52 protein-coding genes (1 of these 52 running past the window's edge) are annotated in these 55,897 nt (G+C 70.9%); 26 read left to right on the top strand and 26 right to left on the bottom strand.

The annotated features are described in order from the left end of the window. Nucleotides 1–67: 67 nt before the first annotated feature. Complete coding sequence (locus JMJ55_RS07825; RefSeq protein WP_202824940.1) at nt 68–961, top strand: beta/alpha barrel domain-containing protein; 894 nt, start codon at nt 68–70, stop codon at nt 959–961. On the opposite strand, the gene JMJ55_RS07830 is transcribed toward JMJ55_RS07825, so the two are convergent. Beyond that, a complete protein-coding gene (locus tag JMJ55_RS07830; RefSeq protein ID WP_202824941.1) occupies nt 948–1,913 on the bottom strand; it encodes a Bug family tripartite tricarboxylate transporter substrate binding protein in 966 nt (321 codons plus the stop codon). The two genes, JMJ55_RS07825 and JMJ55_RS07830, sit on opposite strands and share 14 nt — an antisense overlap. A 16-nt stretch (nt 1,914–1,929) precedes the next feature. After that, the gene (locus JMJ55_RS07835) at nt 1,930–3,552 is read right to left on the bottom strand and encodes a GMC family oxidoreductase (protein WP_202824942.1); all 1,623 of its coding nucleotides are present in this window, start codon (nt 3,550–3,552) and stop codon (nt 1,930–1,932) included. Between the two features lie 95 nt (nt 3,553–3,647). Between JMJ55_RS07835 and JMJ55_RS07840 the strand changes: the two genes are divergently transcribed. Beyond that, entirely contained in the window at nt 3,648–5,060 is a 1,413-nt protein-coding gene (locus JMJ55_RS07840) for an FAD-binding oxidoreductase (RefSeq protein ID WP_202824943.1), read from the top strand. On the opposite strand, the gene JMJ55_RS07845 is transcribed toward JMJ55_RS07840, so the two are convergent. From JMJ55_RS07845 to JMJ55_RS07865, 4 genes are read right to left on the bottom strand one after another with little or no spacing between them, the layout of a single operon-like run. Beyond that, nucleotides 5,057–6,448 (bottom strand): dipeptidase, encoded by a 1,392-nt coding sequence (locus JMJ55_RS07845; protein ID WP_202824944.1) that lies wholly within the window; start codon nt 6,446–6,448, stop codon nt 5,057–5,059. The genes JMJ55_RS07840 and JMJ55_RS07845 overlap by 4 nt on opposite strands. Next, entirely contained in the window at nt 6,445–8,496 is a 2,052-nt protein-coding gene (locus tag JMJ55_RS30885) for an ABC transporter ATP-binding protein (protein ID WP_328702583.1), read from the bottom strand. Before JMJ55_RS30885 ends, JMJ55_RS07845 begins: the two co-directional genes overlap by 4 nt. After that, entirely contained in the window at nt 8,493–9,353 is an 861-nt protein-coding gene (locus tag JMJ55_RS07860; RefSeq protein WP_202824945.1) for an ABC transporter permease, read from the bottom strand. The genes JMJ55_RS30885 and JMJ55_RS07860 overlap by 4 nt, the downstream gene beginning before the upstream one ends. After that, nucleotides 9,350–10,360 carry an ABC transporter permease gene (locus JMJ55_RS07865; protein WP_202824946.1) on the bottom strand — a complete coding sequence of 337 codons (1,011 nt, stop codon included), beginning with the start codon at nt 10,358–10,360 and terminating at the stop codon, nt 9,350–9,352. The genes JMJ55_RS07860 and JMJ55_RS07865 overlap by 4 nt, the downstream gene beginning before the upstream one ends. A gap of 62 nt (nt 10,361–10,422) precedes the next feature. Between JMJ55_RS07865 and JMJ55_RS07870 the strand changes: the two genes are divergently transcribed. Next, complete coding sequence (locus tag JMJ55_RS07870) at nt 10,423–11,418, top strand: NAD(P)-dependent oxidoreductase (protein ID WP_202824947.1); 996 nt, start codon at nt 10,423–10,425, stop codon at nt 11,416–11,418. Nucleotides 11,419–11,431: 13 nt separating this feature from the next. Here JMJ55_RS07870 and JMJ55_RS07875 read toward each other — a convergent pair whose 3' ends face one another. Further along, nucleotides 11,432–13,054 carry an ABC transporter substrate-binding protein gene (locus tag JMJ55_RS07875; protein ID WP_202824948.1) on the bottom strand — a complete coding sequence of 541 codons (1,623 nt, stop codon included), beginning with the start codon at nt 13,052–13,054 and terminating at the stop codon, nt 11,432–11,434. Nucleotides 13,055–13,138: 84 nt separating this feature from the next. On the opposite strand from JMJ55_RS07875, the gene JMJ55_RS07880 reads away from it, so the two are divergent. Further along, on the top strand, nt 13,139–14,167 hold the full coding sequence (locus tag JMJ55_RS07880) for a Gfo/Idh/MocA family protein (protein ID WP_202824949.1): 1,029 nt from the start codon (nt 13,139–13,141) through the stop codon (nt 14,165–14,167). A 100-nt stretch (nt 14,168–14,267) separates the two neighbouring features. Then, nucleotides 14,268–15,704, top strand: coding sequence for an NAD-dependent succinate-semialdehyde dehydrogenase (locus JMJ55_RS07885; protein ID WP_202824950.1), 1,437 nt, complete (start codon nt 14,268–14,270; stop codon nt 15,702–15,704). Nucleotides 15,705–15,711: 7 nt separating this feature from the next. Here the strand turns inward: JMJ55_RS07885 and JMJ55_RS07890 are convergent, their stop codons facing one another. Beyond that, nucleotides 15,712–16,461: a molybdate ABC transporter substrate-binding protein gene (locus JMJ55_RS07890; protein WP_202824951.1), complete on the bottom strand. Its 750-nt coding sequence runs from the start codon at nt 16,459–16,461 to the stop codon at nt 15,712–15,714. A 102-nt stretch (nt 16,462–16,563) separates the two neighbouring features. Here JMJ55_RS07890 and JMJ55_RS07895 point away from each other — a divergent pair, with 102 nt between their 5' ends. From JMJ55_RS07895 to JMJ55_RS07905, 3 genes are read left to right on the top strand one after another with little or no spacing between them, the layout of a single operon-like run. Beyond that, nucleotides 16,564–17,157 (top strand): histidine phosphatase family protein, encoded by a 594-nt coding sequence (locus tag JMJ55_RS07895; RefSeq protein WP_202824952.1) that lies wholly within the window; start codon nt 16,564–16,566, stop codon nt 17,155–17,157. A gap of 23 nt (nt 17,158–17,180) precedes the next feature. Continuing rightward, nucleotides 17,181–18,149, top strand: a complete 969-nt coding sequence (locus JMJ55_RS07900) for a Bug family tripartite tricarboxylate transporter substrate binding protein (protein ID WP_236033467.1) — start codon at nt 17,181–17,183, stop codon at nt 18,147–18,149. Between the two features lie 43 nt (nt 18,150–18,192). Beyond that, entirely contained in the window at nt 18,193–19,398 is a 1,206-nt protein-coding gene (locus JMJ55_RS07905; RefSeq protein ID WP_202824953.1) for an MFS transporter, read from the top strand. Here the strand turns inward: JMJ55_RS07905 and JMJ55_RS07910 are convergent. Next, nucleotides 19,395–19,628 (bottom strand): hypothetical protein, encoded by a 234-nt coding sequence (locus JMJ55_RS07910; protein ID WP_202824954.1) that lies wholly within the window; start codon nt 19,626–19,628, stop codon nt 19,395–19,397. The genes JMJ55_RS07905 and JMJ55_RS07910 overlap by 4 nt on opposite strands. A gap of 111 nt (nt 19,629–19,739) precedes the next feature. Here JMJ55_RS07910 and JMJ55_RS07915 point away from each other — a divergent pair, with 111 nt between their 5' ends. The 4 genes from JMJ55_RS07915 to JMJ55_RS07930 are packed head-to-tail and all read left to right on the top strand — an operon-like array spanning nt 19,740 to nt 24,194. Next, complete coding sequence (locus JMJ55_RS07915) at nt 19,740–20,786, top strand: MBL fold metallo-hydrolase (protein ID WP_202824955.1); 1,047 nt, start codon at nt 19,740–19,742, stop codon at nt 20,784–20,786. Then, the gene (locus JMJ55_RS07920; protein WP_202824956.1) at nt 20,786–22,063 is read left to right on the top strand and encodes a flavin monoamine oxidase family protein; all 1,278 of its coding nucleotides are present in this window, start codon (nt 20,786–20,788) and stop codon (nt 22,061–22,063) included. The genes JMJ55_RS07915 and JMJ55_RS07920 overlap by 1 nt, the downstream gene beginning before the upstream one ends. Beyond that, nucleotides 22,060–23,304: a M20/M25/M40 family metallo-hydrolase gene (locus JMJ55_RS07925; protein ID WP_202824957.1), complete on the top strand. Its 1,245-nt coding sequence runs from the start codon at nt 22,060–22,062 to the stop codon at nt 23,302–23,304. The genes JMJ55_RS07920 and JMJ55_RS07925 overlap by 4 nt, the downstream gene beginning before the upstream one ends. Continuing rightward, nucleotides 23,301–24,194: a DMT family transporter gene (locus tag JMJ55_RS07930; RefSeq protein WP_202824958.1), complete on the top strand. Its 894-nt coding sequence runs from the start codon at nt 23,301–23,303 to the stop codon at nt 24,192–24,194. Before JMJ55_RS07925 ends, JMJ55_RS07930 begins: the two co-directional genes overlap by 4 nt. On the opposite strand, the gene JMJ55_RS07935 is transcribed toward JMJ55_RS07930, so the two are convergent. From JMJ55_RS07935 to erpA, 8 genes are all read right to left on the bottom strand, one after another. Further along, entirely contained in the window at nt 24,191–26,362 is a 2,172-nt protein-coding gene (locus tag JMJ55_RS07935; protein WP_202824959.1) for a malate synthase G, read from the bottom strand. The two genes, JMJ55_RS07930 and JMJ55_RS07935, sit on opposite strands and share 4 nt — an antisense overlap. A gap of 75 nt (nt 26,363–26,437) precedes the next feature. Then, a complete protein-coding gene (locus JMJ55_RS07940; protein ID WP_202824960.1) occupies nt 26,438–26,860 on the bottom strand; it encodes a tellurite resistance TerB family protein in 423 nt (140 codons plus the stop codon). 73 nt (nt 26,861–26,933) lie between these two features. After that, a complete protein-coding gene (locus tag JMJ55_RS07945) occupies nt 26,934–28,121 on the bottom strand; it encodes a M20 family metallopeptidase (protein ID WP_202824961.1) in 1,188 nt (395 codons plus the stop codon). A 65-nt stretch (nt 28,122–28,186) separates the two neighbouring features. Next, nucleotides 28,187–29,149 (bottom strand): tripartite tricarboxylate transporter substrate binding protein, encoded by a 963-nt coding sequence (locus JMJ55_RS07950; RefSeq protein ID WP_202824962.1) that lies wholly within the window; start codon nt 29,147–29,149, stop codon nt 28,187–28,189. Further along, the gene (locus JMJ55_RS07955) at nt 29,146–30,030 is read right to left on the bottom strand and encodes a fumarylacetoacetate hydrolase family protein (RefSeq protein ID WP_236033468.1); all 885 of its coding nucleotides are present in this window, start codon (nt 30,028–30,030) and stop codon (nt 29,146–29,148) included. The genes JMJ55_RS07950 and JMJ55_RS07955 overlap by 4 nt, the downstream gene beginning before the upstream one ends. A gap of 141 nt (nt 30,031–30,171) precedes the next feature. Next, nucleotides 30,172–31,566 carry an amidase gene (locus JMJ55_RS07960; protein WP_202824963.1) on the bottom strand — a complete coding sequence of 465 codons (1,395 nt, stop codon included), beginning with the start codon at nt 31,564–31,566 and terminating at the stop codon, nt 30,172–30,174. A 7-nt stretch (nt 31,567–31,573) separates the two neighbouring features. After that, nucleotides 31,574–32,344: an exodeoxyribonuclease III gene (gene xth, locus JMJ55_RS07965; RefSeq protein WP_202825032.1), complete on the bottom strand. Its 771-nt coding sequence runs from the start codon at nt 32,342–32,344 to the stop codon at nt 31,574–31,576. 43 nt (nt 32,345–32,387) lie between these two features. Further along, on the bottom strand, nt 32,388–32,738 hold the full coding sequence (erpA, locus tag JMJ55_RS07970; protein WP_202824964.1) for an iron-sulfur cluster insertion protein ErpA: 351 nt from the start codon (nt 32,736–32,738) through the stop codon (nt 32,388–32,390). A 75-nt stretch (nt 32,739–32,813) separates the two neighbouring features. Here erpA and JMJ55_RS07975 point away from each other — a divergent pair, with 75 nt between their 5' ends. The 14 genes from JMJ55_RS07975 (at nt 32,814) to JMJ55_RS08040 (ending at nt 44,688) form a co-directional block, all read left to right on the top strand. Beyond that, the gene (locus tag JMJ55_RS07975; protein ID WP_202824965.1) at nt 32,814–33,974 is read left to right on the top strand and encodes a deoxyguanosinetriphosphate triphosphohydrolase; all 1,161 of its coding nucleotides are present in this window, start codon (nt 32,814–32,816) and stop codon (nt 33,972–33,974) included. Between the two features lie 61 nt (nt 33,975–34,035). Further along, complete coding sequence (locus JMJ55_RS07980) at nt 34,036–35,802, top strand: arginine--tRNA ligase (protein ID WP_202824966.1); 1,767 nt, start codon at nt 34,036–34,038, stop codon at nt 35,800–35,802. Continuing rightward, nucleotides 35,799–36,599, top strand: a complete 801-nt coding sequence (locus JMJ55_RS31905; protein ID WP_202824967.1) for an SPOR domain-containing protein — start codon at nt 35,799–35,801, stop codon at nt 36,597–36,599. The genes JMJ55_RS07980 and JMJ55_RS31905 overlap by 4 nt, the downstream gene beginning before the upstream one ends. 7 nt (nt 36,600–36,606) lie before the next feature. Beyond that, on the top strand, nt 36,607–37,605 hold the full coding sequence (gene nagZ / locus JMJ55_RS07990) for a beta-N-acetylhexosaminidase (protein WP_202824968.1): 999 nt from the start codon (nt 36,607–36,609) through the stop codon (nt 37,603–37,605). Then, on the top strand, nt 37,602–38,309 hold the full coding sequence (locus JMJ55_RS07995) for a site-2 protease family protein (protein WP_202824969.1): 708 nt from the start codon (nt 37,602–37,604) through the stop codon (nt 38,307–38,309). Before nagZ ends, JMJ55_RS07995 begins: the two co-directional genes overlap by 4 nt. Continuing rightward, nucleotides 38,306–39,070, top strand: a complete 765-nt coding sequence (locus JMJ55_RS08000; protein ID WP_202824970.1) for a segregation and condensation protein A — start codon at nt 38,306–38,308, stop codon at nt 39,068–39,070. Before JMJ55_RS07995 ends, JMJ55_RS08000 begins: the two co-directional genes overlap by 4 nt. Continuing rightward, entirely contained in the window at nt 39,054–39,710 is a 657-nt protein-coding gene (gene scpB / locus JMJ55_RS08005) for an SMC-Scp complex subunit ScpB (protein ID WP_202824971.1), read from the top strand. The genes JMJ55_RS08000 and scpB overlap by 17 nt, the downstream gene beginning before the upstream one ends. Beyond that, nucleotides 39,707–40,771 carry an ABC transporter ATP-binding protein gene (locus JMJ55_RS08010; protein WP_202824972.1) on the top strand — a complete coding sequence of 355 codons (1,065 nt, stop codon included), beginning with the start codon at nt 39,707–39,709 and terminating at the stop codon, nt 40,769–40,771. The genes scpB and JMJ55_RS08010 overlap by 4 nt, the downstream gene beginning before the upstream one ends. Nucleotides 40,772–40,839: 68 nt before the next feature. Then, on the top strand, nt 40,840–41,364 hold the full coding sequence (tatB, locus tag JMJ55_RS08015) for a Sec-independent protein translocase protein TatB (RefSeq protein WP_202824973.1): 525 nt from the start codon (nt 40,840–40,842) through the stop codon (nt 41,362–41,364). A 12-nt stretch (nt 41,365–41,376) separates the two neighbouring features. Next, nucleotides 41,377–42,168 (top strand): twin-arginine translocase subunit TatC, encoded by a 792-nt coding sequence (gene tatC, locus JMJ55_RS08020; RefSeq protein ID WP_328702584.1) that lies wholly within the window; start codon nt 41,377–41,379, stop codon nt 42,166–42,168. Nucleotides 42,169–42,171: 3 nt separating this feature from the next. Beyond that, complete coding sequence (gene serS, locus JMJ55_RS08025) at nt 42,172–43,428, top strand: serine--tRNA ligase (protein WP_202824974.1); 1,257 nt, start codon at nt 42,172–42,174, stop codon at nt 43,426–43,428. Between the two features lie 275 nt (nt 43,429–43,703). Then, the gene (locus tag JMJ55_RS08030) at nt 43,704–44,135 is read left to right on the top strand and encodes a hypothetical protein (protein WP_202824975.1); all 432 of its coding nucleotides are present in this window, start codon (nt 43,704–43,706) and stop codon (nt 44,133–44,135) included. Between the two features lie 42 nt (nt 44,136–44,177). Continuing rightward, nucleotides 44,178–44,363, top strand: a complete 186-nt coding sequence (locus JMJ55_RS08035; RefSeq protein ID WP_236033470.1) for a hypothetical protein — start codon at nt 44,178–44,180, stop codon at nt 44,361–44,363. A 115-nt stretch (nt 44,364–44,478) separates the two neighbouring features. Next, nucleotides 44,479–44,688 (top strand): hypothetical protein, encoded by a 210-nt coding sequence (locus tag JMJ55_RS08040; protein ID WP_202824977.1) that lies wholly within the window; start codon nt 44,479–44,481, stop codon nt 44,686–44,688. A gap of 121 nt (nt 44,689–44,809) precedes the next feature. Here JMJ55_RS08040 and JMJ55_RS08045 read toward each other — a convergent pair whose 3' ends face one another. The 9 genes from JMJ55_RS08045 to JMJ55_RS08085 all read right to left on the bottom strand — a co-directional run. After that, nucleotides 44,810–45,883: a sodium:calcium antiporter gene (locus JMJ55_RS08045; protein ID WP_328702585.1), complete on the bottom strand. Its 1,074-nt coding sequence runs from the start codon at nt 45,881–45,883 to the stop codon at nt 44,810–44,812. A 10-nt stretch (nt 45,884–45,893) separates the two neighbouring features. Beyond that, nucleotides 45,894–46,256, bottom strand: coding sequence for a hypothetical protein (locus tag JMJ55_RS08050; RefSeq protein WP_202824978.1), 363 nt, complete (start codon nt 46,254–46,256; stop codon nt 45,894–45,896). 2 nt (nt 46,257–46,258) lie between these two features. Further along, nucleotides 46,259–48,847: a cytochrome c oxidase subunit I gene (gene ctaD / locus JMJ55_RS08055; protein ID WP_236033471.1), complete on the bottom strand. Its 2,589-nt coding sequence runs from the start codon at nt 48,845–48,847 to the stop codon at nt 46,259–46,261. After that, nucleotides 48,844–49,761: a cytochrome c oxidase subunit II gene (locus JMJ55_RS08060; protein ID WP_202824979.1), complete on the bottom strand. Its 918-nt coding sequence runs from the start codon at nt 49,759–49,761 to the stop codon at nt 48,844–48,846. Before JMJ55_RS08060 ends, ctaD begins: the two co-directional genes overlap by 4 nt. Continuing rightward, entirely contained in the window at nt 49,761–50,504 is a 744-nt protein-coding gene (locus JMJ55_RS08065; protein ID WP_202824980.1) for a cytochrome c oxidase assembly protein, read from the bottom strand. Before JMJ55_RS08065 ends, JMJ55_RS08060 begins: the two co-directional genes overlap by 1 nt. Nucleotides 50,505–50,579: 75 nt before the next feature. Further along, nucleotides 50,580–50,945 carry a c-type cytochrome gene (locus JMJ55_RS08070; RefSeq protein WP_202824981.1) on the bottom strand — a complete coding sequence of 122 codons (366 nt, stop codon included), beginning with the start codon at nt 50,943–50,945 and terminating at the stop codon, nt 50,580–50,582. Between the two features lie 5 nt (nt 50,946–50,950). Further along, a complete protein-coding gene (locus JMJ55_RS08075) occupies nt 50,951–52,288 on the bottom strand; it encodes a c-type cytochrome (RefSeq protein WP_202824982.1) in 1,338 nt (445 codons plus the stop codon). 311 nt (nt 52,289–52,599) lie between these two features. Beyond that, entirely contained in the window at nt 52,600–54,981 is a 2,382-nt protein-coding gene (locus tag JMJ55_RS08080) for a glycoside hydrolase family 65 protein (protein ID WP_202824983.1), read from the bottom strand. Nucleotide 54,982: 1 nt separating this feature from the next. Further along, nucleotides 54,983–55,897, bottom strand: partial view of a PfkB family carbohydrate kinase gene (locus tag JMJ55_RS08085; protein ID WP_202824984.1) — the 3' portion only. It continues 48 nt past the right edge of the window; only the last 915 of its 963 coding nucleotides appear in the window; the start codon falls outside the window, past its right edge; it ends in the stop codon at nt 54,983–54,985.

Below are 55,897 nucleotides of genomic sequence, written 5' to 3' on the forward strand. Positions count from 1 at the left end.
CGCTTGCCCAGCGGGCCGGGCCGGCGTATCGCGGCAGGGCTGCCAGCCCGCCGAAGGATCTCGCCCGATGAGCGACCTGCCGAGCGCCGCCGAGATGGAGGAGATTGCCGGCGCCGCCGCGCCGCCATCCCCCGATGTGACGCTCTGTGAATGCTTCCCCGAGGATGGGCTGCGCGGCGCAGCCGCCGCGGTGCCGACCGATGCGAAGATCGCCCTGATCGCCGACCTTGTCGCTTGCGGCCTCCGCTCCGTCGCCGCGACGGCGTTCGAGCCGCCCGATGCTTCCCCCGCCTTCGCCGATGCCGAGATCCTGCTGCGCGGCCTGGCGCGACCTCCGGGCATCGCCATCCGGGCCGGCTGCGCCGATCCGCTCGCGGTGCGGCGGGCGCTGGTGGCGCAGGATGGCGGCTGGGGACCTGAGGAACTCGCCCTCGCCGTGCCGCAGGACGAGGACTGGACCGGCTTCGAGGCGATGGTCGCCCTGGCGCGCGGCCGTTTCCTGCTCACCGGCATCGTCGAGGCCCGGTTCGACCGGGCGGATGAGAATGCCTCCGGCGCGGTGGTGCAGGCGGCGGAGCGTCTCGCCACGCTCGGCGTCACCCGCATCGCCATTGCCGACGGCGCCGGTGCCGCGACGCCGCCGCGGGTGCGGGACCTGATCGGATGGCTGAACGGCGCCCTGCCGACCGCCACCTTCATCGCCCGCTTCACCGATCATCGCGGCCTGGCCATGGCGAACAGCCTGGCGGCGGTGGAGGCGGGGATCACCGCCCTCGACTGTGCGCTCGGCGGCGCCGGCGGGCTCTGCGCCACCGAGGATCTGGCCGCGGCGCTGGTGGCGATGGGCCATGGCACTGGCCTCGACCTCGCCGCGCTCTGCCGCTCCGGGGAGGCGGCTGAGGCGATGCTCGGCCGCCGTCTTGACAGCCGGGTGCTGAGGGGCGGCGCTATTCCGGCTTGATGCCGGCCCGCGCCAGGACGTCCTGCCATTGCGCGGCCTCGGCGCGCAGCCGCGCGGCCAAGGGCTCCGGCCCCGTCACCAGCAGCTCCCCGCCGCCCTCGGCGATGCGGGTGGCGATGGTCGAGCCCGCGCGGAGCGGCGCCATCTCCTGCACCAGCCGCGCGCCGATCTCAGGCGGCATGCCGCGCGGGCCAGCGAGCATGTACCAGATCGACATGTCGTAGCCGGGCACCCCATCCGCCAGCGGCGGCACCTCAGGCAGCAACGCGGTGCGCTTCGGGCTGGTGACGCAGAGGGGGCGGAATTTGCCGGACTGCACATGCGGCAGCAGCAGGCCGAGATCGCCCATATAGACACCGATCTCGCTGGTATAAAGGCCATTCACCGCCTGTCCGGCCCCGCGATAGGGCACGTGCAGGAAATCCAGCCCGGTCTTCATCTGCAGCAGCAGCCAGGCGAGATGGGTGGTCGAGCCGTTGCCGGAGGAGCCGTAGCTGAGGCTGCCCGGCTTCGCCTTGGCTTGCGCCAGCAGCGCCGCAGCATCGGCGATTGGGCTTTCGGTCTTCACCACGATCGCCATCGGCGTGTCGGCAATCAGCGAGATCGGCACCAGGTCGCGCTGGATGTCGAAGCCCGGATTCTTCTGCAGGGCGGGCAGCACCGCGAGCCCGCCGGTGGTGAAGAGGAAGCTGTGGCCATCGGTGGAATTCATCACATCCCGTGCGCCGATCGCGCCGGCGGCGCCCGGCTTCAGATCGATCACGACCGGCTGGCCGAGTCGCGGCGAGAGCTGCTCGGCAATCAGCCGGGCCGGCACCTCGACCGGCCCGCCGGGGGCGAAGGGCACGACGAAGCGAACCGTGCGGCTGGGCCAGCCGGACTGCGTCCGGCCGGCGCGGGGCAGGACCAGCGATGCGGCGGCCATGGTGGCGAGCAGGCTGCGGCGGTCCATGCCCATCTCCTTCGTCTCAGGCGGCCAGCCGCACCCGTGCCGCCGTCTTGACCATGTCGGCGCATTTCTCGCCGATCATGATCGCCGGCGCATTGGTATTGCCGGAGACGACCGTCGGCATGATCGAGGCATCGGCGACCCGCAGCCCCTCGATCCCGCGCACCCGCAGCTCCGGGTCGACCACGCTCTCGGGGTCGCCGCCCATGCGGCAGGTGCCGCTCGGGTGGTAGATCGTGATGCCGTTGCGGCGGATGAAGGCGAGGATCTCCTCATCGCTCGCGCCGGCGGGCCCGATCACCTCCTCCTCGATCCATTGGCCGAGCGCCCGGGTCTGCGCCAGCCGCCGGCCGAGCTTGATGCCCTCGATCATGCAGCGCCGGTCGGTCTCGGTGGAGAGGTAGTTGGCCCGGATCAGCGCCTTCGCCGCCGGGTCGGGGCTGGCCAGGGTGATGGTGCCGCGGCTTTCGGGGCGAAGCTGGCAGGCGCTGATCGTCATGCCCGGGAAGGGATGCAGCTGCTGCATGCTCTTCTCGGCGCTGAAGGGCAGGAAGTGGTACTGCACATCGGGTGTCGCGCTGCCCGGAAGCACGCGCGCGAAGAGGCCGGAAGTGCCGGCGCTGACGGTCAGCGGCCCGGTCCGGCGCAGGGCGAATTCCGCCCCCATCAGGAACTGGCCCCAGAGGCTCTGGGTGCGGGTGTTCATGCTGACGGGCTTGTTGACCCGATAGGCCAGCCGCGACTGGAAATGGTCCTGCAGGTTGGTCCCGACCGCGGGCAGGTCGTGCACCACCGGCACGCCCATCTCCTGCAGATGCGCCGCCGGGCCAATCCCTGAGAGCAGCAGCAGATGCGGCGAGGCGATGGCGCCGCCGCAGAGAATCACCTCCCGCTCCGCCCGGACGGTCAGCGCCGCGCCATGGCGGCGGAATTTCACCCCCGCCGCACGACGGCCTTCCAGCAGCAACCCGGTGCTGTGCGCATCGGCGACGATGATGAGGTTGGGCCGGTTGCGCGCCGGCTTCAGATAGGCCTTCGCCGCGCTGACCCGCCAGCCGCCGCGCGAGGTGGTCTGGTAGAAGCCGGCGCCCTCCTGGGTCTCGCCGTTGAAGTCGTCATTGCGCGGGAAGCCGAGCTCCGCCGCCGCATCGACGAAGGACTGGGCCAGCGGGTTGCGGTCGCGGATATCGCTGACGGCGAGCGGCCCGCCCGCGCCATGCAGCGCGCTCGCGCCCCGTTCCTGGTCCTCGGAGCGGCGGAAATAGGGGAGGACGTCCTCGAAGGACCAGCCGGTGCAGCCGAGCTGGCGCCAGTGGTCGTAATCCTCGTGCTGGCCGCGGACATAGAGCAGCCCGTTGATCGCCGAGGAGCCGCCCAGCACCCGACCACGCGGCCAAGGGACCCGGCGGCCTTCCAGCTCCGGCTCCGGCTCCGTCATCAGGTTCCAGGACAGGGTCGGGTGGTACATGGTCTTGGCATAGCCGATCGGCACATGCAGCCAGGGGTTCCGGTCGCGCGACCCGGCCTCCAGCAGCACCACCCGCACCGAGGGGTCCTCCGAGAGCCGCGCCGCCAGCGCGCAGCCGGCCGAGCCGGCACCCACCACCACATAATCCGCGCTGACCGGCACGCCTTCGCTCATCGGATTTCCTCCCGCTTCGCCGCCTATCAAGCCCCTGTTGCGGCTGCACGCCAAGGGGCTTGCCGGGCCCCGGGGGCGGCGGGAGACTGGCCGCCATGCAGATGCTCGATGCCCTGGCCGAAGCCCTCGGCCCAAGAAACTGCCTCACCGACACGGGGGAGATGGCGGCCTATGCGGTGGACTGGCGCGGCACCTCCCGCGCCATGCCGCTGGCGGTCCTGAAGCCGGGCACGGTCGAGGAGGTCTCGGCCGCCATGCGACTCGCCAGCGAGGCCGCCATTCCGGTGGTGCCGGCCGGCGGCCGGACCGGCCTCGCCGGCGCCGCGGTGGCCCGGCCGGGCGGTCCGCCCTCCCTGGTGCTGAGCCTGGAGCGGCTGAACCGCATCCGCAATGTGGATGCGCGGGACTTCTCCATCGTCGCCGAGGCCGGCTGCGTGGTGCAGCAGGTGCAGCAGGCCGCCACGGCGGTGGACCGGTTCTTCCCCATCGCCTGGGGCGCCCAGGGCACGGCGCAGATCGGCGGCATGCTCGGCACCAATGCGGGCGGCATCCGCACCATCCGCTGGGGCAATGCGCGGGAACTGGTCCTGGGGCTGGAGGTGGTGCTGGCCGATGGTCGGGTGCTGAACGACCTGCGCCGGGTGCGGAAGGACAATAGCGGCTATGCGCTGCGCCATCTTTTCATCGGCGCCGAGGGCACGCTCGGCGTCATCACTGCCGCCGCGCTGCGCCTGGTGCCGCCGATGCGCGCGGTCGAGACCGCCTTCCTCGCCGTGCCCTCGCCGGAGGCGGCGCTCTCGCTGCTCGGGCGGATGCAGGGGGCGGGAGCGGAGCTGATCGCCTTCGAGCTGATGAACCGCCTCTGCCTCGAGATGGTGGCGCGGCACGGGCCGCAGCTCCGCCTGCCGCTGCCGCTGGAAAGCCCCTGGTTCGTCATGGTGGAACTGGCCGCGCCGCACCCGGCCGTGCCGGTCCGCGCCATGCTGGAGACGGCGCTGGAAGCGGCGCTGGAGGCTGGCGAGTGCACCGATGCGGTGCCGGCCGAGAGCGAGTCCCAGCGCCTGGCCTTCTGGCGCATCCGGGAGGATTTCCCGGAATTCTCCCGCATGGATGGCCCTTCCATTCCGACCGACACCGCCGTGCCCGTCTCCGCCGTGCCGGAATTCCTGGCGCGGGCCGAGGCGGCATTGGCCGAGCGCTGGCCGGAGGGACGGATGTTCGCCATCGGCCATGCGGGGGATGGCAATATCCATGTCAGCCTGAAGGCGCCGCCGGGGATCAGCCAGAAGGATTGGGCGGCCCAGGCCGGCGGCGCCGACATGGTGGTGAACGAGATCGCCACCGCCCTCGGCGGCAGCTTCAGCGCCGAGCACGGCATCGGCACCAGCAAGCTGCATGTCATGCAGGCGCTGAAGGACCCGCTGGCGCTGGAGCTCATGCGGCGGATCAAGGCGACGCTCGATCCGCAGGGGCTGATGAACCCGGGGAAGGTGCTGCCGTCCAACTAGCCTTTGGCGAAGGCCGCCAGCATCCGGGCATGACTTCGGGCGCCCTTGTGCAGGCAGCGCAGCTCGAATTTCTCGTTCGGGCTGTGCACCTGGTCGTCGTTCAGCCCGAAGCCGACCAGCAGGCTGTCGAGGCCGAGCAGGCGCCGCATGCTCTCGACCACGGGGATGGAGCCGCCGCTGCCGATCAGCACGGCGGGCTTGCCGTATTCCTCGGCCAGCGCGGCGCGGGCGGCGCCGACCCAGCGGCTATCGGCCGGCACCTCGATCCCCGGCGTGGTGGTGAAGATCTGCACCTCGGCCTTGGCATCGGCGGGCAGGCGTTCCGCGACGAAGCGGCGGATGCCGTCCGCCACCTTGGCCGGATCCTGGCCGGGGACGAGGCGGCAGGAGAGCTTGGCATGCGCCTCCCCGGCGATGACGGTCTTGCTGCCATCCCCGGTATAGCCGCCCCAGATGCCGTTCAGATCGGCGGTCGGCCGGGCCCAGAGCCGTTCCAGCCCGCTCCGCCCCCGCTCACCGGCCGGCGTCGCCAGGCCGATATCGCCGAGGAAGGCGCCCTCGTCGAAGCCGAGGCCGTCCCATTCGACGCGCTGCGCATTGGTGATCTCGGCGACGCCGTCATAGAAGCCGGGAATCTGCACCCGGCCATTCTCGTCATGCAGCCCGCCCATGATGCGCGAGAGGGCGTTGATCGGGTTCAGCGCCGCGCCGCCATAGATGCCCGAATGCAGGTCGCGCGAGGCGGCCTTCAGGTCGATCTGCGCATAGACCATGCCGCGCAGCCGGGTGGTGATCGCGGGCGTGTCGATGTCCCACATGCCGGTATCGCTGATGACGGCGACATCCGCCGCCAGCTCCGCCTTGTTGGCGGCGAGGAAGGCGTCGAGGCTCGGCGAGCCCACTTCCTCCTCGCCCTCGATCAGGACGGAGACGCGGCAGGGCGGGCCGCCGGCGACCTCGTGCCAGGCGCGCAACGCCTCCAGCCACATCGCCGTCTGGCCCTTGTCGTCCACCGCGCCGCGGGCGACGACGCGCCGGCCATGCGGGCCATCGACCACCACGGGATCGAAGGGCGGCGAGGTCCAGAGCGCCAGCGGGTCGGCGGGCTGCACATCGTAATGGCCGTAGAAGAACAGGTGCGGCGCGTTGCCGCCCGGCCCCGGATGATGCGCGACGACCACCGGATGCCCGGCGGTCGGCCGGATGCCGGCCTCGAAGCCCATGCCGGCGAGCTGGTCGCGCACCCATTCGGCGGCGCGCAGGCAATCCCCGGCATGCGCCGGCTGGGCGCTGATGCTCGGGATGCGGAGCCATTCGATCAGCCTGGCCTCCGCGGCAGGGGCATCGGCATCGAGGCGGGCGAGGATATCGGGAAGGGAAGCGCTCATGCCGCAACTCCAGCATGGCCGAACTCGCCGGGGAAGTGGCAGGCGGCCCAGCGGCCGGCTTCGTGTTCAGCCAGAGGCGGCGGCGTCTCGCAGACCGGCCGGGCGATCGGGCAGCGGGTGCGGAAGGGGCAGCCGGTCGGCAGGACGAGGGTGCTCGGCGGTTCGCCCTGCAGCACCACCCGCGTCCGGCCTGGCACCGGAACGGCGGAGATCAGCACCGCGGTATAGGGATGCAGCGGCCGGGCGAACAGCGCCTCGGCCGGCGCGCTTTCCATCACCTGCCCGAGATAGAGCACCGCGACCCGGTCGCAGAGATGCCGCACCACCGCCAGGTCATGCGCGATGAAGAGATAGGTCAGCCCCATCCGCTGCTGCAGGTCCAGCATCAGGTTGAGGATCTGCGCCTGGATGTTCACGTCGAGGGCGCTGATTGGCTCATCCGCCACGACCAGTTCCGGTTGCAGCGCCAGCGCCCGGGCGATGGAGATGCGCTGCCGCTGCCCGCCGCTGAACTCATGCGGGAAGCGCGAGACCCAGGCGGGGTTCAGCCCGACGGTGGCCAGCAGCTCGCCGACGCGCTCCCGCACCTCGGCCCCGCGCCGCGCCAGCCCATGCGCGACCAGCGGCTCGGCCAGCGTGTCGCCGATGGTCATGCGCGGATTGAGCGAGGCATAGGGGTCCTGGAACACCATCTGCATCCGCCGCCGCAGCGGGCGGATGGCGGCGGGGCTGGCCGAGGCGATTTCCTGCCCGTCGAAGGTGATGCTGCCCGCGGTCGGCGCATGGATGCGGGTGACGAGGCGGGCGAGGGTCGATTTGCCGCAGCCGCTCTCGCCGACGATGCCGAGCGTCTCGCCGCGCTTGAGGTCGAGATCGATGCCGTTCACCGCATGCACCACGCGCTTGGGCGCGAAGAAGCTCTCGCGCGGCAGGGGGAAATGCTTCACCAGCCCGCGCACCGAGAGCAGCGGCTCGGCCGCAGCCGGTGCCGGGCGTGCGCCACCGAAGCCGGCGCCGCCGGATTTCGGCAGCACCTGTCCCGCCTGCGTCACCCAGCACCGCGCGAGGCGCCCCGGCGCCACCTCGGCGAGCGGCGGATGTTCCCGCTCGCAGCGCTCCACCTTGAAGGGGCAGCGCGGGGCGAAGCGGCAGCCGGGCGGCAGGGCCAGCGCATCCGGCGGCGCGCCCTCGATGCTCACCAGGCGCCTATCGGCGCCGAGCGGCTGGTCGATCCGCGGCACCGCATTGACCAGCGCCCAGGCATAGGGGTGGCGCGGATCCTCCAGCACCTCGGCGGTCGGCGCTTCCTCCACCACCTCGCCGGCATACATCACCGCGACGCGGCGGCAGACGCTACCGATGACGCCGAGGTCATGGCTGATCAGCACGATGGCGGTGCCGAATTCGGCATTGAGCTGGCGCAGCAGGTCGAGGATCTGCGCCTGGATCGTCACATCCAGCGCCGTGGTCGGCTCATCGGCGATCAGCAGCGCCGGGTCGTTGGCGAAGCCCATGGCCAGCATCACCCGCTGGCGCATGCCGCCCGAGAATTCATGCGGGAAGCGGGAGACGCTGCGTTCCGGCGCGGTGATGCCCATGCGGCCGAGCAGCCCAATGGCGCGGCGCCGCGCCTCCGGCGGGGTAAAGCGGCCATGGCCTGTCATCGGCTCGGTCAGCTGGCGCAGGATGCGGATGACGGGGTTGAGGCCGGTCATCGGATCCTGGAAGACCATCGCCATGCGGTCGCCGCGCAGCGCCCGCAATTCATCAGGCCGCATCGCCAGCAGGTCGCGCCCCTGGAAGCGGAGCCGGCCGCCGACGATCCGCGCCGGCTCCTCGAGCAGGCGCATCAGGGACAGCGCGGTGACGCTTTTCCCGCTGCCGCTCTCGCCGACGATGCCGAGCGTCTCGCCGGCGCCGACGGTGAAGGAGACGCCATCGACGGCGCGGACCGGGCCGGCATCCGTCAGGAAGACGGTGCGGAGATCCTCGACTTCCAGGACGGGCACGGCCTCCGGCTTCGCCTCCCGACGATCGGACGCCGTCACCGGCTGCGCGCCTTCGGATCGAGCCAATCGCGCACCCCATCGCCCAGGAAGTTGAAGCCGAGCACGATCGTCAGGATGGCGAGGCCCGGGAAGGTCGCCACCCACCATTGCTCCACCAATTCGCGCCCCTCGGCCACCATCGCCCCCCATTCCGCGGTCGGCGGCACCACGCCGAGACCGAGGAAGGAGAGACCGGCGAAGGTGATGATCGCATTGCCGATATCGAGCGTCACCAGCACCACCAGCGGACCGATCGCATTCGGCACGATATGCCGCCCCAGGATGCGCGCCGGCTTCAGCCCGAGGACCACGGCGGCTTCCACATATTCCTGGCTGCGCTGCACCAGCGCCAGCGCGCGCGCGAGGCGGGCGAATTTCGGCCACCACACCACCAGCATGGCGATGATGGTGTTCGTCGTGCCGATGCCGAGCGCGGCGGCGATGGCGAGCGCCAGGATGATCGGCGGGAAGCAGAGCACCAGGTCGGTCAGCCGCATCAGCGCCGCATCGGCAAGGCCCCGCGCATAGGCGGCCACCATCCCGACCAGCGTGCCGAAAGCGGCACCCAGCGCAACCACCGAGATGCCGGCCAGCAGCGAGATGCGCGCCCCGAAGAGCAGGCGGGAGAAGCAATCCCGCCCCAGCGCATCCGTCCCCAGCCAATGCTGGCCCGAGGGTGGCTGCAGCCGGTTCGTCACATCGACGAAATCGGGCGGGTAGGGGGCCAGCCAGGGCGCTAAGACCGCGACCAGCACCCAGCCCAGCACGATGCCAGCGCCGATCCCCGCCAGCCCGTAGCGCCGCCAGAGCCGGGCCCGGCGCGAGCGCGGGGCAGGAAGGGCGAGGCTCGCGCTCATCGCCGCACCCGCGGGTCGAGCAGGGCGTAGGAGAGATCGACAAGGAGGTTGACCAGCAGATAGGTCACCGAGACCACCAGCGTGATCCCCATGATCGCCGGGAAGTCGAGCGCCGCCGCGCTGCGGAAGGTGTAGCGGCCGAGGCCGGGCCAGGAGAAGACCGTCTCCGTCATCACCGCCCCCGCCAGCAGATTGGCGTACGCCAGGCCGCCCAGCGTCACCACCGGGATCAGCGCATTGGGCAGAACATGCCGCAGGATGGTGTAGCCCTCCCGCATGCCCTTGGCGCGGGAGACACGGACATAGTCCTGGCCGATCGCCTCCAGCATCGCCGCCCGCGTGGTGCGGGTGATGAGGCCGATGGTCGCCGCCGCCAGCACGATGGCGGGCAGGACGAGATGCGAGACGGCATCGTGGAAGGTCTCCCAATCCCCGGCGAGGATCGTGTCCACCAGGAACAGCCCCGTCACCTCATCCGGCGGGAAGGCGATAGGGTCCAGCCTGCCAGGGCCGGGCGCGATCTGCAGCCCGCCATAGAAGACCGCCAGCATGACGAAGGCGAGCCAGAAGGTCGGCGAGGAGACGCCGATGAGCGAGATCACCCGCGCCACCGCATCCACCCAGCTATCCCGCCAGACCGCCGCGGCGATGCCGAGCGGGATGCCGGTGACGAGGGCGAGGAGGAAGGCGATGGTCGAAAGCTCCACCGTCGCCGGGGCATATTGCGCGATATCCTCCAGCACCGGCCGCTGCGAGGCGATGGAGGTGCCGAGATCGCCATGCGCCAGCCCACGCAGGAAGATGAAGTACCGTTCCCAGAGCGGCAGGTCGAGGCCCCATTTCGCCCGCCATTCCGCGACCGTTGCCGGATTGCTGGCCGCCAGGTCGCCGAGCTGCGCCAGCACCGGGTCGCCGGGGACGGTATTGGCGATGAGGAAGATGACGAGGGTTGCCAGCACGGCCATGACGGCGGCGCCTGCCAATCGCGTGACCAAGGTCCGCAGCATCCGCCCCGCTTCTCCCCAAGCCTCTTCCCTGTAGTGTAGCCATGAAGTCGGGGAGGGGAAGCATGCAGGTCTATCTGACCCATACGCCGGATGCGCTGGAGAATTACTACGGCCCGCGCGCCCTGGCCGCGCTGCGGCAGGTGGTCGAGGTGCGGCTGAACGAGAGCGGCCGGCACCTGGCCGGGCAGGAGCTGGCCGAGGCTGCCAGGGGCTGCCAGGCCATCGTCAGCTACCGGCAATCGCCCGGCGAGCCAGCGACCTTCGAGCATGCGCCCGACCTCGTCGCCTTCCTCCGTTGCGCCGTCGATATCCGGAACGTGGACGTGGCGGCGGCCAGCGCCGCAGGGGTGCTGGTCACCCGGGCGACGCCGGGCTTCATCCCCTCGGTCGCCGAGCTGGTGCTGGGGCAGATGATCGACCTGGCGCGCGGCGTCAGCGCCGCCGCGGCCAGCTACCACCGCAATGAGGTGCCTGCCGCCCGGATGGGTGTGCAACTGAATGGCAGCACGCTCGGCATCATCGGCCATGGCGCCATCGGCCGCTATCTCGCGCCGCTCGGCCTGGCGCTCGGGATGCGTGTGCTGGTGGCCGATCCGCATGCGACGCCGGAAGACCCTCGGCTGGAGCATGTGCCGCTGGAGCGGCTGCTGGCCGAGAGCGATTTCGTCGTCTGCCTCGCCATCGCCAATGAGCAGACCGAGAACCTGATGGATGCCGCGGCCTTCGCGCGGATGCGGCGCGGCACCTTCTTCCTCAACCCCTCGCGCGGCAACCTCGTGGATGAGGCGGCGCTGCTGGCGGCGCTGGAGAGCGGCCATCTCGGCGGCTGCGCCATGGATGTTGGCCGTGCCCCGGACCAGATGCCGAGCCCGGCGCTGGCAGCGCATCCGAAGGTGGTGGCCACGCCGCATATCGGCGGGCTGACGCCTGCCGCCATCGAGCATCAGGCCTTCGACACGGTGCGGCAGGTGACCGCGCTGGCGGAGGGGCGGGTGCCGGATCACGCGGTGAATGCCGAGGCGGCGCATCGGCTGGCGCGCCTCGGCATCCGGGTCTGAATAGGGCTGGGGATCAGGCCGGCGCTGTCTGGCCGATCTCCAGCTGCCAGCCGGCGGCGGTCAGCGGGAAGCGCTTCACCGTGTTCCGCACCGCGATCTGGTAGATCGGCTGGAACAGGATGAAGTGGTTCGCCTGATCGACCACACCGCGCTGCCATTCCACCCAGAGCGCCGCGGCCTTGGCCTTGTCCGTCTCCTGCGCGGCGCGCTTCACCAGCGCCGTCATCTCGGGCGGGACGGGCCAATGGACGCGCCGCGCCACGCGTTCCACCACCGCCGCGGCCCAGAGCTCGTTTTCGGCCGCCGGCGGATTCCAGAAGGTGAGCACGCCGCCCTGCGACCGGCCGGTGGTGAAGGTGGTGCGGAGATTGACCTGGTCCATCGGCGCCAGCCTGGCGCGGATGCCGACCCGGCCGAGATCCGCCTGGATCTTCTGCGCCAGCAATTGGTAGGAGACGCCGGCGACCGCCGCATTGCCATAGGCGATCTCGAATTCGAAGCCCTCGGCGAAGCCGCCTTCTTGCAGCAGCTTGCGTGCGCGGTCGAGGTCCTGCTTGAAGCCGATCTCGCGCGCCACCGTCTCGGTGCTGCCATTCACGCCGATGGGCAGGAAATGCGCCGGCCGCAGCGCCGCACCGCCGAGCATGTTGCCGATGATGCCGTCATAATCGATCGCATAGCCGATCGCCTGGCGGCAGGCCTTCTGGCCGAGCGCGCGGTTGAATTCCGGATTCTGCGTCAGCGCCATATAAACGAAGTCGAGGCTCGGCAGCCGCTCCGTCCGTACCTGTGCTTCGTCCTTCAGCGTGGCGATCTGCTCCGGGATCAGGTTGAAGGCGGCCTGGATATCGCCGCGGCGGATCGCCAGCAGCTGCGCCGCGCTGTCGCTGAAATGGCGGATCACGACGCGCTCATAGGCCGGGGCGCCGCGCCAGTGATTGGGGTTGCGGACGAGCTGGATCTGCTGGTTCCGCTCCCAGCGCGCCAGACGGTAGGGCCCGGTCCCGGCGCTGTTCTGGTTCAGCCAGTCGGTCGCCTTGTCGGCATCCTTGGCATCGGCGGCCATGCTTCCGCCATGCTGCATGACGAGCTTCTTCTCGGTGATGCCGAAGCTTGGCGCGCAGAGGATGTTCAGCAGCGGCGCATCCGGGTCGTTCATGACCAGATCGATGGTCTTCGCATCGACGATCTCGCAGCGGTCGACCGCCTTCAGGTATTGCTGCGTCTGTTCCTTCATGCGGATCAGGCGTTCGAAGGTGAACTGCACGTCCTCGGCCGTCAGCGGCGCGCCGGAGGCGAATTTCACCCCCTCGCGCAGGGTGAAGCGCCAGCCCTTGCCATCGGGCGTGCGGCTCCAGGCGGTGGCGAGGGCCGGCTTCGGCTCGATATAGTCGCCCGGCTCCAGCGTCATCAGCGGGTCATAGGTCGCGGCCAGCGTCATCGGCGGCGTGTATTGCGCCTGCCGCACCGGATCGAGGGTGATGGTGTCGCTGATATCGATGCCGATCACCAGGGTTGCGCCACGGGCCTGCGCCCAGGCCTGGCCGGCTGGCAGCAGGGCCGAGGCCCCCGCCAGGCCCAGCAGGCGCATCACATCCCGGCGCGCGATCGGCCGCGGTGTCTCGGACAGCTTCATCGGACCCCTCCCAGGGCGGCCACGCGGTTTGCCCGTGCTGGCCGTTGCGGCACGATAGGGGCCGTAACGGGGGGAAGGGAAGCCATGGCACGGGTCTTCGGCATCGGGATGGTCGGCCTCGGCATGGCGGTGCGGCCGCATGCGCTGGCCCTGCGGGACCTGGAGGCCTCGGGCCGCGCCCGCTTCCTCGGCGGCTTCAGCCCATCCGCCCCCCGCCGCGCCGCCTTCACGGAGGCCTGGGGCGCACCGGTCTTCGAGAGCCTGGACTCCCTGCTGGCGGCGCCCGGCCTCGACCTCGTCCTGGTCCTGACCCCGCCGGCCGCGCACCTGCCGGTCGCCGAGGCGGCGGCCGCGGCAGGCAAGCATTTGCTGGTGGAGAAGCCGCTGGAATTTAACCTCGCCCGGGCCGAAGCACTGGTCGCCATGACCGCACGGGCGGGGGTCACCCTCGGCACCGTCTTCCAGCACCGGTTCCGGCCGGCGGCGCTGCGGCTGAAATCGGCGCTGGAGGCGGGGCTGCTCGGCCAGCCGCTCTCGGCCTCGGCCAGCATCCGCTGGTGGCGGGATGCGGGTTATTTCGCCCAGGCAGGGCGGGGGATGAAGGCGCGGGATGGCGGCGGCGTGCTGCTGACCCAGGCGATCCACACCCTCGACCTGCTGCTGCATCTGATGGGCCCGGTCGCCGAGGCCGCGGCCTTCGCCCGCACCAGCCCGCTGCGGGCCATCGATACCGAGGACACCGTCGCCGCCGCGCTGCGCTTCGCCAATGGCGCGATCGGCACGCTCGACGCCACCACCACCGCCCGCCCCGGCTTCCCCGAGCGGATCGAGATCGCCGGCACCGGCGGCAGCGCCATGCTGGTGGCGGAGCGGCTGGAGCTCCACCCGGAAGGCGCCTCGCCCGAGGTCATCGACCATGGCAGCGCCGGCGGCGGCGGGGCCGATCCCATGGCCTTCGACCACGGGCCGCATCGCCGCCTGCTGGAGGAGATGCTGGACGCGATCGAGACCGGCCGGGCGCCGATGAATTCCGGCGCCAGCGCGCTGGCGGTGCAGCGGCTGATCGAGGCCCTGCTGCGCAGCGCGGGGGAGGGCAGGTTCGTATCGCTATAGTCATCGGAATATAGCGCCCCGGGTTGCCCCATCCCCCGGGCGGGGCCACATTGCGGGCCCAAGGCGGGTCTGAACCGCCCAATCATTGCAGGAGACCGACATGGCCTATCCGACCGTCCAGCTGCACATCAACGGGGAGTGGCGCGGCAGCCGCTCGGGCAAGACCCTCGAGGTCATCAACCCGGCGACCGAGGAGGTGATCGGCCAGGTCGCCCATGCCGGCACCGACGATCTCGACGAGGCGCTGGAGGCCGCGGCCAAGGGCTTCGCCGCCTGGAAGAAGGTCTCCGCCTTTGAGCGCGCCAAGCTGATGCGCAAGGCCGCCGACATCCTCCGCTCCCGCGCCGATGAGATCGCCGCGCTGATGACGCAGGAACAGGGCAAGCCGCTGCCCGAGGCGAAGATGGAGACGCTCGCCGGCGCCGACATCATCGACTGGTTCGCCGAGGAAGCCCGCCGCGCCTATGGCCGCGTCATCCCGGCCCGTGCCGAGGGCGTCTACCAGCTCGTGGTGAAGGAGCCGATCGGCCCCGTCGCCGCCTTTACGCCGTGGAACTTCCCGATCAACCAGGTCGTCCGCAAGCTCTCCGCGGCCGTCGCCACCGGCTGCTCGATCATCGTGAAGGCGCCGGAGGAGACCCCGGCTTCCCCGGCCGAGCTGATCCGCTGCTTCATCGATGCCGGCCTGCCGGCGGGCGTGGTCGGCCTCGTCTACGGCATCCCGGCCGAGATCAGCGAGTATCTGATCCCGCATCCGACCATCAAGAAGGTGACCTTCACCGGCTCCACCCCGGTCGGCAAGCAGCTCGCCGCACTCGCCGGCAAGCACATGAAGCGCGTCACGATGGAGCTCGGCGGCCATGCGCCGGCCATCGTCTTCGACGATGCCGATCTCGACCTCGCGGTGAAGACGCTCGCGGGCGCCAAATTCCGCAATGCCGGCCAGGTCTGCGTCAGCCCGACGCGCTTCCTGGTGCAGGAGAAGCATTACGAGCCTTTCGTCGAGAAGTTCGTCGCCGCGGCCAAGGCGGTGAAGGTCGGCAATGGCATGGAGCAGGGCGTCCAGATGGGGCCGCTGGTGCATGAGCGCCGCATCCCCTGGATGGAAGGGCTGATGGCCGATGCCCGCCAGCGCGGCGCGGAGGTGCATACCGGCGGCGAGCGCATCGGCAACAAGGGCTATTTCTACGCCCCGACCGTCGTCACCGGCCTCGGCAAGGATGCGCGGATGATGAACGAGGAGCCCTTCGGTCCCCTCGCCATGATCGCGCCCTTCAAGGAGTTCGAGGAGGTGGTGGAGGAAGCGAACCGCCTGCCCTATGGCCTCGCCTCCTATGCCTTCACCCGCTCGGCCAAGACGGCGAATGCCATCGCCTCCCGCGTCGAGAGCGGCATGATGACGATCAACCATCTCGGCCTGGCGCTGCCCGAGGTGCCCTTCGGCGGCATCAAGGATAGCGGCTACGGCTCCGAGGGCGGTTCGGAGGCCATCGAGGCCTATCTGAACACGAAGTTCGTCAGCCAGGCTGGGCTCTGAGCCCGGTCTAACGGCGGACCGGCTCAATCCCCGCGGCGTCGAAGGCGCCGCGGGCTTCCGGCCCGGAGAGCCATTGCAGCAGGGCGGACGTCGCCGCCGGGGCCCCGGTCAGCACCGCGCCATAATAGGTGGTGTATGATTGCAGCCCGGGCGGCAACGGGCCGAGATAGCGCAGCGCCTGCACCTGGCGGATTTCGGTGATGGCGCCGAAGCCGATTTCATGGCCGTGGCCCCGCAGCAGGTGTTCCATCACCTCCGCCCCCGTTGGATAGCGACGGGCCTTGGCGGCGACGGTGTCCGCCAGCCCCATCCTCTCGAACAGCCCTTCCATGTAGATCCCGGTCGAGGCGCGGTTGAAGACCACGGTCTGCGACTGCGCGACCAATTGGCGTAGCCCCTCTGGCGAAGTCACCGGCGGCAGCGCGAGAGCCGGTCGCACCGCGACCCCGACGCCGACCCGGCCCAGCGGCACCGGTTGGCCGGCAAGCCGGCCGCTGCTGCGCAGCATCTCGATCAGCGCGGCCGGTGCAATCAGGAGATCGACTTCCACGCCGCTGGCAAGGTCCTGCCGCAGCGCGGGGGCCGTCGCATAGCGGATGCGGACCGCCTGGCTGGTGGCGCCACGGAAACCCTGGACCGTCGGCTCCAGCCCTGGCTCCATGGCGCCGGCGCTGAGGAGGTGAATCTCGGCGGCAATGGCGGGAAGGCTGCCCGCGCAGAGGCACAAGGCCAGAATGCTCCGCAGCAAGAATCGCATCCGGCGTCTCCACAACTGTCGCTTGTGTCTGTGGCTTTGCTTTAACGCCGCACCCTGCCGGGCGGCGCCTAAATTCGAGTTATGATTCAGCGCCGCATCTTGATGGGCCTGGCGGTTCTGCCGGCGAGCCTCGCCACCGCCGACGATTTCCTGATTGATCGTCTCCGGCGCGGCGGGCTGGTGCTGTTTTTTCGCCATGCCGATACCGGGGGCGAAGCCTGCGACCGCAGCTACCGGATCGGCGACCGCGCCGGGCAGCGCAACCTGTCACCGGCCGGTCGGGCGCAGGCCGTTCGCATCGGCGAGGCGATCGCGCGGCTCAGCATTCCGGTCACCGACCCGGTGCTGGCCGGGCCGGTCTTCCGGGCGCGGGACACGGCCGAGCTTGCCTTCGGCGCCGCGCGCGTCGCGGTGACGGACAGCCTGCTGGCCGATGACTATGCCGGCGACAGGCTGAGCTGGGTGCTGGCCGAGCATCGCCGCCTGCTCGCCGCGCCGGTGCCACCGGGCGGCAACCGCGTGCTGGTCGGGCACCGCACGCCGGCGATCATGGTGGTGGGCGATGCGGTGGCTGGCCGCGCCTTTCCCGAAGGCGCCGCGCTGGTGGTGGAGCCGGCCGGCGATGGCGCCCGCTTCGCCCTGCTCGGCATCTTGCAGCTTGCGCCGATCCCGGGCGGCGGCTTCCATGGCTGCTGAGGAAACGACCCGAAGGATGCGCCATGCCCTGCCGCCTTGGCCGACGTGCGCTGGCCGCCCTGCTGCTGCCGGCCGCCGCCGCGGCGCAGCCCGTCTTCCCGGACCGGCCGGTGCGGCTGGTGGTGCCCTTTCCGCCGGGCGGGCCGGTGGACAATGCCGCGCGGCTGCTGGCGCAGGCGATGGGCCCGCTGCTCGGCCAGCCCATGGTCATCGAGAACCGCTCCGGCGCCGGCGGAGCGGTCGGCATCGATTCGGTGGCCAAGTCGTCGCCGGATGGGCTGACGCTCGCGCTCGGCTCCACCGGCGCCGTCGCGGTGAATGCCAGCCTGATCCCGAACCTCGCCTATGACCCGCGGCGGGACCTGCTGCCGATCGGGCTCGTCACCGGGGTGCCCTCGCTGCTGGTGCTTCGCCCGGGCCTTGCCCTCGACTCGCTGGCGGTCCTGCTCGATCAGGCGCGGCGGAAGCCGGGTGGGCTGACCTTCGGCAGCACCGGCCCCGGCGGCACGCCGCATCTGGCGGCCGAGCTGATGAAGCTGCGCGCCGGGATCGACATGGTGCATGTTGCCTATCGCGGCGCGGCGCCGGCCATCACCGCGCTGCTGGCGAATGAGGTGGACTGCGCCTTCCTCGATCTCGGCGTGCTGCTGCCCTATGTGCGGGAGGGAAGGCTGCGCCCGCTCGGCCTCACCGCCGCGGAGCGTTCGCCGGCGCTGCCCGCGGTGCCGACCATGGCCGAGGCGGGCCTGCCCGGTGTCGAGGTCGAGAATTGGTATGCGCTGATCGGCCCCGCGGGCATCCCGCCGGACCGCGTCGCCCGCCTCGCCGGCGCCATGCAGGGGGCGATGGCGCAGCCGGAGACGGCGCGGCGCTACACCGATCAGGGGATGCGCATCATCGCCAGCGGGCCGGAGCCGGCCGCCAGCTTCATCCGCGCCGAGATGGAGAAATGGGCCGAGGTGGTGAAGCGCGCCGATATCCGCCCCGACTGAACCCCCGATTGACCGCAGCGCCGGCGGCACCCAGCATGCGGGGATGGTAGCCGAGACACCGTCCCGCCAGGCCTGGATCATGCTGGGCGGGGCCTTCCTGGCCTTCACGGTCGGCGCCAGCGTCATGCATTCCTACACCGTCTTCCTGCTCGCCTTCGTGGCCGATTTCGGCTGGACGCGGGCGGAAAGCTCGCTCGCCTATTCGGTCGGGCAGCTGGTCGGCGGTGCCAGCTCGCCCCTGATCGGCGGGCTGGTGGACCGGATCGGCGCGCGGCGCTGTGTGCTGCTCGGCGGTTGCCTGCTGGCGCTCGGCCTGCTCGGCAGCGCCTTCGCCGATGCGCTCTGGCAGGTGGTCTTCCTCTATGGCGTGGTGATGACGGTCGGGGCGAATTGCCTCGGCCTGCTGGTCTTCGTGCCGCTCATCTCGCGGCTTTTCGTGCGGCGGCGCGGCATGGCGGTCTCGGTGCTGCAATCGGCCAATGCCTTCGGCCGCGCGCTGTCGGCGCCGAGCAGCCAGATGCTCATCGCCGGGCTCGGCTGGCGCGGCGCCTATCTGGCGGCGGCGGCGGCGATGGCGGCGCTGGTGCTGCCGATGGCGGCGATCTTCCGCCGCGACCCGCCGGTCGCCGCCTCCGCCACGGGTCCCGGCGCTGCCGCGGCGCGGCAGTGGACGCTGGCCGAGGCGATGCGGACGCGGGCCTTCTGGCTGCTCTTCCTGGTCTACATGTTCACCAGCATCGGCAGCTTCCTGGTCTCACTGCACCAGATCGCCTTCGCGGTCGATGTGGGCTTCGACCCGCTCTATGCCGCGGGCGTGCTGGGGATGGGCAGCTTCCTCGCCTTTCCCGGCGTGATCGTCACCGGCACGCTCTCCGACTATATCGGGCGCGAGGCCTCAGCACTGCTGGCCTATGGCATCTCCATCATCGGCGTGATCTGCGCGCTGTTCATCACCGCGTCCGACCAGCATTTGCTGCTCTGGCTGCACGGCTGCTTCTTCGGCCTGACCTGGGGCGCGCGCGGCCCGGCGATCACGGCGAAAACCGCCGATCTTTTCCCAGGGCCGCGGCTCGGCACCATCCTCGGCGTCATCACCATCGGCTCGGGCCTCGGGGCCGCCATCGGCTCCTGGGCAGCGGGCTTCATCTTCGATGTCACCAGCAGCTACCGCACCGCCTTCCTGCTCTCGATCGCCGCCTATGTCGCCGGGTCCGGCGCCTTCTGGGCGCTCAGGACGCCGCGCCGCTAGGCATCCTCCAGCTGCCGGACCGGCCGTGCCGGCAGCGGCCGGGGGATCAGGCCATCGGGCAGGGGCTTGCCGCTGCCGCCACGGGGCAGGGGGCGCGGCGCGGGCGGTACCGGGTCGGGCCGCCATCCGCCGCCGCCGCGGCGCAGCCCGCGCAACTCCCGCAGCGCGAGGACGAGGGGCACGCCGAAGGTCAGGCTGCCGCTGAGCAGGACGAAGGCCTCTGGTGTCATGGTCGCCATCTCCTCGACGTGAGCATAGCCGCCCTGCGCACCCACTCGGCAAGCGCGGATCGACAAGGCAACCGATAGCGACCTATCCTTTCCGTCCGACGGAGGAGCAGGATGCCGGATCAGACCAACCCCCCGCCCTACGTCCCGGCCCCGCTGCCGCCGGATGCGCCGCCGCCCGGCGAGGTGCGGACCATCCAGCCCGGCCTGCTGCGCGCCCGCATGCCGCTGCCCTTCGCGCCCGGCCATGTGAATATCTGGCTGCTGGAGCATGAGGGCGGCTGGCTCGCCATCGACACCGCCATCGCAAGCCGCACTACCCGCGGCCATTGGGACCAGTTGCTCGCCCAGCCGGCGCTGGGCGGGCGGCCGCTGACGGCGTTGCTCGTCACCCATTTCCATCCCGACCATGTCGGCCTCGCCGGCTGGCTCTGCGGGCGCTTCGGGCTCTTCCCGATGATGACCCGCATTGAATGGCTGATGGCCCGCGCCCTCTGGTACGACAGCGGCCCGGACATGATGGCGCAGCAGGTCGAGCATTACGCCCGCGCCGGCTGCCCACCCGAATACCTCGCCTTCGTCGAGAGCCGCGGACCGCTCTACCAACGCTCGGTCGGGGAACTGCCGCGCAGCTTCCATGCGCTGAAGGATGGCCGCGCCGTCACCATCGGCGGTAGCGAATGGCGCGTCGTGACCGGCGCCGGACATGCGCCGGACATGGCGACGCTCTACAGCGCCGAGCGCGGCGTGCTGATCTCGGCCGACCAGATCCTGCCGCGCATCTCGCCCTATATCGGCCTGCATCCCGGCGAGCCGGGGGCCGACCCGCTCGGCGACTTCCTCGCCAGCAACGACCGCTTCCGCAGCCTGCCCGAGGATACGCTGGTGCTGCCGAGCCATGGCGAGCCCTTCCGCACGCTGCACCGGCGGCTCGATGTGCTGGCGGCGCATCATGCCGAGCGGCTGGATGCGCTGGCCGAAGCCTGCCGCGAGCCGCTGACCGCCTATGAGGCGGCGCAAATCCTCTTCCCCCGCGCGGCGCAGGAGATGGGGCAGGTCGGCTTCACCGTGGGCGAGACGCTGGCACATCTCCGCCGCTTGGAACGCCAGGGCCGGCTGCGCGTCGAGGCCGGCGAGGTGGCACGCTTCAGGACAATCTGATGCCGGCGGAGATCGATATCGCGGTGATCGGCGCCGGCGCCGCGGGCATCGGCGCCGCGACCCGCCTGGCCGAGCTCGGCCGGAGCTGCCTGGTGCTGGAGGCCGGCCCGCGTGTCGGCGGCCGCGCCTATACCGAGAGCGAGGGCCTTGGCACGCCCTTCGACCATGGCGCCTCCTGGCTGCATGTCGCCGAGCACAACCCGCTGACGCCGATCGCCCGCCGGCTCGGTTTCACCCTGCGCGAGGGCGAGCGGCGGCGGCGCGACATCCTCCTCATCGGCGACCGCCGCGCGACGCCGGAGGAGAAGGCGGCGCATGACGCCGCCTGCGATGCCTGGGAGGAGGCCGCCGAGGCCCGGGCCGCCCAGGGCGGCCCGGATGTCTCCATCGCCGAGGCGGTGCCGCATGGCGGCTTCTGGGACGCCACCGTCTCCCACTGGCTCGGCACCACCATCTGCGGCGTGGAGCCAGAACGGAACAGTCTGCGCGACTACATCGATACCGGCCTCGACGGCGAGAACCCGCAGATCGCGGAAGGCTTCGGCACGCTGGTCGCGCGCCTGGCGGCGGGGCTGCCGATCCGCCTCGGCACACCCATCGAGCGTATCCGCGCCGATCGCGCGATCACGCTGGAGGGGCCGCGCGGCAGCCTACGCGCCCGTGGCTGCATCGTCACCGTTTCGACCGGCGTGCTGGCCGCGGGCGGGCTGCGCTTCGAGCCGGGGCTGCCGACCGAGATCGAGGCGGCGATCCATGGCCTGCCGCTCGCCTTGCTGTCGAAGATCGGGCTGCGGGGCGGCCAGGGGCTCGGGTTCCGGCTCGGCCTCGGCCCCTTCGCCCGGCTCGGACGGCGGCTCGAGGGGGAGGGGGATCATCCGATGTCCTGGATGATCGCCCCCTTTGGCCGCGACCATGCGGTCGGCTTCCTCGGCGGCGAGGCGGCTTGGGCCCTGGCGCGGGAGGGTCCGGCGGCGGCCGAGGCCTTCGCCCGCGCCGACCTCACCCGCTATTTCGGCCCTGCCGAGGTCGCGCGGGCCTTCCCGGACCGGGCTGTGCCGACGGATTGGGGTGAGAACCCGCTGTTTCGCGGCGCCTATACCTATGCCCGCGTCGGTGCCGCCGGGTCGCGGGCGGTGCTCGCCGGGGCTCGCCTCGCCGATGGTCGCATCCGCTTCGCCGGCGAGGCCTGCCATACCCGCTATGCCGGCACGGTCGGCGGCGCCTGGGCCAGCGGCATGGCGGCAGCCGAGGCTTTATCCGCTACGCTCGGCGGATGAGCCGTACCCGTTTCGCCGAAGAGGCCGCACGCTGCGAGGATCGCGTCATCGCCCTGACCCGGGCGCTGGTGGCGATCCCATCCCCCAACCCGCCCGGTGATGTGCGCGCCTGCGCCGAGGCCGCCGCCGGCCTGATCCGCGAGCTGGTCCCTGGTGCCGAGGTCACGCTGCACCCGACCTCCGACACCGTGACCAACCTCGTCGCCGTGCTGCGCGGCCATGCGCCGGGCCGGCGCCTGGTCTTCAACGGCCATCTCGACACCTATCCGGTGAATGAGGCGCTGCCCTGGACCGTGCCGCCGCTCGGCGGGCTGCTGCGCGAGGGCCGGCTTTATGGCCGCGGCACCGCCGATATGAAGGGCGGCATCGCGGCCTCCATCATCGCCATGGCCCTGCTCGCCGCCCGTCCCGAGCTCTGGCGCGGCGAGGCGGTGCTGACCCTCGCAGGCGACGAGGAGTCGATGGGCCCGCTGGGGACGAAATGGCTGATGGACCACATCCCCGAGGCGACCGGCGATGCCGTCATCATCGGGGATGCCGGCAGCCCGCGCGTTCTGCGCTTCGGCGAGAAGGGCTTCCTCTGGATCGAGATCGAGGCGGAGGGCCGCGCCAGCCATGGCGCGCATGTGCATCTCGGCGTCAATGCGCTCGACCGGCTCTGCGCCGCGCTGGATGCGGTGCGCGGATTGCGCGCGCTGCGGCCCGAGGCGCCGCCCGCCGTCACCGCCGCCATCGCCGCGGCCCGGCCCGTCTCCGAACCCCTCTCCGGCGCGGGCGAAGCGGAGGTGCTGGGCAGCGTCACCGTCAATATCGGCCGGGTCGAGGGTGGGACCTCCACCAACCTTGTCCCCGCCAGTGCCCGCGCCGGCGCCGATATCCGCCTGCCGGTCGGCGTCAGTTGCACCATGGCCGAGGGGGCGCTCACCGCCGGGCTCGGCGGGCGCGAAGGCATCGCTTGGCGCATCCTCCGCCGCTTCGAGCCGAACCACACCGATCCGGGCCATGAGCTGGTGCAGCGTGCCGCCGCCGCGGCCGGCGAGGTGCTGGGTGAGCCCTGTGCCGTCAATATGCGCGTCGGTGGATCGGATGCCCGCTGGTTCCGCATGGCCGGGCTGCCGACCATCGTCTATGGCCCGACGCCATATAATATGGGCGGCGCCGACGAATATGTGCTGGTGGAGGAGCTGGTGCAGGTCGCCCGCGTCCATGCGCTGACCGCGCTCGACTTCCTCTCGGCATGAGCCTCGCGCTCTCCCGCCTCGCCGCCATGGGCGACACGACGCGGGCCATGCTGTGGATGATCGCCTCCGGCCTCCTCTTCATCGTCCTCAACGGAACGCTGCGGCTGCTGGCGCAGCAGCTCGACCCCTTCGTGACCGGCTTCCTGCGCTACAGCTTCGGCGTGGTGGTGATGCTGCCCTTCATCTGGCATGCCGGCTGGGCCGCCTATCGCCCGGCCAATGTTTCAGGCCAGATCTGGCGCGGGGCCATCCATACATCCGGCCTGCTGCTCTGGTTCATCGCCGTGCCGCATGTGCCGCTGGCCGATATGACGGCGCTCGGCTTCACCACGCCGCTTTTCATCATGCTCGGCGCCGTGGTCTTCCTGCGGGAGAGGATGGTCGCGGCGCGCTGGATCGCGGCGGTGATCGGCTTCTGCGGCGTGCTGGTGGTGGTCTCGCCCAACCTGTCCGGCGGCGCCGGCCTCTATGGCTTCGTGATGCTGGCTTCCTCGCCGCTCTTCGCCGCCTCCTTCCTCATCACCAAGGCGCTGACCCGACGGGATTCGCCGCATGTCATCGTCGTCTGGCAATCCCTCGGCGTTGCGCTGTTCAGCCTGCCCTTCGCCCTGCCGAATTGGGAATGGCCGAGCCCGGGCCAATGGGCGGCCTTCGCCTTCTGCGGCGTCATCGGCACCGCCGGACATATCTGCCTGACGCGGGCCTTCAAGCTGGCCGATATGTCGGTGACTCAGCCGATCAAATTCCTCGAACTGGTCTGGGCCTCGCTCTTCGGCTTCGCCGTCTGGGGCGATGTGCCGGGAACCGCCACCTGGATCGGCGGCCTCATCATCTTTGCCAGCACGAGCTGGATCGCGCGGCGGGAGGCCCGCCGCGCGAAGCCTGCCTAGGCTGCCGCCTTCGCCTCGCGCCGGCGGGCGGTCAGGATGAACTCGGTATAGCCGTTGGGCTGGGTCGTGCCCTGGAAGATCAGGTCGCAGGCCGCCTTGAAGGCCACGCCGTTGAAGTCCGGCGCCATCGGCGTGTAGAGCGGGTCGCCGGCATTCTGCCCGTCCACCACCTTCGCCATGCGCTTCAGCGTCTCCATCACCTGCGCCTCGGTGGTGATGCCGTGCTTCAGCCAATTGGCGATGTGCTGGGCACTGATGCGCAGCGTGGCACGGTCCTCCATCAGCCCGACATTGTTGATGTCCGGCACCTTGGAGCAGCCGACACCCTGGTCGATCCAGCGCACGACATAGCCGAGGATGCCCTGGGCATTGTTGTCGAGCTCGGCCTGCACCGCATCCGCCGGCCAGTTGGTCTCGGAGGCGAGCGGGATGGTCAGGATGTCCTCGAGCTTCGCCCGGCCGCCGCCCTGCACCAGCTCCTCCTGCCGCGCCGCCACATCCACCTCATGGTAGTGCAGCGCATGCAGCGTCGCGGCGGTGGGGGAGGGGACCCAGGCGGTATTGGCGCCGGCCTTCGGGTGGCCGACCTTCTGCTTCAGCATCTCCGCCATCGCATCGGGCGCCGCCCACATGCCCTTGCCGATCTGCGCCCGGCCACGCAGCCCGCAGGCGAGGCCGGTATCGACGTTCCAGTCCTCATAGGCCTTGATCCAGGGCGTGCCGCGCATGTCGTTTTTGCGCAGCATGGCGCCGGCGGCCATCGAGGTGTGGATCTCGTCGCCGGTGCGGTCGAGGAAGCCGGTATTGATGAAGGCGACGCGGTCCTTCGCGGCGCGGATGCATTCCATGAGGTTCACCGTCGTCCGGCGTTCCTCATCCATGATGCCCATCTTCAGCGTCGCGCGCGGCAGGCCGAAGGCGTCCTCGACGCGGCCGAAGAGCTCGTTCGCCCAGGCCACTTCCTCCGGTCCATGCATCTTCGGCTTGACGATATAGACACTGCCCGCACGGCTGTTGCGGCCCTTGCCCTGGCCACGCAGGTCGTGCAGCGCGATCGCCACGGTGCATAGGGCGTCGAGGATGGTCTCCGGCGTTTCCGCCCCATCCAGCGTCACCACATCGGTCATCATGTGATGACCGACATTGCGCACCAGCATCACCGACCGGCCATGCAGCGTCATCGCCCCGCCGCCCGGCTTCAGATAGGTGCGGTCGCTGTTCAGCTTGCGCACCAGCGTCTTGCCGCCCTTCTCGAAGCTCGCCTCCAGCGAGCCATTCATCAGGCCGAGCCAGTTGCGATAGACCAGCGCCTTGTCCTCGGCATCGACCGTGGCGACGCTGTCCTCGCAATCGACGATGGTGGTGACTGCGGCTTCCAGCACGAGGTCAGCGACGCCGGCCGGATCGGTCTTGCCGATCGGGTGGTCGTGGTCGATCACCAGCTCCGCATGCAGGCCGTGATGCACGAAGAGGATGGAAGAGGGCGCTGCCGCCTCACCCTGATAGCCGACGCACTGGCCGGGCTGGGCGAGGCCAACGCTCTGCCCGTCCTTCAGCGCAACGGCGAGGGCGCCGGCGGTGATGGCATAGCCCTTGGAGTCGGCATGGGAGGCGCCGCCCGCGAGCGGCGCAACCTTGTCGAGCGTGGCGCGGGCGAAGGCGATGACCCGCTCGCCGCGCTTCGGGTTGTAGCCGCGGCCGCGCTCCGCCCCGCCATCCTCCGGGATCGCATCGGTGCCATAGAGCGCGTCATAGAGGCTGCCCCAGCGGGCATTGGCGGCATTCAGCGCATAGCGGGCATTGGAGACGGGAACGACGAGCTGCGGCCCGGCGATATGGCCGAACTCGGCATCGACATTGGTGGTGCTGACCTGAAAGGCCGGGCCGGCGGGCACCAGATAGCCGATCTCCTGCAGGAAGGCGGTATAGGCCGCGGCATCCAGCGGCTTGGCCGGATGCGCCGCGTGCCAGGCATCGATCTTCGCCTGCAACTCGTCCCGCCGCGCCAGCAACGCGGCATTGCGCGGGGCCAGGTCGCGCAGGATGGCGGCATAGGAGGTCCAGAACCGCTCCGGCGTCACACCGGTTCCGGGCAGGGCCTCCTGCTCCATGAAGTCCCGCAGCTCGCGCGCGACGCTGAGACCCGCCACCTCGACCCGATCTGCCATGCTCGCCTCCCTAGTTCTCGGGGCTAACTAGGCGAAACCGGGCAGGCCGCAAAGGGGCGGGACCCGCCCCGGCGCTCACGCATCGAGGACGATGCGCTGGTTCTTCGCCACCAGCGTGCGGAAATGCGGCGCCAGCGCTTCCTCCGACAGGCCCCAGGCGGTGGCGAAGCGACGAACCAGCTCCTGCTCGCCCTGTTCGGCCTCGCCATCGCTCATCGCGCTGTCGATCATGTTGAGCAGGATGCAGAGCCGTTGTTCCGGCCGCAGCCGCGGCGTGGCATCGGCGAGGAACTGGTCCGGCTTCGTGGCCCGGGCATAGCGCAGGGCGGCATCGAGCTGCCCGCGGGTGGTGCCGCGGCCGAGCGCCGCGATCAGATGGCCGATCTCCTCCTCATCCATCTCCCCATCCGCCGCCATGCAGTAGATCAGCGAGACGGCGAGGCAGGTGCGCGGCGTCAGCTCGAGCGCGGTGGAGGCGGATTTGAACAGGTTGAACATCGCGGTGATCCCCCAGCGGTTGGTCCGCCGGGGAAATAGCTCAACATGAATCTTTTGTCATCTACCGGAAAGCTTAGAGTCCCGCCCGATCCAGCCGCAGGATCGCCCGCGCCATGGCCTGGGCCCGCGGCACCAAGCTGGCGACTTCCAGATATTCCTCGGGGCTATGCGCCTTGCCGCCCACCGGCCCGACGGCGCAGATGGTCGGCGCCCCGACCGCCGCGGTGAAGCCACTATCGGCGCAGCCGCCGCTGAACTCGCCGGTGATGGACAGCCCGCTTTCCCCGGCCGCACCGCAATACAGGTCGAACAGCTTCGCCGCCGAGGAGGTCTGGGTCAGCGGCAGGAACTCGCCCTTGATCGTCAGGCGGGACCGGGTGCCGGGCACATAGGCGCGGTCGATGATGGCATGGATCTTCGCCATCACCTCGTCGCGGTCGGCCGGTTCCTTATAGCGGAGGTCGATCTGCCCCTGGGCCCAGGGGGCGACGGTATTGACGCTCTGCCCGCCGGCGACGAGGCCGACATTGAGGGTGATCCCTCGCGCGAGGTCGGTCAGGGCATGCAGCGCGGTGATCTTCGCCGCCAGCTCGCCGATGGCGCTGACGCCGGCCTCGAAATTGCCGCCGGAATGGGCCGCCTTGCCCTCGATATCAAAGACGGAGAAGACGCCGCCCTTGCGCCCGGTCACCACCCCACCATTCGGCCGGCCGGGCTCCGAGTTGAAGACGACCCGCGCCTCGCGCGCCGTCGCCTCGATCACCGCACGGCCCTCGGGGCTGCCGATCTCCTCATCGCCGGTGAAGAGGCCGACCAGCGGCCCGGGCGCGCCGCCGAAGCGCTTGAAGGCGGCCAGGACGAACATGTTCATCACCAGCCCCGCCTTCATATCGGCGACGCCGGGGCCGGTGGCGATGCCGTTCTCGATCCGGAAGGGGCGGCGTGTCGGCTCGCCCTTGGGGAAGACCGTGTCGCGGTGTCCCATCAGCACAATCTGCTGCTTCTCATTGCCCGAGGACAGCGCCTCGCCGCCCGCGACGCGGGCCTTGAGGCAGTCGCCGTATGTCTCCTGCGGGATGACCTCAACCGGGATGCCCTGCTCGGCCATGAAGTCCTGCACGATGCGGCCCACCGCATCGACGCCCGCCTTGTCGTAGCTGCCGCCATCGGTGTTCACCATGGCTTCCAGCACCCGGAGCATCGCCTCCTGCTGGGTGGCGAGCCAGGCGGTGATGGTGGATTCGGTGCTTGCGGCGGTCATGGCGGCCTCGTCGGATACAGGGCGGCGATTGCATCACCGGCCCGGCGCCTGGGCAAGCGCGGGGCTTACTCCACCTTGCCGATCCGCCGGACCGCGGCCTGGAGGCGGGCCGCATCGGTGCGGAAGAAGCGCTCGAAAGCCTCGCCGTCACGGTAGTCGAGGGTATTGCCGCCCGCCGCCAGCGCCCGGCCGGTCTCCGGCTCGGCCGCGACGGCGGCCAGGGCCGCACGCAGCGCCTCCCGCAGCGCCGGCGGCGTGGCGGCGGGGGCGAAGACGCCGGCCCAGATGTAATACTCGGCCTCCGGGAAGCCGCGCTCGATCAGGGTCGACACATCGGGCCAATCGGGCAGGCGCCGGGCGCCCCAGCAGGCCAGGGCCCGCAGCCGGCCCTCGCGCAGATGCGGCGCGACCGGGCCCGGCCCACTGGACAGCGCCTGCACCTGGCCCGCGAGCAGCGCGGTCAGCGCCGGCGCCCCGCCCTGGAAGGGCACATGCAGCAGGTCGATCCCCGCCGCCGTGGTCAGCATCGCCATCGGCACATGCAGCGCCGAGTAATTGCCCGAGGAGGAATAGCTGATCGCCCCCGGCCGCCGCCGCGCATCGGCGATGAACTCCTCCAGCGTCCGCCAGGGCGCGCTGGCCGGCACCACCAGCAGGGTCGGGTCGGCGGTGAAGAGGGCGATGGGGGCGAACTGGTCCAGCTCATAGGCCGGCGCCCGGCCGAACAGCCGCGCCGCCTCCGGCAGGATGGCGAGGGAGGAGAGGGCCATCAGCAGCGTCGTGCCATCCGGCGCGGCGCGGGCGACGAAGGCATTGCCGATCTCGCCCGCCGCCCCGGCGCGGTTCACCACCGGCACCGGCTGGCGCCAATGCCGCTCCAGCGCCGCCGCGACGGGCCGCGCCACCACATCCGCCTGCCCGCCGGGCGGGAAGGCGACGACCATGGTGACCGGACGGCCCGGGAAATCCTCCGCCCGGACGAGCGCCGGCAGCGCCAGCCCCGCCGCCAGCACCGCCCGGCGCTTCATGCGACCGGGTTCTCCAGCACGCCGATCCCGCTCACCTCGATGCGGACCACATCGCCCTTCTTCAGGAAGCGCGGCGGCTGGAAGCCGATACCGACGCCGGCCGGGGTGCCGGTGGCGATGATGTCGCCCGGCTCCAGCGTGATGCCGGCGCTGATGGTTTCGATCAGGGTCGGGATGTCGAAGATCAGGTCGGCGACCGGCGCATCCTGGCGCTTCTCGCCATTCACATAGGTGGTCAGCCGCAGCGTGCGGGGATCCGGCACCTCGTCGGCGGTGAGAATGGCGGGGCCCATCGGGCAGAAGCCGTCAATCCCCTTGCCGAGGATCCATTGCCGGTGCTTGTGCTGCAGGGTCCGGGCAGTGACGTCGTTGACAATGGTGTAGCCGAAGACGTGCTGCGCCCAGTCGGCCGCCTTAATGCCGCGCCCGGCCTTGCCGATCACCACCGCCAGCTCGCCCTCGTAATCGACCGAATTGGTCGGATCGAGGAAGGAGGGGATGGCATCGCCCGGCCCGCTGACCGCGGTCGGCGGCTTGCTGAACACCACAGGCGCTTCCGGCACCACCTCCTTCGCCGTGGCGTCGAAGCCGGAGCCGGCGAATTCCTTGGCGTGCTCGTGGTAGTTCTTGCCGACGCAGAAGATGTTCTTCGCCGGGCGCGGGATCGGCGCCAGCAGCACCGCATCCTCCACCACCGGCGCCTGCGCCGCCGCGGCCCGGGCCCGCCGCAGCATGGCCTCGCCGCCGGCGATCAGCCCCGGCATGTTGTCCCAGGGCACCTGCCCATCCGCCGCCGAGAGGTCGAGCACCGCGCCATCCGCCCGCAAGGCGCCGACCTTGCCGCCTGCCCAGCCGCCCCGCTTGTAGGTCACCAACCGCATGCCGCGCCCTCCAGCCCTCTAGACCTTGATCCACGATCACTGGATCGCGGAGCAAGGTCTAGGTTATTGTTTTGTCGCGTGATTCACGCCTCCGACCGTTCCAGCCTCCGGCGATCACGCTCTAGCCCTGGTGAAGCAGAATCAGCCCGGCTGGGCCAGGGGAATGGTGGCCGCCTGCTCCAGCGCCCGCGCCCCACGCAGCACCAGGTCGTCGCGGTAGAGCGCCGCCGCGAGCTGCACCGCCCGCGGCATGCCGTGCTCGTCGATGCCGATCGGCACGCTGATGGCCGGCTGCCGGGTCAGGTTGAAGGCGAAGGTCCAGGGCGCCCAGTCACGCCACAGCGCCTCGGCCGGGCGGATGGTCGGCTGGTCCGCGGCGAAGGCGGCGGTCGGCGTGGTCGGGCATAGCATCAGGTCATAGCGCTGGTGGAACCGCGCGGCGGCATGCGCCGCCTCGATCCGCAGCGCCTCGGCGGCGAGGTAGTCGACGGCGCTCATGCCGCCCTCGCGCTCCGCCACCTCGACCAGCCCGGCATCGAGCAGGCCGCGCCGCTCCTCGGGAATCGTGGCGACCAGCCGCGCCAGGGCCACGCCCCAGACCCGGCCGAACAGCGCCCGCGTATCGGGGAGCGGCGGATCGGCTTCCTCGACCAGCGCGCCCTGTTCCCCCAGCATCCGCGCGGCGCCGACCAGCGCCGCCTCGCCATCGGCATCGAGCGGCGCCTCGAAGCCGAGGCGACGGACCAGCGCGACCCGCAGCCCGGCCACGCCATCCTCCAGCCCCCGCCGCCAGTCCTGCGGCTCATCCGGCAGGCAGAAGGGATCGCGCAGATCGTGCCGCGCCATGGCCGAGAGCATCAGCGCCGCATCGCGCACGGTCCGCGTCATCGGCCCGGTCACGGCGACCTGGGCGAAGGCGCCGAGCGGCCATTGCGGCACCCGTCCGAAGCTCGGCTTCAGCCCGACCAGGCCGCAGAAGGCCGCCGGGATGCGGATGGAGCCGCCGGCATCGGTGCCGATATGCAGCGGCCCGAAACAGGCCGCCCCGGCCGCCCCGGCGCCGGAGGACGAACCACCCGGCGTCCGATCCCGGTTCCAGGGATTGCGGGTGATGCCGTGCAGCGGGCAGTCGCCCGGCGACTTCCAGCCGAATTCCGTGGTGGTGGTCTTGCCGAGGATGATCGCGCCCGCCGATTTCAGCCCGAGCACCGAGGGCGAATCCTCGGTGGCGGGCCTGGCCTCGGTCAGCTTGCTGCCGCGCCGGGTCGGGAAGCCGGAGAGGTTCAGCAGGTCCTTCACGGTCGCCGGCACGCCATCCAGCAGCCCGATCGGCCGCCCGGCCATCCAGCGCGCCTCGCTCTCACCGGCTGCCTGCAGGGCGCGCGGGTTCATGGCGGCGAAGGCATTGACCCAGGGGTTGTAGCGGGCGACCCGCTCCATCACCGCCTTCAGCACCTCGACCGGGCTGAGAGCCCGCCGGGCATAGAGCGCCAGCAGGGTCTCGGCGGACATCAGGGCGGGATCGGATTCGCTCATCGGGGTCTCACCGCAATTCGCACCAGACCGGCGCGTGGTCGCTGGGTTGCTCCTCCGAACGGGCAATGGTGTCCACCCCGCAATGCGCCAGCCGCTCGGCCAGCTCCGGGCTCAGCAGGGCGTGGTCGATGCGGAGGCCGCGATTCTGCTCGAAGGCCGGGCCGTAATCCCAATAGGTGAAGGGGGCATCGGCGGGGTGCAGGGCGCGCAGCGCATCGGTCATGCCGAGATGCAGCAGGGCATTGAACCGGGCCCGGCTGTCGGGATGGACCAGCGCATCGGTCGGCGGCAGGGCGCCGGGCGAGAGGTCGGCCGCGGTCGGGCAGACATTGAAGTCGCCGAGCACGGCGACGGGCGTGAAGGAATCGAGCCTCGCCGCGATCCAGTCCCGCAGCCGCTCCATCCAGCGGAGCTTGTACTGGAAGCCGACTTCGCCGCCGGAATTGCCGTTGGGAAGGTAGATGCCGGCGGCCTCCATCCCGTCCTCGGTCCGGATCGCCAGGAAACGGGCATGGTCGTCCTCGGCCTCGCCCGGCAGGGCTTCGGCCGTGACCTCGAAGGGCATCCGCGCCAGTACGGCGACGCCGTTCCGCCCGCCGCGCTGGCCGACCGCATGGATGCGGTAGCCGCTGCCCTCCAGCTCGGCGGCGGGGAATTCCGCCGTCTGGCATTTCAGCTCCTGGAGGAAGAGCAGGTCCGGCGAATGCCGCTCCAGGAAGCGCCGGACATGCGGCGCCCGGCGGCGGATCGAGTTCACGTTGAAGCTGGCGAGGCGGATCATGCCCCCAGCATCGCCCGGCCGCCCCTGGTTGGACAGGGGCTCAGGCGACGGCGAAGCTGACGCCGCAGCCGCAGCCGGAGACCGCCTGTGGGTTGCGCACCACGAAATGCGCGCCGATCAGCGCCTCATTCCAGTCGAGCTCGGCGCCGGCGATCAGGTCCAGGGAGACGCTGTCCACGAAGACGCGGACGCCGCCCTGTTCCACCACCAGGTCGTCCCCGGTCGGCTGGTCCTCCAGTTCGAAGCCATATTGGAAGCCGGAACAGCCGCCGGCGCTCACCGAGACGCGGAGGCCGGAATCGGGGCGGCCCTCCCGTCGGGCAATGGACGCCACCTCGGCGGCGGCGCGGGGGGTGACACGGAAGCGGGGCAGGTCGGAACCGTCGGGCATGGCATTCTCCGGGCGGCGCCATGGCGGAAGCGGGCGCCGCCGCATATATCGGTTGGGATGAAGATAGGGGAGGACATGGCGGATTTCCAATCGGCACGCGCCCCCTGGGCAGTGGATCCCCGGCATTCGCGCGGGCGGCTGCACCCGGAACCGGCCGATGCCCGCTCCCCCTGGCAACGCGACAGGGACCGGATCATCCACTGTGGGGCCTTCCGGCGGCTGCAGTACAAGACCCAGGTCTTCATTTTCCATGAAGGCGACTATTTCCGCACCCGCCTGACCCATAGCATCGAGGTGGCGCAGATCGCCCGCAGCCTGGCCCGCCGCCTGCGGCTGGACGAGGACCTGGCCGAAGCGCTGGCCCTGGCCCATGACCTCGGCCACCCCCCCTTCGGCCATGCGGGGGAGGAAGCGCTGGACAGCCAGATGCGCCCCTATGGCGGCTTCGACCACAATGCCCAGTCGCTCAAGGTCGTCACCAGCCTGGAGGCGCGATACGCCCGGTTCGACGGGCTGAACCTGTCCTGGGAGACGCTGGAGGGATTGGCGAAGCATAACGGCCCGCTGCGTCGGCCCTCGGCCTATATCGCCGAATACGACCGGCAGCACCCGCTCGACCTCACGACCCATGCCTCGGCCGAGGCCCAGGCGGCGGCGCTGGCCGACGACATCGCCTACAACAACCACGACCTGGATGATGGCATCCGGGCCCGGATCTTCTCGATCGAGGAGGCCAGTGGCCTGCCGCTGATCGGCGACGCCTTCCGCGAGGTCAAGGCGGCCTATCCCGATATCCCCCGCGACCGGCTGGTGACCGAGACGGTGCGCCGGGTGATCAATGTGATGGTGGAGGATGTGGTGCGGGAGGCGAATCGCCGGATCGCCGCCCTCGATCCCCGCAGCGTTGACGATATCCGCGCCGCGGCCGAGCCGGTGGTCGGCTTCTCCCGCCCGATGGCGGAGGCCAACCAGGTGATCCGCGAATTCCTCTTCACCCGGATGTACCGGCATTGGCGGGTGAACCGGGTCATGCAGAAGTCGAAGCGGGTGGCGCAGCTGTTGTTCCAGCTGCTGCATGGCGGGCCGCAGATGCTCCCCGATGACTGGCGGGTGAGGGCAGGGGAGGCGGGCAGCCCGACCTGCGCCCGGGTCGTCTGCGACTACATCGCCGGCATGACCGACCGCTACGCGCTGGAGGAGCACCGACGGCTGACGGATCCGAATATTCCGGGATAGGGCAGGGCGCCGCCCTGGGTGTTTCCACCGACTGCCATCGCGGGCTAAACCGCGCCGCAGCATGACCAGCACCGATATCTTCGCCGCCCTCCGCGGCCGCGCCATCGCCGCCCTGCGCGACCTCCTGCCCGACCTGCCGGAGGAGGCGCTGGGCCGCGTGCTGATGGAGCCGCCGCGCGACCCGAGCCATGGCGACATGGCGACCAATGCCGCGCTGGTGGTGGCGAAGGCGGCCCGGCAGCCGCCGCCGAAGCTCGCCGCCGCCCTGGCCGAGCGGCTGGCCGCCCTGCCCGAGGTCGACTCCGCCGCCCCCGCCGGCCCCGGCTTCGTCAACCTGAGGCTGCGGGAGGATTTCATCCGCGCCCAGCTCCCGGTCATCCTCGAGGCCGGGGAGGGCTATGGCGCCAGCGCGATCGGCGGCGGCCGCCAGGCGAATGTCGAATATGTCTCCGCCAACCCGACCGGGCCGATGCATGTCGGCCATTGCCGCGGCGCCGTGGTCGGCGATGCGCTCGCCAACCTGCTGGCCAAGGCCGGCTGGGAGGTCACGAAGGAATATTACGTCAACGATGCCGGGGCGCAGGTGCAGGCGCTCGGCTGGGCGGCCTATTGGCGCTACCTCCAGGCCCTCGGCACGCCCCTGACCGAGGAGGAATTCGCCGCCAATACCCCGGGCGGGCTGCAATATCGCGGCGAATACCTGATCCCGGTCGGGGAGGCGCTGAAGGCCCGCTATGGCGACGCCCTCGCCCCGGGCGCCCTGCCGGCCGACCCCGCCCTCTGGCTCGACACCGTCCGCGGCTTCACCGTGGAGGCGATGATGGGCGAGATCCGTGGGGACCTCGCCGCCCTCGGCGTTCGCCACGACGTCTTCATCAGCGAGGCGGAGCTGGTCCGCTCCGGCGTCGCCGACCGCGCCATCGCGGCCCTGGCCGCCCGTGGCCTGGTCTATGAGGGGGTGCTGGAGCCGCCCAAGGGCAAGATCCCCGATGACTGGGAGCCACGGCCGCAGACGCTCTTCGCCTCGACCCGCTTCGGCGACGATGTGGACCGGCCGCTGCGGAAGTCGGATGGCAGCAACACCTATTTCGCGAACGACATCGGCAACCATGCCGACAAGCTCGACCGCGGCTTCGATGAGCTGGTGCAGGTCTGGGGCGCCGACCATGGCGGCTATGTCAAGCGCATGCAGGCCGCCGTTGCCGCCCTCTCGGCCGACAAGCCCGTGCCGCTGGATGTGGTGCTGACCCAGATCGTGAAGGTGGTGAAGGGCGGCGAGCCGGTGCGGATGAGCAAGCGCGCCGGCACCTATGTGACGCTCGCCGATCTGATCGAGGAGGTGGGCCGCGACGCGGTCCGCTTCACCATGCTGACCCGCAAGGCCGATGCGCAGATGGAATTCGACCTCGACAAGGTGGTCGAGCAGTCGCGCGAGAATCCGGTCTTCTATGTGCAGTATGCCCATGCCCGCTGCCGCAGCGTGCTCCGCAGCGCCGGCGACCCGGCGGAGCTCGCCGCGGCGCCGCTCGAGTCGCTGACCGACCCGGCGGAGCTTGCCCTGATCCGTCGCCTGGTCGCCTGGCCGCGCACCGTGGAAGCCGCGGCGCTGGCCCGCGAGCCGCACCGCATCGCCTTTTTTCTCCATGACTTGGCCGGCGATTTTCACGTATTGTGGAACAGGGGAAGAGAGGACACGACCCTCCGCTTCATCCGGGGGGATGAGCCGGAGGCGACGCGGGCAAGGCTCGCGCTGGTCGCTGCGACGGCGACGGTCATCCGCTCCGGCCTCGGTGTGATGGGGGTCACGCCCGTCGAGGAGATGCGGTGAGCGATATCACGGTTCCATCCTGGCGCGCCCAGCCGGCGCATCCGGGCCCGAATTGGCGCATGCTGGCGGTTGCCGGCGGGTTGCTCGGCACGCTGGCCATGGCCGGCGCGGTCTATTGGGGCATCTCCCGCATGGGGCCCCGCACCGTCCCGTTGATCGAGCCGGATGCACGGCCGGTGAAGATCCGGCCGGAGGCACCCGGCGGCCTCGTTGTGCCGAACCAGGACCAGCTCGTGCTGGAACCGCCCTCGGTCCGCCGCGCCGCGGAACGCAACGCCGCCTCCGCCCGGCTCGACCAGGGGCCGGAAGTGCCGGCGCTCGACCAGCTCCGCCAGCAGGCGGCGCCACCCGCGCCGCCGCCGGCGGCAGCCCCGCCCGCCCCGCCGATGGCGCCGAGCGCCCTGGTCGCGCCCGCGCCGCTGCCCGCGCCCGTGGCGGCGCGCCCGGCCGCCCCGGCCACGCCCACGCAGCCCGCCCCGGTCCAGCCGGCCCCTGCTACCGTTGCTGCCGCCGCGCCGGCCAAGCCCGGCATCGCCCCGGTCGCCGGTGGCCGCGCCATGGTCCAGCTTGCCGCCCTGACCTCCGAGGAATCGGCCCGGGGCGAGTGGGAGAGGCTGCAGCACCGCGTGCCGGAACTGGCCGCCTTCCAGCCGGTGATCACCCGCTTCGACCGGGGCGAGGGCCAGGCGCCGCTCTACCGGCTGCGCACTGGTGGCCTGGCCAATGCCGCGGCCGCCCGGACGCTCTGCGCCGCGGTGCAGGCCAAGGCCGCGCCCTGCACCCCGATCGGGGGCTAGGTCCGGCATGCCTCGGCCGCGCGCCGCCATCGTCGGGCTGGCCGGCACGACGCTGAGCCCGGAGGAGGCGGCGCTGTTCCGTGCTGCCCCGCCGCTCGGCGTCATCCTCTTCGCCCGCAATGTCGTCGATCCGGCGCAGCTCCGCGCCCTCAACGCCCAGATCCGGGAGTTGCTGGGCGAGGCGGCGCCGATCCTGGTGGACCAGGAAGGCGGCCGGGTCGCCCGGCTGAAGCCGCCCCACTGGCCGGAATTCCCGCCCGCTGCCCGGTTCGAGGGGCGGCCGGAGGATGGCGCCCGCGCCAATGCCGCCCTGCAGGGCCTGTTCTGCCGCGATGCCGGCTTCGACGTGGTCTGCGCCCCGGTGCTCGACCTCCGCCTGCCCGGCGCGCATGGGATCATCGGCGACCGCGCCTTCAGCGCCGATCCGGCCGAGGTGGCGCGGCTCGGCACCGCCTGGGCCGAGGGCTTGCAGGTCGCCGGCTGCATCCCGGTGGTGAAGCATGTCCCCGGCCATGGCCGCGCCATGGTGGACAGCCATCTCGACCTGCCGCGCGTCTCCGCCCCGCGGAATGCCCTGGCCGAGGATTGCGGCCCCTTCGCCGCCCTGGCCCGTCTGCCCGCCTGGGCGATGACGGCGCATATCGTCTATGAGGCGCTGGATGCCGAACGGCCGGCGACCCTCTCGCCCACCATCATCGGCCGGGTCATCCGCAAGGCGATCGGCTTCCAGGGCATCCTGGTCAGCGACGACCTCTGCATGAAGGCCCTGCGCGGGGAGCCGGGGGCGCTGGCGGTCGAGGCAATCGGGGCCGGCTGCGACCTCGTCCTCCATTGCAACGGCGTCCTCGCCGAGACCGCCGACCTGCTGCGCGACTGCCCGACCCTTTCGGACTCGGCCGAGACGCGGCTGGCCGAGACGCGCGCGCGGGTGTTGGAAGCCTGGCAGCCGCTCGATGCCGCCACCCTGCTGGCGATCCGGGATGCCCAGCTCGCGGCCGCCGCGTGACGGAGTGGCTGCCGGAACTCCTCGTCTCGGTGCTGGCCTCGGTCCTGGCGATCACCCTGCATGAGGCGGCGCATGGCTATGCGGCGCTGGCGCTCGGCGATCCGACCGCGCGGCTGGCGGGGCGGCTGAGCCTCAACCCGCTGCGGCATGTCGATCCGGTGGGGACGGTGCTGCTGCCGGGGGTCCTGCTGCTCGGCCAGCTGCTGACCCTCGGTCGGGTGGAGTTCATGTTCGGCTGGGCCAAGCCGGTGCCGGTGAACCTGCTGAACCTCCGCAATCCCCGGCTCGGCATGGTGCTGGTGGCGGCCGCCGGGCCGGCGATGAATTTCGCCCTGGCCCTGCTGGCCGGGCTGCTGGTCCACCCCGTCGAGGCGATCGGTCCCTCCCTGCCGCCCGAGGTCATGCAGATCGGCTTTCGGTTCCTGGGCCTGTCTATCCTTGCGAATCTCGTGCTCGGCCTGTTCAACCTGTTGCCGATCCCGCCGCTGGATGGCGGGCGCATCGTCACCGGGCTGCTGCCGCGGGCCCTGGCGCTGCCCTATGCGCGGCTGGAGCGGTTCGGCATCCTGATCGTGCTCTTCGGCGTCTTCCTGCTGCCCCGCATCGCGGAGGGCTACGACCCGGTGGGCTGGGCGCTCCGGCATGTGGTGGCGCGCGCCTTTGACCTGGTGCTGCTCCTCTCCGGCAATGGGCCTGGGGCATGACCCAGCCGGTCCTGCATCTCCGGCTCGACGGGTTCGAGGGGCCGCTCGACCTGCTGCTCGACCTCGCCCGGTCGCAGAAGGTCGATCTAGAGAAGATCTCCATCATCGCCCTGGTGGACCAGTTCCTCGCGGTGTTAGAACAGGCGCGGCGGGTGCGGCTGGAACTGGCCGCCGACTGGCTCGTGATGGCCGCCTGGCTCGCCTGGCTGAAATCCCGCCTCCTGGTCCCTCAGGACCCCGAGGAGGAGGTGGATGCCGAGGCCCTGGCCGCGGCGCTGACCGACCGGCTGGCCGAGCTGGAGCGGATGCGCCTCGCCGCCGCCTGGCTGGCAGGCCGCCAGCAGCTGGGGCGGGAGGTCTTCGCCCGCGGCAGCGCCGAGCAGCTCCGCATCGAGGATCGCAGCGGCCTGAATGCCGATCTCCCGGCCCTGCTCCAGGCCTATGCCGCGGCGCGGCGTCGGGCGCTCGCCCGCCGGCCCTACCAGCCGAAGCACCGCAAGCTCTGGACCGTGCAGGATGCGCTGGCCCGGCTCGGCCGGCTGGTCGGGGCGCTGCCGGACTGGGCGGTGCTCAACCGCTTCCTGCCGGAGGGGCTGACCGACCCGGTCGAGCAGCGCGCGGCGCTGGCCAGCACCCTGATCGCGGCGCTGGAGACGGCGCGCGGCGGCGCCATCGAACTACGCCAGGAACGCGCCTTCGGCCCCATCCTGATCCGCCGCGCCGAGCCGGAAGAAGCCGTCCCCGATGTCCGAGCCGCCTGACCCCGCCGCCCCGCCCGAGGCCGCCCCGCCCGAGGTCGCCCCATCGGAGGCCCTGGCCCCCGAGGCAATCGTGCCCGAGGCACAAGCGCCCGAGCCCGCGCCCGATCCGGCGCTGTTTGCCCATGCGCTGCGGATCGCCGAAGCCTTGGTCTTCGCCAGCGACCGGCCGATCCCGGCCGCCCGCATCCAGCAGGCCCTGCCCGCCGGCGTCGATGCCGGGGCGGTGCTGACCGCGCTGCTGGCCGCGACCGCCGGCCGGCCGGTGGAGCTGGTGGAGGTCGCCGGCGGCTATGCCTTCCGCACTGCGGCCGATCTCGCCCCCGCCCTGACCAAGGTGGTGGAGGTGCCGCGCCGGCTGCCCCGGGCGGCGATGGAGACGCTGGCCATCATCGCCTACCACCAGCCGGTGACCCGGGCCGAGATCGAGGAGATCCGCGGCGCCTCGCTCTCCCAGACCACGCTCGAATCCCTGCTCGAGCTCGGGCTGATCGCGCCGCGTGGGCGGAAGGAGGTGCCGGGGCGGCCGAGCCTCTGGGGCACCACGCCCCGCTTCCTCGAGCAATTCGGGCTCCGCAGCCTCGGCGACCTGCCGCGGCGGGAGGAATTGGTCAGCGAGCCGGCGCCCGTCCTGCCGGCATGAGCCTGCGTCTGTCAGGCATCCGCCATGCCTATGGCGGGCGGGAGGTGCTGCGCGGCATCGGGCTGGAGGTGGGGCTCGGCGAGATTCTCTGCCTGCTCGGCCCCTCGGGCGATGGCAAGACCACGTTGCTGCGGCTGGTGGCGGGGCTGGAGCCCCTGCAGGCCGGGCGGATCGAGCTCGGCGGCCGGGTCCTGGCCGAGCCGGGGCGGGAGATGCCGCCCGAGGCGCGGCGGGTCGGCTTCGTCTTCCAGGATTATGCCCTCTTCCCGCATCTGACCGTGGCCGAGAATGTCGCCTTCGGCCTGCACCGCACCCAGCGCGGAGAGCGCGCCTGGCAGGTGGCGGAGGCCCTGGCGCGGGTCGGGCTGGAGACCCATGCGCGGGCCTATCCGCATATGCTCTCGGGCGGCCAGCAGCAGCGGGTGGCCCTGGCCCGGGCGCTCGCCCCGCGGCCGGAGGTGCTGCTGCTGGACGAGGCCTTCGCCAGCCTCGACGCCCGCCTCAGGGAGCAGGTGCGGGACGATACGCTGCATGTCCTGCAATCGGCCGGCATCCCCGCCCTGGTGGTGACCCATGACGCCGAGGAGGCGATGTTCCTCGCCGACCGCATCGCCCTGATGCGGGCGGGGCAGGTGGTCCAGCTCGGCACGCCGGAGGATCTCTATCTCCGCCCCGCCGAGCCCTTCGTCGCCACCTTCCTCGGCGAGGTGAACCGGCTGCCGGCCCGGCTGCGGGGGGAGGTGGTGGAGACCGCGCTCGGCCCGCTGCCGCGCCCCGCGGGCTGCACCCTGCCCGATGGCCCGGCCGAGCTGCTGCTGCGGCCGGAGGGGTTGCGCGTCGGCATCCCAGGTGGCGTCCCCGGGGGCGTCCTGGCCGAGGTGGAGGCGAGCCGGCTGCTGGGTGCCACCACCCTGGTTCATCTCACCCTGCCGGATGGGGCGGGTGGGGTGCTGCATCTGCACGCGCGGCTGCCGCCCGGGGCGCCGCTGCGGCGTGGACAAGGCGTGACGGTTGCGTTGGATGCCGAACGCGCCTTCGTATTTCCCCGCCCCGCACCCTAGATTGGCGGCAAGAGCCTATCCTGCTAACGGAGGCAGCCGCGCTTGGCTGCGGCCGCCCTGGAGAGACGATGTTCGACCTTGCCTGGTCCGAGATTGCCCTGATCGGCGTGGTGGCGCTTGTCGTCATCGGCCCGAAGGACCTGCCGGAAGCGATCCGCGGCGTGGCCCGCGGCATCGCCAAGCTGCGCCGCATGGCCAGCGAGTTCCAGGGCCAGGCCGATGAGCTGGTGCGCGAGGCGAATCTCGACGAGGTGCGGCAGTCCATCAATGAGATCCGCCGCTTCAACGTCCGCGACGAGATCACCCGGGCGGTGGACAAGGACGGCTCGATCCGGAAAACCTTCACCGAGGACCCGCTGAAGCCGAGCTATACGCCGCCGCCCGCGACCCCGGCCGCCGCGCCGGTGCCGGAAAGCTTCGGCCCGCCGGCCCCGCTCGCGCCCGAGCCGCCGCGCCCGGCGGCCCCCGCCTTCATCCCGCCCAGCGCCGTGCCGGCCGCCCCGGCCCCGCAGGCGGCCGCTACCCAGCCCGCCGCGCCGGCCTTCGTGCCGCCGGCCGAGCCGGCCCCGACCCCACCGACCCAGCAGAGCTGAGCACCCGCACCCGTGCCCCGCGACCCCGAAGATATCATCGACGACAAGCCGATGCCGCTGCTCGACCACCTGATGGAGCTGCGCACGCGGCTCCTCTGGTCGGTCGGCGCCTTCGCCATCGCCTTCGCCGTCTGCTACTACTTCTCCGCGCAGATCTACGGCTTCCTCGCCCGGCCGCTGGCCGACATCCTGCAGCACCAGGGTGGCGGCGAGCGGCGGATGATCTTCACCGCCCTCTACGAGGCCTTCTTCACCTATCTGAAGGTCGCCTTCTTCGGCGCGGTCTTCTTCAGCTTCCCGGTCTGGGCGACGCAGCTCTGGCTCTTCGTCGCGCCAGGCCTCTACCGCAGCGAGAAGCGGGCGATCACGCCCTTCCTCGTCGCCTCGCCCTTCCTCTTCGTCATGGGCGCTGCGCTGGCCTACTACTTCATCTTCCCGCTCGCCTGGCACTTCTTCATCACCTTCGAGACGCCGCCGGGCGAAGGCTCGCTGCCGATCCAGCTCGAGGCCAAGGTCAGCGAATACCTGTCGCTGGTCATGCAGATGATTCTCGCCTTCGGCATCGCCTTCCAGCTGCCGGTGCTGCTGACGCTGCTCTGCCGGGTCGGCATCCTCAGCGTGGAGAGCCTGAAGAAGGGCCGCCGCTACGCCATTGTCGGGATGTTCGTGTTCGCCGCAGTGATCACGCCGCCCGACGTCATCAGCCAGATCGGCCTCGCCGTGCCGATGATCGCTCTCTACGAGATCTCGATCCTCGCCGCGACCTGGATGGGGCGGAAGAAGGACGGCGGGACGAAGAGCTGAGCCATGCACGATATCCGCGCCATCCGCACCGACCCGGCGGCCTTCGACGCCGCCATGGCCCGCCGTGGGGTAGCCCCGGTCAGTGCCGAATTGCTCGCCCTCGACGCCGCGCGGCGCGATCAGGTGACCCGCCAGCAGGAGGCGCTGGCCCGCCGCAATGAGCTGGCGAAGCAGATCGGCATGCTGAAGCGCAAAGGTGAGGACACCGCCGCGCTGGAAGACGAGGCCCGCGAGCTGCGCCAATTCCTTGAGGCCTTCGAGACCCAGCGCTTCGAGATCGATGACCGGCTCGCCACCCTGCCCAACATCCTCGACGCGGATGTGCCGGACGGCCGCGACGAATCCGACAATGTCGTGCTGCACCAGCAGGGCGAGCCGCCGCGGCCGAACTTCGCCCCAAAGCAGCATTTCGAGCTCGGCGAGGCCCTTGGCCTGATGGATTTCGCCGCCGCGACCAAGCTCGCCGGCGCGCGCTTCACCGTCCTCCGCGGCGCGCTCGCGCGGCTGGAACGTGCCCTCGGCCAGTGGATGCTGACCCTCCATACGGAGCAGCATGGCTATACCGAGACGGCGGTGCCCTACCTCGTCAATGCCGCCAGCATGTATGGCACCGGCCAGCTTCCCAAATTCGAGGAAGACCTCTTCAAGACCACGGATGGCCGCTACCTCATCCCCACCGCCGAGGTGCCGCTGACCAATCTGGTGCGCGAGGAGATCGTGCCCGAGGCGGCGCTGCCCTTCCGCTACACCGCCCTCTCGCCCAGCTTCCGCTCCGAGGCCGGCAGCGCCGGGCGCGACACCCGCGGCATGTTGCGCCAGCACCAATTCCACAAGGTGGAGATGGTCTCCGTCACCCGCCCGCAGGACAGCACCGAGGAGCATGAGCGGATGACGCGCTGCGCCGAGCGCGTGCTGACCGATCTGGGCCTCACCTGGCGCCGCATCGTGCTCTGCGCCGGCGATACCGGCTTCGGTGCCGCCAAGACCTATGACCTCGAGGTCTGGCTGCCGGGGCAGGGCGCCTGGCGGGAGATTTCCTCCTGCTCCAATTGCCGGGACTTCCAGGCCCGCCGCATGAATGCGCGGATGAAGCCGAGCGAGGGGAAGGGCAATCTCTTCCTCCATACGCTGAACGGCAGCGGCGTCGCGGTCGGCCGGGCGCTGATCGCGGTGATGGAGACGCACCAGCAGGCGGATGGCAGCATCCAGGTGCCGGCGGTGCTGCAACCCTGGATGGGCGGGATCGAGCGGATCGGCTGAAGCCGGTCGGATTGGTCTGGCGAGACCTATTCGTCCCGGGTGAGCCGGCCGGCTTGCCGATGCAACCGCCATTGGCGGCGCCGTCCTCCTGCCCAGGGTAAACAATCCTTTCTCCCACCGGTACGGGGCGCCGCTCCTTGAGCCGGGCCGGCAACAAGGGCTTATGCCGCTGCGGCGGGACCGCGGGCTGTGCGCCTGATATGGGACATCACGCGAACGGAGGCGACGAGCGCCCCCGGGCTTGGGCATGATGGCGCGTCAGAGGAGGCAGTCCCATGTCGGACAGTGACGACAGGCGGCGGCACGCTGCGGCTGAGGCCCGGCGGGAGCGGGCGGAGGCAGGACGCGATCTTGCCGAAAGCCGTCGCGCTGAAACACAGGGGTTGCACGGTGCCGCCGAGGCAGGTCGGGTGGCCGCGGAAGAGCAGCGGCAGGTCGCCGAGGAGGGGCGGCTTACCGCCGAGGAGATGCGGGACGCGGCCGAGATCGCCCGCTTCGCGCTGGATCTGGCCCGCGCCGCGGCCGAGGATGCGCGGGCCGCGCGCGAAGAGGCACGGACCGCACGTGAAGAGATAAGCCGGTTGGCCGAGGCAGTCCTGAACGCCGCGGAGCGGAAACGCGATGTCGAGGCGCGGTTGTCCTCCGCGGCCGAGGCCGGACGCAGGGCGGATGGCGCTGCGCGCAGGTCAGCGCGGATGCGGCCTTGAGGCCCGGTAGCCCCGATGGAACCGGCTGAAACCGCCTTGTCCATGGCCGAACGCCACGTCCGGGAAGGCGAAGCCCGCGTCGCCCGGCAGGAAAGGCTCATCGCCAATTTGGAACGCGACAACCATCCGGAGCGGGCGATTGTCGGCAGGCAGGTGCTGGCAAACCTCCGCTGGTCCCAGGAACTGTCCCGGGGCCACCTGGAGCGTCTGCGCGGCACGGCTGGGTAGGCCCTAGGCACCCAGGCCGTCACCGGGCGGAAACGCCGGTGCGGGCTCACGGCGAGCGAATTGCTCCGGTCCGGTGACTCCCCCTGATTGGAGTTTGCTCTAGGCCTTCGCCGTCATGCGGCGCGGCACAGCCATGTCGGCGGCGTTGACGCTGTGTGGCTACTCAGCCTCCGGCTCGCCGGTGCGGCGGGCGCGATTGAAATTCAACCTCGCCGACGCGTCCGCACTGGCTTGCGGGCTGCTCATGGTCGGCTATGCCGGCGGGGTCAAGGCGGGCATTGCGCTGCCGCCGGTGCCGGCGCTGGCGGCCCCTGCAAAAGGATAGGGCCGACCGCGCCAGGGCGTGAGCGCCTGGGTGCGACAATCGGTCCTGGAATGTCGAACCACAACGGATTGCGCTCAGCCCTGATCGCTATCCGTTGCGGATCGGGTGTCCCCGCGCGGTTCTACCCGCCCCCCTCGCCGCGCAGCGTCCAGAGCACGCCGAGGCCCACGAAGTAGAGCAGGAGCGCTGCGAGCGAGTCCCATCCCATGCGCAGCACCGTGCGGTCGCGCCGCTCGATGACCCCGGCCATGAACACCGTCGTCAGCACCAGGCCGAGCAGTGCGCCGAAGGCGGAGAAGGCGCCGACCCGCGACAGCACCGGCCCGCCCGGCGCCAGGAGGTCGATGACGAAGACCAACGCCGCGTTGAAAAGGTTGGTCCCGAAGATGTCGCCGAGCGCCATCTCGTAACGCCGCAGCCGCACCGCGCCGACCATGGTGCTGATCTCGGGCAGGGAGGTGGCGACTGCCAGGACGGTGGCGCCGAAGAAGGCCGAGCCGAGACCGGTCTTCTCCGCCGCCGCGGAGCCCGTCTCGCTCAACAGGTAGCCGGCGACCAGGATGAGCAGCGCGGCGAGCGTAGTGCGGAGCAGGAGGCCGGCCATGGACCGTCCGTCCGCTCCGCCCTTTTCCGTCCCCTCCTTTCCATCCTCCTCCTCGCCGGCTTGCTCGCCTTCCTCGGCGACGGCCGTCCACGGCATCCGCTGCTCATAGCCGGCGAGCGCCCAGATTGAGGCGAGGTAGCCCGCGACCAGCAGTGCGCTCCAGAGCCCGATCGGGCCGAGGTCGACATCGCCCGCGGTGACCGCACCGGCGACGAGGGCGAGCAGGATGATGTTCAATGCCGCCTGCAACATCACCACCGGCTTGACCACAACGGAGGTCAGCGCCTCCCGTCCGATCAGCGCGTCGGCCAGCGCCAGCAGCGCGACCTGCGCGGCGACGCTGCCGAGGAGGTTGTTGAGCGCGAGCACCGCCTCCCCAGCCAGCGCGGCGGTCACGGAGACAGCGACCTCGGGCAGCGAGGTGATGCCGCCAAGCAGCACGAGGCCGGCGAAGCCCTTGCCCATGCCGGCGCGATCGCTGATCGTGTCGACATAGCCGGCGAGGCGCGAGCCGGCCGCCCAGACCACCGCCGCACTCGCGGCGAAGACGGCGCCGAGCAGCCAGAGCGGCCATTCGCCGAAGGCGATCACTGGCCTCTCCTCAGGCGCAGGCCGGGACGAGGAGCACGGGCAGTGCTTCCCACAGGATCGCCAGGGCCGAGAGCAAGGCGATGGCGAGGGTGAGCCAGACCATGAAGCGCGGCTCGTTCTCGCCTTCCTGGCCGGACAGGCCGCCCTCGAGCCGCTGCCAGGCGCGCAGCCCAATCACCGCGACAGCCAGAAGCGCCAGCGCCGTCAACCCGAGTACCAGGGCCGGCACCAGGGGCAGGCCAAGCCAGCGCCCGCCCGCCAGGCCGCGGGCGCAGGCGACGGCGTTCGCTCCGTAGATCAGGCCGAAATGCGCGGCCCAGACGATCAGCCCCGCCAGCGCGGCCGGGATCGGGGAGAAGCCGGCGACCTGCATGCTTAGCCGCCCAGGCCGCGGGGGAAGAGGTGGGTCAGCGCCATGCCCGCCAGCGCCTGTACGACAGTGTAGGTCCAGAACAGGCGGACATTGTCGAAGGTAACGCGCCGCGTGGGGTCCAGCAGCCCGGCCCAGGCCCGTGCGGCCAAATAGAGCGCCATGACCAGCACCAAGGCGGCATGCAGCCCCTGCCAGAATTGGTTGGCGAAGACGGCGGCGCCGAAGCTGTGTGCGCCCGGCCGCAGTCCCGTCTCCCACAAGGCGGCGAGATCGGCGCCGAGGCCGGCCAGCAGCAGGCCGAGAGCGGCCAGCACCGCGACGGACATGGCGATGACATGGCCGCGTCGCAGCAGCCAATCCGCGACCCAGAGGAGCACAGCGCTTGCCGCAACCAGGGCAGCCCCGACGGCCGGCACGACAAGCTCCGGCAGCGCCGTGCCCGCCGGCGGCCAGGCGGCGTCGCCGTTCACCAGCCAGAGAAAGCCGTGGGTGAAGGCGAGGCAGGAGAAGGTGGTGCCGTCGACCAGCAGCAGCACCACCATCGCCCACCAACCGACGGCCCTGCTGTCGGTGACGTAGACCGGCAACCGGATCCCCCCGCCAATCGCCACGCTGTCGCGGACCGGGCCGAGGTCGGTGCCGGTCCAGAGCCACCAGAGCACCGCGGCGACGGCGACCGCGCCGAAGGCGGAGGCGATCCAGACCCATTCCACGGTGAGCGAGAGGAAGAACCCAGCCGTGCCGATAGCGGCGATCACATGAGCCCAGCCCGGACCGGGAATGATGGCGATGTATTGCGGCCGCGCCTCGATCGGGCTGGTGACGATCGTCTCGCGCAGTCCCGTCGCGGTGTTCGGCAGGAAGTGGCGGCCCGCCCGCACCTGCTCGGCGAGGTCTGGGTTGTCCCAGAGCGGCTCGCGGCTGTGGATGCGCGGGATGCTGCGCGCCGCATAGTTACCCTGCGGCAGCCATTCCAGGGTGCCGCCGTTGTAAGGATTGCCCTCCGCGCCGTTGGAGACGCGGAAGTTGCGCAACAGGTCGAGCGCCACCATCGCAACGCCGAGCGCGGCGACGACGGCACCGATGGTGGAAAGCATGTTCCACAGCTCGAGCCCCATCCCTTCCGGATAGGTCCAGACGCGCCGCGGCATGCCCATCAGCCCGCTGATATGCATGGGGAAAAAGGTCAGGTTGACGCCGATGAACAAGAGCCAGAAGGCGAAGGTGCCGAGCCGCTTCGACATGGTCTTCCCGCTGGCGGAGGGCGCCCAGTAGTAAAGCGCGGCCAGCAGCGGGAAGACCATGCCACCGATCAGCACGTAGTGCAGGTGCGCGACGACGAAGTAGGTATCGTGCGCCTGCCAATCGAAGGGCACCACCGCCACCATCACACCCGTGAGCCCTCCGAGGACGAAGATGAACAGGAAGCCGAGGATGAACAGCATCGGCACCTGGAGCCGTGGTCTCCCCGTGGCGATGGTGCCGATCCAGGCGAAGACCTGGATGCCTGTCGGCACCGAGACGGCGAAGGAGGCGGCCGAGAAGAAGGACAGCGAGAGCTGCGGGATCCCGGTGGCGTACATGTGGTGCACCCAGAGCCCGAAGCTGAGGAAGCCGGTGCCGAGAAGGGCCATCGCCACCAGCCCGTAGCCGACCAGCCGTGCCTGCACCATGGCCGGGATGATCATGGAAACCATGCCGGCCGCCGGCAGGAAGATGATGTAGACCTCGGGGTGGCCGAAGAACCAGAAGAGGTGCTGCCAGAGCAGCGGATCGCCGCCCCTTTCGGGGATGAAGAAGGGCCATCCGAAGGCGCGTTCCAGTTCCAGAAGGATGGTGCCCCAGATCACCGCCGGAAAGGCGAAGATGATCATTGCCGCGAAGACCAGCATGGCCCAGCAAAAGAGAGGCATGCGGTCGAGCGTCATGCCCGGTGCGCGATTCTTCAAGATGCCGACGACGATCTCGATGGCGCCAGCGATGGCCGAGATCTCGATGAAGCCGATGCCGAGCAGCCAGAAATCGGCGTTGATGCCGGGCGAGTACTCCTTGCTGGTCAGTGGCGGGTACATGAACCAGCCGCCGTTGGGCGCAGCGCCGTAGAAGATCGAGGAAAAGAAGACCAGTCCGCCGATGGCATAGGCCCAGAAGGCATAAGCAGAAAGGCGCGGGAAGGGCAGGTCGCGCGCCGCCAGCATAGCCGGCAGCAGGTAGACGCCCATCGCCTCCATTGCCGGCACGGCGAAAAGGAACATCATCATTGTGCCGTGCGTGGTGAAGAGCTGATTGTACAGCTCCGCCCCGACCAAGTCGTTCTGCGGCACCGCGAGCTGCGCACGCATGACCAGCGCCATGCACCCGGCCAGCACGAAGAACAGCAGCGCCGTGCCGAGGTAGAGCACCCCGATCCAGTTGTTGTTCACCACCGTCGGGAAGCGCCAGCCCCTTGGAGTCTGCCAGACGCGCTGCAGCGCTTCCAGTTCGCCCTCCGGCCGGGGCAATGGGTTGGGCAGCGGCGCGTCGGCGGAGAGCGGGTCTGGCGTGGGCAGGTCCTGCGTAGGCACCCCGGCCATTTTGTTCGGCAGGCTCATCGTAGGCTCTCCAGCCAGGCGGCGACGGCGCGCAGCTCCGGCCCGTCCAACACCGTATTGAAGGCTGGCATGCGGTTACCGGGCTTGATGTCCTGCGGCCCGGCGATCCAGCCGGCGAGCGTCGCCAGGTGGTTGTCAAGCGTGCCGGCGGCAAGGCTGAGGCGGCCGCCGAGCAGCGTCAGGTCCGGTCCGCTTCGGCCGGCCCAGGGCGTGCCGCGCACCGCGTGGCAGGCGCCGCAGCCGGCCTGGCCGAAGGCCTGCCAGCCTTGTGCGAGGAAGGGTTCCTCGGGCTTCGCCACCGGCGCGCGCAGGCGCTCCAGCCAGCGCTCGAACTCGGCCTCCTCCTCCGCTACGACGAAGAAGGCCATCAGCGCGTGCTGCGTGCCGCAGAACTCGGCGCACTGCCCGCGCAGCACGCCGGGGCGATCCAGGCTGAAGCGCCGCCGGTTCACCCGGCCTGGGATCATGTCGATCTTGCCATGGAGCGAGGGTACCCAAAAGCTATGGATCACGTCGCCGCTGTCCACCAGCAGTTCTACAGCGCGGCCGACGGGGATGTGGATCTCGTTGGCGGTGACCACCTCCCGGTCCGGATAGCGCACCTCCCACCAGTACTGCCGGCCGGTCACCTCGATCCGCAGCGGCGCCGGCTCGCCGAGGCCGAGCGCCGCGGCAACGCCGAGCGTGTGCACCAGCAACGCGCTCAAGACCAAAACGGGGAAGGCGACGCCGCCCGCCAGGATGGCGCGACGGGCGCCGAGCCTCCGTCGCACGCCCGGACCGCCGCCGAGAGCCAGGGCGAGCAGCAGCATGACGAGCAGGAAGATCGCCGCGCCGCCGAGGAAGAGCAGCCAGCTCAGCTCGGCAATCCGCGCCGCCTCCGGCCCCATGGGCGAGAGGACGGAGTGGTGCATCAGCGGGCCGGACGCGCCGCTGGCGTCGCGCCGGCGCGCAGCGAGAGACCGAGGCCAGCGACCGCGAAGGCGGCGAAAAGTAGCCCGCCCGGCACCCACATCAGCAATCCGCCAAGCTGCTGGTCCTCAAGCGGCGAGAGGCCCCAGGGCGCGGTGATGCCCGGCCCGTGCACCGAAAGGAAGAGCGGCCGCGGAGCGAGCGTCAGAAGGGCACCAAGCAGGCCCATCTGCACCGCGATCGCCAGCGCGGCGAGCGCCGCCGCATCCGGCCGCGCTACTACGCCGCGGCAGAGCGCTGCCCAAAACCAGAGCGCGGCGCCGAACAGCGTCGCGTGCATCGCCCAATAGGTAAGGTCGGCCGCGAAGCTGGCGGCGTAAGGCCCGGGCAGGTGCCAGGCCCAGAGCGCGAGGGCGAAGGCCGCCCCCGGCGCGCCGGGGCGCCAGACCTTGCCCCCCGTCCCCCAGATCCCATAAGCGAGCAGCGGCGCCGCCAGCAGGGTGAGCAGCATGTGCTGCGCGACCCGCGCCGAGAACAGCGCGACCGAGAGGTTGCAGAGCGGCGAGACCAGCGCAAGGGCCAGCACCGCCCAACCGAGCAGGGCCGCCGGCAGCCGCGCCGCGCCGCGCGCCCGCCAGGGCATCGCCAGCCCCGCGAGCAGCAGCGCCGAGATCAGCACCGGGTCGAGGTTCCAGGCAACATCGCCTGGCAGCGGCGGAGTGCCACAGTAGGGAATGGTCGGCATGGCGGGCGCTCCCGGCTGGCGCTCTCGGTCCTCGGCCTAACCGCCGCTCGCGCGCCGGGTTGCCTACCCGAAACCCTAATCCAGCCGGTACAGATAGGCGGCGACGTCGCGCAGTTCGCGTTCGGTCAGCGCAAAGCCGGGCATGACGGTGGCGGGCACGAGCGCCGGTGCCTCTCGGATCCAGCGGATCAGCATGGGCGCGCGATTCGGGAACTGCCCGGCAATGTAGCCCCGCCGCGCGAAGCCCGCGAGCGAGGGGCCAACCCGGCCGCGAGCGCCGCGTAGGCCCGGGATCTGGTGGCAGGCACCGCAGCCCTCGCGGGCGATAACGGCGCGGCCGAGCGCCGGGTCGCCCTCGACCAGCAGCCGGCTCTCGCCGACATCGCCCTCGTCGCAGGCGCCGAGCAGGGCGAGCAGCAGCAAGGCGGCCGGGCAGCGCATGTGCCTCACCGCTCCGCCAGGGCGGGCGCCGGCCCGGTCGGCGGGTCGGCGGCGTACCAGGCCGCGACCGCCTCGATCTCCTGCCGCCGCAGCGGCCAGAGATCCTCGCGCGCCGGCGGGCGGTCAGGGTCGATGCCGATCGCATGCGCCATGATGCGGGCGGTGGGCGCCTCGTGCTTGCCGCCACGCACACCGCGCATCCAGAGCTCGAGCTGGCCGGCAATGTAGCCGGGCACTTGGCCAGAGAGCCGCGGGTAGTAGGGGTGGACGCCCTCTGGCTTCGGACTGTGGCAGCCGGCGCAGGCGGCGATGCCGCGCTCCGGCAGCCCCTCGAGCGCGATGCGGCGGCCGAGGGCGAGGCTCGCCCCGGACGCCGGCTCCGGCGCGGCGAGCGCCGGGCCGCCCTGCCCGGCATAGTGCCGGGCGAGCAGGCGCATCTCCGCCTCGTTCAGCTCGGCGGCCACGGGCTGCATGATGCCGCTCGGCCGTGTGCCGAGGGCATAGGCCTGCAGCGCGGCGAAAAGGTAGTCCTCGGTCTGCCCCTGGAGCCGGGGGAAGGCGCCGGTCGGATCGCCTGCCCCGGCGGCGCCGTGGCAGCGGGCGCAGGCGGCGATGCCGTTGCCGACCGGGCCGTTCAGCAACAGCAGGTCGAGCCCCTCACCGGCGCCGGTCGTGGCCTCGGCCGTCTCGCCATGGGCAAGTTGCCGGTATCCGGGGACGTCCAGTTCCGGCAGGCGCTGCAGGAAGGCGACCACGGCCCAAACCTCGTCCTCCCGCGCCGGCGCGACCCAGGCAGGCATGCCGGCATACTTGATCCCGTGCTTGACAATCCAGAAAAGCTGGGCGGGCCCCCAGTCCGCGATCCGCGGAGCGAGGTAGGGCGGCTCTGGCAGCATGCGCCGGGTGATCGGGTTGCGCGCTTGCCCGGGCGCGCCGTGGCATGGGGAACACCCACCTTGGTAATGCCCGGCGCCGCGGCGGAGCAGCGCCGGATCCTCCAGGTTACTCGGCACGGAGATGCTTATGGTGTGGGTTTCGACCGACTGGCGCAGGCCATAGGCGAGGAAGTAGCGGAACAGCGGGTAATGGCCGGCCGTCGCCGCCACGCTGTAGAGGCCCGACCAGGCGAAGGCTAGCGCGCCGAAGCCGGCCGCCACCACCAGACCGAGAATCAGCCGCCAGTGCAGCAGGAGATGCTCAGCCAGGTCCCCGGCATCGTCGCGCAACTCAGCTAACATGCGATGCAGGCGCCAGCGCTCCTGCTCCGGCCGATCGGCTGGCCGTACACCGTCCTTTCCGGCACCGCCGCCCGGTGCGCGCCGCGTCTCCGTCTCCGTGGCCATGGCCATCCCGTCTGCCGGTCCGTCACGCAGCGCGGCAACCGCGCTCCCGGTTGCCTCGTACCACGATGCCGCGCGCCGACTGAGGTACGCGCTTGTTTCAAGGTGCCGTGTGCGACAAGGCCAAGGATCGAGCCCTGGACGATGAGCATGAACAGCGCCACGCCATAGGTCGCAGCCAGGATGCCCGGCGTCGCCGCGCTCTCGGGCAGCGACAGCGCCAGCACGACCAAGATACCGTCGTGCACCCAGGCCTTGGTCAGGGACGGAATGTTGCGAATAGAGAGCCAGCCGGCCCGAATGACCGGCGGCAGTCATCCAGGTATGACTGATATCTCCTCTCCGGCGGAGAGCAGGACGGTGCCCCCTGGATGGATGACGGTCACGGCGCCACGGTTTTCGGCATTTGAGCGGAGTGTGAGTATCGAGCCGGACCAAGCCAGCCGGAACGCCCCGAAGCGGCAGTGCAGGTCGAGCCGCACATGTCCCAGCGCTGCCGGCGGGGCTGGGTCCAGCATGATGGCGTCTTCCCTCACCCGGAAGCCGAGATAGTGCCGCTGCAGCACGTCGTAGATCCCGCCCATCGCGCCGAGATGGACGCCGTCCGCCGCAGCGGAAGCGTTCGACGGATCGCGCTCCGGGTGCATCGCCTCCTGGAACAGGCACCAGGAGGCATCGGGGTCGAGCCGCGCCAGTGCCCCCGCCCAGATGATACGCGACAGGCTCGAATCATGTGTCGTGCGCGCGAGATACCATGCAGCGGTGTGGCGGAGCTGGTCCGCACCGAGGTGGTAGCCCATTCGCCCGAGCACCTCCTCCAGCTCCCTGCCGGGCAGGAGATGCAGCAGCATGACTACATCGGCCTGCTTCACGGCCTGATAGGCATCCGCGGTTTCGCTCCGCGCCTCCAGCACCCAGTCCACACGCTGGCCTGGATGGGCTTCAGCCATGGCCTGCAAATCGAGCGGTTCTAGCCGGTCGAAGCCGTCGAACTGGGCCAGGACGCCGTTCTCATGAAAAGCGAGCCGCAGCCCTCGGGCGACCCGGTCCCAGAGTGCCGGCTCCTCGGTGCCGAGGCCGAGGTCATCCCGGATGATCTCGCGTTGCGCCGCCGGCAGGCGGTCCAGGACATCCTGCGCGCGGAACAGCGTCCAGGCAGCCATGACGTTCGTGTAGGCATTGTCGTCAATGCCTGGCGAGGCCGCGCCGGGGTAGGCGCCGTGATACTCGTCCGGCCCGACCACGCCCCGGATCCGCCAGCGGCCGGAGAGCGGGTCGAAGCGCGCCAGGCTGGCCCAGAACCGGGCGACTTCGATGATGACCGCGGCGCCGTGCTCGGCGAGGAAAGCTTCGTCGCCGGTCGCCAGCACGTAGTGCCAGATGTTGTAGGCGATGGCCGCGCCAATATGCCGCTGCAGCCGGGTGTGGTCGGGCATCCAGCGGCCGGAGAGCGGGTTGAGCTGGAGCTTCGGTGTCTCCTCGCGCCCGGTGGTGGCGCTGCGCCAGGGGAACATGGCGCCGCGCAGGCCATGCTGACGCGCCGCTGCGCGGGCCGTGTCCAGTCGGCGACATCGGTAGAGCAGCAGGGAACGCGCAAGGTCCGGAAAGCGCAAGCCGAGGAAGGGCAGGACGAAAATCTCGTCCCAGAAAATCTGGCCGTGATAGGCCTCCTGCCAGCCCCGGGCGGGCACGCCGGCACCGAGCGGCATGGCCTGTGGCGAGACGGTCTGCAGCAGGTGGAAGGCGCCGAGGCGGAGCGCGCGATCCAGATCGGGGCGCTCCGCCGCGAGAATGACGCCGTCCTGCAGCCGGCACCAAGCCTTGGCATGCGCCTCGCGCAGCGCCGGAAAGTCCGGCGCAGCGCGGATCGCCTCCCGCGCCGCACTGGCGGCATCCATGGCGGCCATGTCGGTACCAATGATGATGGCGGCCAGCTTCTCTACCACCAGCCCCGTCTCCGGCCCGACCTCACACAGCAGGTGCTCCTCCACCACCGTGCAGTCCTCCGCCGTCCACCGGGCGACCACCGTCCCACCCGCCAGGCGCGTGCGCGTGGCGACCGCAATGCCGGTGCCGGACCGCCGGCTTCGCGCCCGGAGCAGCAGGCCGTCCGCCCCGGCCTCGGTGCTGAGGATGTCGAGATGCCGACCGTCCAAGGGACGGAAGCGCGCCACCTTGGCGTTAACCACGCCGCCATCGATCGCCGAGCGAATCTCGACCCGTCCCGACCAACCCTCCGGCCGCACCTCCAAGCTCAGCGCCGCCAGTTCCGGTCGTGCCATGCTGACAAGGCGATGCTCTATGAGCCGCATGCGGCGGCCGCACCGGTCACGGAGGTCGATGTCACGAGTGACGATGCCCGCTATCATGTTGAGGCGGTGCCGGTATTCCAGGATTTCGGCATCGTCGAGCGAGAACCACGCGGCTTCGCCCTCGATGCGGAAGGTCAGAGGCAGCCAGTTCGGCAGGTTGACGAGAACCTCGCAGTCCAGCCGCTCGCCATTGACCTCCTGGTCGAGCGGGTCGTAGCAGCCGGCCCGGTAGGTGCCGGAATAGTGCGTGCCTTCGACCGAGGCCCAGGGCGCGGACGCGCGCACCAGCAGCATCCCGTTGCCCAGCGCCATCAACGACTCCCGCCGGGCCTCGTCGGCCGGGTCGTAGTGATCAAAGACGAGTTCAGAGGGCGAGAGCGACACGTCAGGACGACGGCAGGCGGCGCGCTCGTGGCATCAGCGCAGGCAGCAACGCCGTGACCCGGTCGCGCGTGGGATAGGCAGGTTGGGAGCCATAGGCCGTAACCGCGAGGCTGGAGGCAGCAACGGCTAAGCAGACCGCCTCCACGACTGGCCGCCGCTCCATCAGGGCGACGGCGAGCGCGCCGGCGAAGGCGTCGCCGGCGCCGGTGCTATCCACCGCCTCAACCGGCATGGGCGGCACATGCGTGCTGCCTTCCTGGTCCGTGACAACACAGCCACCGTCACCGAGCTTCGCGCAGGCGATGCCGATGCCGAGCGCCCGCATGCGCCGCCCGGCCTCTGCTGCCGCTCCCGGGTCTTTCACCGCAACACCTGTCAGCGCCTCCGCCTCGGACGGGTTGGGCGTGGCGGCGGTCACGCCCCGGAGCACCTCCCGCTCTACCCGGTGCGGCGGCGAGGGGTCGATGACCACCGGCAGGCCGCGCTTGCGCGCCGCGTCCACCACACGCGCCACCACCGCCGCCGGCACCTCGAAATCGGCGGCGAGCAGCGAGCCCTGCGGCGCTGCGGCGACGGCAGCAAGGACCGCCTCCAGGGCCACGTCGTCCCAGGTCTCGTTGGCGTTGCCGGCAAGAACGATGCTCTTCTTCCCGTCCGGCAGCACGGCAATCATCGAGACTGCCGTGGCCTGCCCCGGCGCCACGGAAACGCCGGCAACATCCACATCCAGCCTTCGCAAGGGCATGAGCGCCTGCTCGCGCAACTCGTCATCGCCGACGCGTCCGAACAACCGAGCAGAATGGCCGAGCCGCCGCGCCAGGACGGCGCGGTTCGCGGCCTTGCCACCACCGAGCCTGACAAAATCTGCAGCCGGCAGCGTGCTGCCGGTACCCGGTGCGCTTTTTACCCGCACCTG

This window comes from Belnapia mucosa (assembly GCF_016775475.1).
GTDB classification, from domain to species: Bacteria; Pseudomonadota; Alphaproteobacteria; order Acetobacterales; family Acetobacteraceae; genus Belnapia; species Belnapia mucosa.

Coding starts and splice junctions, on each gene's coding strand:
- JMJ55_RS07825 (WP_202824940.1), top strand. CDS start 68: ATGAGCGACCTGCCGAGCGCCGCCGAGATGGAGGAGATTGCCGGCGCC.
- JMJ55_RS07830 (WP_202824941.1), bottom strand. CDS start 1,913: ATGGACCGCCGCAGCCTGCTCGCCACCATGGCCGCCGCATCGCTGGTC.
- JMJ55_RS07835 (WP_202824942.1), bottom strand. CDS start 3,552: ATGAGCGAAGGCGTGCCGGTCAGCGCGGATTATGTGGTGGTGGGTGCC.
- JMJ55_RS07840 (WP_202824943.1), top strand. CDS start 3,648: ATGCAGATGCTCGATGCCCTGGCCGAAGCCCTCGGCCCAAGAAACTGC.
- JMJ55_RS07845 (WP_202824944.1), bottom strand. CDS start 6,448: ATGAGCGCTTCCCTTCCCGATATCCTCGCCCGCCTCGATGCCGATGCC.
- JMJ55_RS07860 (WP_202824945.1), bottom strand. CDS start 9,353: ATGAGCGCGAGCCTCGCCCTTCCTGCCCCGCGCTCGCGCCGGGCCCGG.
- JMJ55_RS07865 (WP_202824946.1), bottom strand. CDS start 10,360: ATGCTGCGGACCTTGGTCACGCGATTGGCAGGCGCCGCCGTCATGGCC.
- JMJ55_RS07870 (WP_202824947.1), top strand. CDS start 10,423: ATGCAGGTCTATCTGACCCATACGCCGGATGCGCTGGAGAATTACTAC.
- JMJ55_RS07875 (WP_202824948.1), bottom strand. CDS start 13,054: ATGAAGCTGTCCGAGACACCGCGGCCGATCGCGCGCCGGGATGTGATG.
- JMJ55_RS07880 (WP_202824949.1), top strand. CDS start 13,139: ATGGCACGGGTCTTCGGCATCGGGATGGTCGGCCTCGGCATGGCGGTG.
- JMJ55_RS07885 (WP_202824950.1), top strand. CDS start 14,268: ATGGCCTATCCGACCGTCCAGCTGCACATCAACGGGGAGTGGCGCGGC.
- JMJ55_RS07890 (WP_202824951.1), bottom strand. CDS start 16,461: ATGCGATTCTTGCTGCGGAGCATTCTGGCCTTGTGCCTCTGCGCGGGC.
- JMJ55_RS07895 (WP_202824952.1), top strand. CDS start 16,564: ATGGGCCTGGCGGTTCTGCCGGCGAGCCTCGCCACCGCCGACGATTTC.
- JMJ55_RS07900 (WP_236033467.1), top strand. CDS start 17,181: ATGCCCTGCCGCCTTGGCCGACGTGCGCTGGCCGCCCTGCTGCTGCCG.
- JMJ55_RS07905 (WP_202824953.1), top strand. CDS start 18,193: ATGGTAGCCGAGACACCGTCCCGCCAGGCCTGGATCATGCTGGGCGGG.
- JMJ55_RS07910 (WP_202824954.1), bottom strand. CDS start 19,628: ATGACACCAGAGGCCTTCGTCCTGCTCAGCGGCAGCCTGACCTTCGGC.
- JMJ55_RS07915 (WP_202824955.1), top strand. CDS start 19,740: ATGCCGGATCAGACCAACCCCCCGCCCTACGTCCCGGCCCCGCTGCCG.
- JMJ55_RS07920 (WP_202824956.1), top strand. CDS start 20,786: ATGCCGGCGGAGATCGATATCGCGGTGATCGGCGCCGGCGCCGCGGGC.
- JMJ55_RS07925 (WP_202824957.1), top strand. CDS start 22,060: ATGAGCCGTACCCGTTTCGCCGAAGAGGCCGCACGCTGCGAGGATCGC.
- JMJ55_RS07930 (WP_202824958.1), top strand. CDS start 23,301: ATGAGCCTCGCGCTCTCCCGCCTCGCCGCCATGGGCGACACGACGCGG.
- JMJ55_RS07935 (WP_202824959.1), bottom strand. CDS start 26,362: ATGGCAGATCGGGTCGAGGTGGCGGGTCTCAGCGTCGCGCGCGAGCTG.
- JMJ55_RS07940 (WP_202824960.1), bottom strand. CDS start 26,860: ATGTTCAACCTGTTCAAATCCGCCTCCACCGCGCTCGAGCTGACGCCG.
- JMJ55_RS07945 (WP_202824961.1), bottom strand. CDS start 28,121: ATGACCGCCGCAAGCACCGAATCCACCATCACCGCCTGGCTCGCCACC.
- JMJ55_RS07950 (WP_202824962.1), bottom strand. CDS start 29,149: ATGAAGCGCCGGGCGGTGCTGGCGGCGGGGCTGGCGCTGCCGGCGCTC.
- JMJ55_RS07955 (WP_236033468.1), bottom strand. CDS start 30,030: ATGCGGTTGGTGACCTACAAGCGGGGCGGCTGGGCAGGCGGCAAGGTC.
- JMJ55_RS07960 (WP_202824963.1), bottom strand. CDS start 31,566: ATGAGCGAATCCGATCCCGCCCTGATGTCCGCCGAGACCCTGCTGGCG.
- erpA (WP_202824964.1), bottom strand. CDS start 32,738: ATGCCCGACGGTTCCGACCTGCCCCGCTTCCGTGTCACCCCCCGCGCC.
- JMJ55_RS07975 (WP_202824965.1), top strand. CDS start 32,814: ATGGCGGATTTCCAATCGGCACGCGCCCCCTGGGCAGTGGATCCCCGG.
- JMJ55_RS07980 (WP_202824966.1), top strand. CDS start 34,036: ATGACCAGCACCGATATCTTCGCCGCCCTCCGCGGCCGCGCCATCGCC.
- nagZ (WP_202824968.1), top strand. CDS start 36,607: ATGCCTCGGCCGCGCGCCGCCATCGTCGGGCTGGCCGGCACGACGCTG.
- JMJ55_RS08000 (WP_202824970.1), top strand. CDS start 38,306: ATGACCCAGCCGGTCCTGCATCTCCGGCTCGACGGGTTCGAGGGGCCG.
- scpB (WP_202824971.1), top strand. CDS start 39,054: ATGTCCGAGCCGCCTGACCCCGCCGCCCCGCCCGAGGCCGCCCCGCCC.
- JMJ55_RS08010 (WP_202824972.1), top strand. CDS start 39,707: ATGAGCCTGCGTCTGTCAGGCATCCGCCATGCCTATGGCGGGCGGGAG.
- tatB (WP_202824973.1), top strand. CDS start 40,840: ATGTTCGACCTTGCCTGGTCCGAGATTGCCCTGATCGGCGTGGTGGCG.
- serS (WP_202824974.1), top strand. CDS start 42,172: ATGCACGATATCCGCGCCATCCGCACCGACCCGGCGGCCTTCGACGCC.
- JMJ55_RS08030 (WP_202824975.1), top strand. CDS start 43,704: ATGTCGGACAGTGACGACAGGCGGCGGCACGCTGCGGCTGAGGCCCGG.
- JMJ55_RS08035 (WP_236033470.1), top strand. CDS start 44,178: ATGGCCGAACGCCACGTCCGGGAAGGCGAAGCCCGCGTCGCCCGGCAG.
- JMJ55_RS08040 (WP_202824977.1), top strand. CDS start 44,479: ATGCGGCGCGGCACAGCCATGTCGGCGGCGTTGACGCTGTGTGGCTAC.
- JMJ55_RS08050 (WP_202824978.1), bottom strand. CDS start 46,256: ATGCAGGTCGCCGGCTTCTCCCCGATCCCGGCCGCGCTGGCGGGGCTG.
- ctaD (WP_236033471.1), bottom strand. CDS start 48,847: ATGAGCCTGCCGAACAAAATGGCCGGGGTGCCTACGCAGGACCTGCCC.
- JMJ55_RS08060 (WP_202824979.1), bottom strand. CDS start 49,761: ATGCACCACTCCGTCCTCTCGCCCATGGGGCCGGAGGCGGCGCGGATT.
- JMJ55_RS08065 (WP_202824980.1), bottom strand. CDS start 50,504: ATGCCGACCATTCCCTACTGTGGCACTCCGCCGCTGCCAGGCGATGTT.
- JMJ55_RS08070 (WP_202824981.1), bottom strand. CDS start 50,945: ATGCGCTGCCCGGCCGCCTTGCTGCTGCTCGCCCTGCTCGGCGCCTGC.
- JMJ55_RS08075 (WP_202824982.1), bottom strand. CDS start 52,288: ATGGCCACGGAGACGGAGACGCGGCGCGCACCGGGCGGCGGTGCCGGA.